A 54201-nucleotide genomic window follows, 5' to 3' on the forward strand; every position below is an offset into this window, starting at 1 on the left:
GTGAGGCCGGGCTTTTTCGTTTTCAGGCGCTCGGCTGCGACGTGTTTCAGGCGGCCTTGGCATCGCGCATGTAGTCGGTGAAGCGCTTGAAGAGATAGTTGCTGTCCCGCGGGCCAGGCGATGCTTCCGGGTGGTACTGCACCGAAAAGACGGGCTTTCCTTTCAGCTTCAGGCCGCAGTTGGAGCCGTCGAACAGCGACACATGGGTTTCTTCCACGGTGTCGGGCAGGCTCTCGGTGTCTACTGCAAAGCCATGGTTCATGGACGTTATCTCGACCTTGCCCGTGGTGTGGTCATGCACCGGGTGGTTTGCACCATGGTGCCCCTGGTGCATCTTGACGGTCTTGCCGCCAAGGGCCAGGGCCAGGATCTGGTGGCCGAGGCAAATGCCAAAGGTCGGAATGCCTGCATCGATGACGGTCTTGATTGCCGTGGTGGCATATTCGCCTGTTGCTGCCGGGTCTCCGGGGCCGTTTGACAAGAACAGTCCGTCAGGTTTGTGAGACAGGATTTCCTCGGCCGTTGCGTTCGCCGGAAGAACGGTGACATTGCAGCCGGCCTCCGTGAGCAGGCGGAGGATGTTCCGCTTCACGCCAAAATCGAGTGCAACAACGTTGAACTCGGACTGTCCGGCGGCGCCATATCCTGCGTCCCACTTCCAGGGCGTTTCGGACCAATCGTGTGCCTTGGCGGCGGTCACGTCCTTTGCAAGGTCCATGCCTTCAAGCCCGGGCCATGCGGCTGCCTTTTTCTTCAGGGCCTCGACGTCGAAGGTGCCGTCCGGCGAATAGGCGATGACCGCGTGCGGCATGCCCTTTTCCCGGATAAGCGCAGTTAGAGCACGAGTGTCTACACCCGAAATGCCGATCAGACCGCGGTCCTTGAGCCATTGGTCGAGGTGCCGCGCCGAACGATAGTTCGACGGGTCGGTGACGCTGGCGCTCAGAACGCAGCCGCGAATGCCCGTCTGCGATGACATGTCCACCGTTTCGACATCTTCGTCATTGGCGCCGACGTTGCCGATGTGTGGAAATGTGAAAGTGATGATCTGGCCCGCGTAGGACGGATCCGTCAGGATCTCCTGATAGCCGGTAATTGCGGTGTTGAAGCAAACTTCGCCGACCGCTTCACCGGTGGCTCCAAGGCCTTCACCCTCGATGACACTTCCATCGGCGAGTACAAGGAGGGCGGTCGCAGGTTTCATCGCCCATGCGTCGGCAGTCGTCATGTCTTGTTTCCAGGTGTTGTTGGTGACATCATGCGCTGCAGGTAAGGCTAGAGCGCGCGGGGATCAATCCCGACAGAATGCCGTCTGCATTAAGCGCCGGACTCTATGGGAAGCAGGTGCAATCGTCAACATTGATGACCTGAAAATAAACCCTTACTATTCAATGGCTTGCTTGTCTGTGGGTTGCGGGCTCGATGAATGCGAACTATTGTCCGGCGATTGTACCGGGCCGGGGTTTGAACTATGCGCGAATTGATTGGAACTGCCCTGAAGGAGGCGCAGGCGTCGGGAGACAAGCGTCGCCTGGCGACCTTGCGACTTGTGCAGGCGGCCATAAAAGACCGGGATGCAAGTGCTCGCGAGAACGGCCGGGATGGCGTCGCCGAAGCCGATGTGCTCGACATTTTGCAAAAGATGGTTCGGCAGCGCGATGTTTCCGCTCGCGAATTTGAAGAAGACGGACAGCTTGAGCTGGCCGAGCAAGAGCGCACTGAAGCCCAGATCATTCGCGAATTTCTTCCGGTGCAGATCGGTGGAGAAGAAATGATGGCTTTGTGCGAAGAGACCGTGAAGGATATCGATGCCCAGGGCTTGCGCGATATCGGCCGCTGCATGTCCGAGCTGAAAGCCCGATACCCGGGCAAGATGGACTTTGTTCAGGCGTCCTGTCTGGTCAAGGGACTTCTTCGAAGTGAAAGCAAAGACTGACGGCTTGACCATCTTTTCAGGTGAGATGGGCTGACGACTTTATCCAACGTTTGAGATAGCAAGAGACTGCTGAGAACTGGCGCGAATGAACGGCAGTGGATATGAGCGTTGGTTCCCTGTTATTGTAACTGACTGGCGCAGTTTGATGCGCTCATGCTCAGGCGCTCATCGTGAGACGTCTGGGATGTGTTCCTTGAACCCAAAGGCCCGGAATTGGGCCGTCCGGCAACTTGATGCGTTTCGACAACCGCCTTCTCGATGAAATTAGAGCCCGCCTGACCCTGTCCGATCTGGTCGGGCGCAAGGTGACGTGGGATCGCCGCAAGACCCAGCCGGGCAAAGGGGACTATTGGGCCTGCTGTCCGTTTCATCAGGAGAAAAGCCCGAGTTTTCACGTTGATGACCGGCGCAACCGCTACAAGTGCTTTGGCTGCGGTGCCTCTGGCGATCACTTCCGCTTCGTCACGGAAACGGAGGGCCTGAGCTTTCCCGAAGCCGTGGAACGCTTGGCCGAACAGGCAGGGGTGCCTTTGCCGGCTCCCGATCCCCAAGCGGCGCGGCGGGAACAAAAGCGCTCCAGTTTGGCCGATGTCTGCGAAATGGCCGCCCGGTTCTTCCAGGGCGAATATGCCGGTCCGCGCGGAGTGCAAGCGCGCACCTACACTCAAAAGCGCGGGCTCTCTGCAGAAACGCTGGCTGACTTCCGATTTGGATTTGCACCTGAAAGCCGGGATGCCCTCAAGAAGTATCTTGCCGAAAAAGGCGTGTCTGAAGGTGCGATGATCGAAGCGGGCCTCGTGATCAAGCCCGAAGACGGCCGACCTTGCTATGATCGGTTCCGCGGTCGGCTGATGATCCCGATTCAGGATGATCGCGGCCGGGTCGTCGCCTTTGGTGGACGTACTCTCAACCCGGAAGGTCAGCCGAAATATCTCAACTCGCCGGAGACGCCGCTCTTTCACAAGGGAGTCATGCTGTTTAACGCGCATCGAGCGCGTGAGCCTGCCTTCAAGTCTGGTCAGGCCGTGGTCGTTGAAGGCTATCTTGATGCGATTGCCTTGTGGCAGGCGGGCGTTCGTCACGTCGTGGCGACGCTCGGAACAGCTTTCACCGAAGACCAGGTAATGCGGCTTTGGAAGTTTGCGAATGAGCCGGTCGTTTGCTTCGACGGCGATGCCGCTGGTGTGTCTGCGGCCCACCGTGCGATCGACCGGATCTTCCCGGTGCTCAAGAGCGGCTTTTCCTTCCAGTTTTGCTTCCTGCCGGACGGCATGGACCCTGATGACCTGATCAAGCAGAAAGGGCTTGAGGGTTTCGAGAGTGAGATCTCCTCGGCGCAGGCGCTGTCGGAAGTCGTTTGGGATCGGGAAATCTCGGTTGCCCGGCTGGATACGCCGGAGCGCAAAGCGGCTCTCGAGAAACGTTTTGAAGACCTCATCGGAACCATCCGGGACGAACGTGTTCGGCGGCGCTATCAGCTGGATCTGAAGTTCAGGCTTTCGAACCTGTTTTTCCAGCAAGCCCGGCGCGGTGGTCAGCAAAAGGGCGGTTACGGCGGCAAGGGGCGGGAACAGGGTGACGCCCTGCCAATTGGTCGACCGGCCCGAATTTCGGCGCCTGATAGCCCGATGTACGGGACAGAGCGGCTCATCTGCGGGCTCTGCGTCCGCTACCCCCTGCTGCTCGACCGGCATCTCGAGCGCATTTCCAGTGCGCTGTTTTCCGAGCAGCTTCACGGGCGTTTTCGCGATGCGCTCTGCCGTCTGGTTGACAACCTCGATGATACTCCGGCATCCGAGCTCGTGCGCTCGTTCGATGAGCCTTTGCATCAGCTCTTGTCAGAGGTGATCGAGGAGACAGCCATGCCCGGCGAGACGCGGCAAAAGGCAGGCAGTTTTTCGGCGTTGATCCAGCGCTTCCCCTTGCTGAAGGCCGATCCGCCGGAGGACTTCATCGAGGCGGTCTTCATCCATTTTCTGGATGTGCTCGAGCTGAGGGCTCTCGAGACCGAGCTGGAGACGGAAATGCAGTCGGCCGAGGCCGACCTTGACGAAGAGACCTGGATGAGGGTTCAGGCGTTGACCCGCGATCTTGGCCGGCGGCGAGAAGAATGCGCCCGGGATGAGGCCGACCTCGCTGAGAGGGCGAAAAAAATCAAGGTTACATCCTCAGTCGCTGTGGCGCAGAAAGCGGATCTTCCGACGCCCGAGGCTCTTGCTGCCGGTCAGTAGAGCTTCTTTAGGCGGTGAATTTAACGAAAGCTGCAAGTTTTTGATGCTTTTCCATTGACCGAGGCCGAATCACACTTGCGAATCACAAACGTCGAGCTAAATAGAGGTTCTGTAGCGCAAATACGCCACGGACGGGCCGTTGAGCCCCCGGCGAATAGTCTCATTCGACGCTGCATATCCATACGATCAATCTCGCAGGGAATGCTTGGCATTTCTACGAGGAGGGAGCCGTGCAAGCGAGCGCAGCAAATTTCGGACGCTGCGTGAAATTTTTCACGGTTAATCGGGACTTAAGGGACACAGCTTACAACCCGAATCGATGATTGCCCGTCTTGCGGCTGCGCGGCTGACATGCTTGCGCGCCGGGGGCGGTCCGGGTGTAGGAAATTCAGGCGCGGCGCGGCCCCACGGGACCGCGATTCTGGAGCGAAATATGGTAGCCAAGGCGACACAAGCAGACGACACGCAAGAGAACCCAGCAGAGGGCCCGGACGGTCCATTGCTCGACCTGTCGGATGCCGCCGTCAAAAAGATGATCAAGGCCGCGAAAAAACGCGGCTATGTGACTTATGACGAGTTGAATGAAGTTCTGCCCTCGGAAAAGGTAGCCTCCGAACAGATCGAAGACATCATGTCCATGTTGTCTGACATGGGCATCAACGTCATTGAGGCGGAAGAGGCTGAAGAGAATGCCTCGGAAGAGGCCGAGGGTGGCGGTGATCTGGTTGCCGTGAGTTCCGGCGCCGTGGCCAAGACAACCACGACCAAGGAACCTGCTGACCGAACCGATGATCCGGTTCGCATGTACCTTCGCGAAATGGGGTCGGTCGAGCTTCTTTCGCGTGAGGGCGAAATCGCGATCGCCAAGCGTATCGAGGCTGGCCGCGAGGCCATGATCGCAGGGCTTTGCGAAAGCCCGCTGACCTTCCAGGCGATCATCATCTGGCGTGACGAGCTGAACGAAGCCAAGGTTCTGCTGCGCGACATCATCGATCTTGAAGCGACCTATGCGGGTCCGGACGCCAAGAATGGCCCGACGGGCGACAATGACGACGAGGAAGATTCCGAAGCCAAACCGGCAGGGGAAGAATCCAAGAGCGGCGCAGAGGGTGAAGACCAGACGGATGGCGAAAGCGAAGAGGACGATGACGACGACGAATTCGAGTCCAACGTTTCCTTGTCCGCTATGGAAGCCGAGCTGAAGCCTACGGTTCTGGAGACCTTCGACCGCGTTGCCGACAGCTACAAGAAGCTACGCCGTCTGCAGGACCAGCTGGTTGAAAACAAGCTTGCCAACAAGACCCTGTCCCCGTCCCAGGAGCGTCGCTACAAGAAGCTCAAGGACGAGATCATCGTTGATGTGAAGAGCCTGTCGCTGAACCAGAATCGTATCGATGCTCTGGTTGCCCAGCTCTACGACATCAACAAGCGCTTGATGGGCTATGAAGGCCGTCTTCTGCGTCTGGCCGACAGCTACAACGTCGACCGGACTGACTTCCTGAAGCAGTATCAGGGCGCGGAACTTGACCCGAACTGGCTGCGCAAGGTCGCCAATCTTTCCACACGGGGATGGAAAAACTTCATCGCCAAGGAGAAGGAAACGGTTCGTGAGCTGCGGCAGGAAATCCAGACGCTGGCAACGGAAACCGGCCTGGAGATCATTGAATTCCGCCGCATCGTTTCCATGGTACAGAAGGGTGAGCGAGAAGCGCGCATCGCCAAGAAGGAAATGGTCGAGGCCAACCTGCGTCTCGTGATTTCCATCGCCAAGAAGTACACCAACCGTGGCTTGCAGTTCCTCGACCTTATTCAGGAAGGCAACATCGGCCTGATGAAGGCGGTCGACAAGTTCGAATACCGCCGCGGCTACAAGTTCTCGACCTATGCGACCTGGTGGATCCGTCAGGCGATCACCCGTTCGATTGCCGACCAGGCCCGCACGATCCGTATTCCGGTGCATATGATTGAAACGATCAACAAGATCGTTCGTACGTCTCGCCAGATGCTGCATGAGATCGGCCGCGAACCGACCCCGGAAGAGCTGGCTGAAAAGCTGCAGATGCCGTTGGAGAAGGTCCGCAAGGTTCTGAAAATCGCCAAGGAGCCGATCTCTCTCGAAACGCCGATTGGCGACGAGGAGGATTCACATCTCGGCGACTTCATCGAGGACAAGAATGCTGTCCTGCCGATCGATGCGGCTATCCAGTCGAACCTGCGTGAGACGACGACCCGCGTTCTGGCATCGCTCACGCCGCGCGAGGAGCGTGTCCTTCGCATGCGTTTCGGCATCGGCATGAACACGGACCACACGCTTGAAGAAGTCGGACAGCAGTTCTCGGTTACTCGTGAACGTATTCGCCAGATTGAAGCCAAGGCACTGCGCAAGCTCAAGCACCCGAGCCGGTCGCGCAAGCTACGCTCGTTCCTCGATAGCTGACGGGTCTTTTGTCACGCGATCCTGATCATCAAGACCCGGCGGCAACGCCGGGTTTTTTGTCGGCAAATGCCGACGGGCAGGCGAAGGAGAAGTCTTCTTCGTCTACCGCCACGCCTTTGCCTGGCGTGAAAAGAACTGTGCTGACAGATCGGCGGGCCGGTCTCAGTCTTTTTGGTCTGGGTCTTCTGCTTTCCCTATTGCTGCACTTCGTGCTGGCGGTTGTCCTTATCGGCGGGGTGAAACTGCCTGAAGTTGCCACAGATCCCGAGCAACCGACGATCCAGGTCGAGCTGGTCCCGCCGCCTGAGCCCGAAATCCCCGAGCCGGAAGTTCCGGAAACTGAAGAACCTGAGCCGGAAACGCCCGATGAGCCGGAGCCCGAACCTGAGGAACAGGAACCGGCTGCAGAAGAGCCGCCGCCTCCGCCTGAGCCTGCCCCAGAGCCGGAAGAGTCTGCCGAAAGCGAAACTGAACCGGCACCAGCTCCGCTTGAGGTGTTGCAGCCGGTTGTTGAGTTCGGCGATGAAGACAGCAGTTCCGGTGAAGCTCAGGATGGTGATGCTGCCGAGGAGCCGGAAGAGTCTGCCGATGAACTTTCCGAAGAGCTGACCCTAGAGGAACAGGCAATTCAGGAAGCATTGGACGAGGAAGCTGACGCTGCCGGGGAGCCGGATGCAGAGCTCACGCCGGAAGCGGATCCGGTTACGGAGCTGGAGCCCGAACTTGAGGAGGCTGACGAGGAAGCTGCCACGGACGCCTTGGATGCCGAAAGCGAGACAGAGGCAGAAGAAGTGCCTGAGGCCGATGAAGGCCAGGAGGAGCAGGCCGAGACCGAAGTCGAGGGTGATCCCGGGCCTGACCCGGGACCGGAACTTGCGCCTGACGCGGAGCCGGAGGACTTCGGTACGGTCGGCCGGATCGTGTCGTCCGCAACCCCGAATCGAAAGCCCGCCGCCCCGCCTGCACGCAGCACGAGCAACGCTGCTGCTGGCAATCGCGGCACAGGGGCTGGGCGCGTTGGGACACGTCCGGTCAGGCGGCTCTTGTCCGACGGTCTCCTGAACAATGGACGCACGCGCACCGCCATGGCGGGCATGTCACGCGCACAGCGGATGGATCTGTTGTGCATGACCGAGCTGCGCGCTCAGCTTCGAGCAGACAATCCTGCGCGTCCTCCCGAAGCCCTGCCGTCGTTCCGCCAGCCTGCTGGCAATGTTCTGGAGCCTGGCCTCGCCGCATTTCGTGCCGCAGGGCAATGGTATGATCTTGCGTTTCGTTGCGAGGTAGATGACAGGGCGACACGTGTCCTGAATTTCAGGTATGGCATCGGTCGTGCCGTCCCGCGTTCTGAATGGCAACAGCGCGGGTTCCCGAATTTCTAGAGCCCGGTCGGGCTCGCAATCTCGTGTCTCCAAAGCGAAAACATGATGATTGCGGCATGTCCGCGCCAACTTCCTCTTGGCGTGAAACTGCGGCAAGTGCATAGGGTGATCCTGGACGCGCAACATCTTTCGATTTGAAAGGACGTATCAAGATGACATTGCTCAAGCCCTTTACACCCTATCTGCTAAGTGCCTTGAGGATTGCGTCAGGCTTGCTGTTTCTGCAGCATGGCGCAACGAAATACCTCAGCCTTCCCAAGACCGGAATGTCGGGCGTCGATCCCATGACGCTGGGCGGTGCAGCGGGGCTGATCGAGCTGGTTTGCGGTGCCTTGGTTGTGGTGGGACTGTTCACGCGCCCTGCGGCGTTCCTGGCGTCGGGCACGATGGCGGCCGCCTATTTTCTGGTTCACGCGCCACAGAGCCTTTACCCAATCATCAATGGTGGTGAGCTGGCAGCGCTCTACTCCTTTGTCTTTGTTTATCTGGCAGCTGCTGGCGGCGGGCCGATCAGCATCGACCGGATGGTCGGACGCGGCTGAAGCTCGCCGAACATTTGTCTTTTGATCTGGATTGGAGAGGCGGTCGTGTGACCGCCTCTTTTTTTGTTTTCGCATCAGGCGCGAAACTGCCCGCTTGACCATCACATTAAAACTATATAACTAGAAATATAGTTATATAAGCTTGTCGGGTTTGCTGATGGATATCGAAGAAGCAAGTCAGGGCTTTGCAGCCCTTGGTTCTGAAGCGCGGCTGGAGGTCCTGCTGACGCTGGTCAAGGCCGGCCAAGCAGGGCTTACGGTGGGTGACATCCAGAGCCGAACCAATATGGCCGCCTCGACCCTGGCTCATCATCTGAAGTTTTTGGCGTCTGCCGGTCTGATCGTTCAGGAAAAAGCCGGCCGTGCCGTGATCAACCGAGCGGCCTTTGACCATCTCGAGAGCCTGGCTGGATACATCATGAAGGAATGCTGCGCCGACGAGCAGTGCACGCCCGACGGCTGTGCCTCCAACAAGGAGAGTGAAACATGACCGATACCGAGTTTTCTCCAACAAACTCCGGCTGCTGCACACCCAAGGAAACGAGTTGCTGCAGTGGCAAGAAATCCGGTTTCGACTGGAAGCCCTGGGTGCTGACGCCGTGGTCGATTGTTGTGGCCGTGCCGCTTCTGGTTCTTGTGCTCGATCCCGAGCGCACAGTTGAAGTGATCTCCTTCGCGCTTCGGGCTTTCGCCGGGACACTGCCCTATATCGCCTTTGCCGTTCTGCTGATCGCCTGGCTTAAGGCTGCTGGTGCGGAAGGTCATATCTCCAGGGCGTTCGAGGGACGCGAATGGCAGGCGATCGTGATGGCGGCGCTCTTTGGCGGGTTGGCGCCGTTCTGCTCCTGCGAAGTCATCCCCTTTATCGCCGGCTTGCTGGCCGTTGGTGCGCCGCTTTCGGCGATCATGGCATTCTGGCTCTCGTCACCCTTGATCGATCCGCCGACGCTTTTGATTACAGCTGGGGCGTTGGGCTGGTCCTTTGCCATCGGCAAGGCGGTCATCGCGGTGAGCCTCGGTCTCTTCGGGGGAGTTGCGGTCGCCTTGGCCATGCGAAGCGGGATGTTTGCTTCGCCTGTTCGCATCGGCTCTGCCGCATCGGGAAGCTGCTGCGGTGCTTCCAAGGCGACGGGCAAGCCGGTCTGGCGCGTCTGGAAAGACAATGAGCGCACCACGCAGTTCTGGTCGGAACTCAAGACAAACGCGCTGTTCCTCGCCAAATGGCTTGCGCTGGCCTATGTGCTTGAAGCGCTGCTGGTGACTTATGTTCCCGCGAGCCTGATTGCCGGGGTGGTTGGAGGCGAAGGTATCGTGCCGATCGTGATCGCTGCCTTTGTCGGGATGCCAGCCTATCTCAACAGCTATGTGGCCCCGCCACTTTTGTCAGGCCTGATTGATCAGGGCATGAGCAATGGCGCTGCCATGTCCTTCATGATTGCAGGTGCCGTGAGTTCGATCCCTGCCATGGCCGCTGTCTGGTCGCTGGTTCGGCCTCAGGTCTTTGCGACTTATCTAGGTCTTGGTCTCTTCGGAGCCATTGCGTCTGGTCTCATGTTTCAGATGATCGTTTGAGGAAAGTCGATTTAATGTCTCTGGTTATTGTTGAAGTCATTGTGAAATCCGCTGAGCATGGCGGGAGAAAGCTGCTCGCTCCCGTCGGCATGCCAACGCCTCATCAGACGGTGTTGCACTTCTCGGTCGAAGGCGGACAGTTTGACCTGACCGGCGAGACCACGTCAGGTCAGATGGCGGCCCTTATCACGCCGGAAGGTGCGGGTGATGATGTCAAACTGGTCTATCACTTCGCCGATGCGGAAGGGGTGTATCCGGAGAGCGTGTTTCAGCCGCGCGAAATCTGTTTTACCAGGGCGGCGGACGCTCTGGTGACAGATGCCCAGCAGATTGCAAAACGGGCAGTCGATGGCCACGCAGCAATTGCGGCGATCGTTGCTCATACCTCGGAAAAGTTCAGCTACGGGCACGTGGATTTGCGTTTCAATGAAGGCAAGGACATTGTTCCACACCTTGGCTGCGGGCTCACCAAGGGCTCCTGCGTTGACATCAACACCTATCTGATCGCTTCCCTTCGGTCTGCAGGCCTCGAGGCTGGCTATATCACCGGGTACTTCTTCCCGCAGGAGAAGAGCGGGCGTTGTTCGGACATGCATTGCTGGGTCGTGACACGCCACAATGGTGTGGTGCGGGAGTGGGATATTGCCCATCACAAGAAGATGGGCAAGGAGGACATATGCTGTGGGCTTAATCCAAAACCTGGCAGTCGTGTGGCGCTGGCCCATTCCATGGGGCTGGATTTTCCCGAGATCGGCCTCCTTGAGGAAAAGCTGATCGCTGAGCCGGTGGTACTCTCCGATGACGGCACCATCGGGCTGGATGATTTGGAGATTGGAATGAGACTCGCGGGGACTAAGCGGCGTTTTCCGCTTTCAGGCTGATATGTGTCGGCATCCGGGGTGTTGCGTGAGACATGGACCGATCTATTGTGACACAGAGTTTCCCCGTCAATATGGTTGCCCCAATGTCGAACCCGACCACCTTAGCCCTGATCAAGTCCTATTATGCCGCCTTCAATGCCGGTGATACCGGGCAGATGCTGTCTATGGTGAGCGATGACATCGCTCATGACGTGAACCAGGGTCGTCGCCGCTCCGGCAAAGCGCTTTTTGCCGAGTTCAACGCGCATATGACGCGTTGCTACAAGGAAGAGCTGACCGACATCGTTGTCTTCGCCGATGAGACTGGAACGCGCGCGGCGGCTGAGTTCACTGTCAACGGCACATATCTCTCGACCGACGAGGGTCTGCCGGAGGCCCGCGGCCAAACATATCGTCTGCCCGCCGGCACCTTCTTTGACGTTAGAGATGGTAAGATCTCCAGAATCACCACCTACTACAATCTCGAAGACTGGGTTGCCCAGGTGAATGCCTGAACCTATTTGCGTTGGCGGCTGAAGACCATTTTCTGTGTGGTCAAGACTTCCGGCGATCCGGTCCAGGCGTAGGACAGGAGCGCTGGCTCAGTCTTCGAGACCGTGATCCGGTGCATGTGATGTGGCGGGTTGAAGATCATGGAGCCCGGTGCGTAGACGCCCTGATGGTTCTCCGAAACCGCGCCTGACAGACAGATGTAGCTCTCCGAGATCCCGTTATGAGCGTGCGCCGGATAAGTGCAGCCGGGTGCGAAGAGCACGAGGCCGAGGATCACCTGGTCGGTCAGCACCGGCCCGTTCGGACCGCAGATTTCCGCATAGGCATAGGTCTTCTCCAGCCCGCGCGGCACTTTTTCATAGCCGTATTGCCAGACCAAATGATCCTGAACAGCCTCAAGCGAGCGGATCAGCGGCGCGGTGCGCTCCAGCTTTCCCTCGTCGAGGGCGCGCCTCAGATGTGCGGTCACGGGTTTCTGGGCCGGGCTGTCAAAACGCACCTCGGCATTGCTCTTTGTGACCCGGCTGATGGCCTCTCGCACGGCACGCTGATGGCCTCGGATACGATCGCTGCCGCCTGAGGACAGGAAACGGTAAAGCTCGTAGTATTCCCGCAGGAGGTAGCCCCAATCGGGCAAGTCAGAGAGATGACGGTCCGACATCTTGTCTCCAGAAAATATCCTTGCCAGAAGGCACGTTTCAGCATCCTGCCAAAGCAGGTCGGATCGAATATAGATAACTGTTCCCGTGAGACAATTTGGAATGGCATTACGACTTGATTTGGCTTGCGCGCGACCTCCACAAGGTTAAGCTTCCCGCATAGAACCAGAGAAAGTCGTTTCATGAACATCATCGTCGTCGGGGCCGGGATTTCCGGCCTGTCCACCGCCTGGTCTCTGGCCAGAAAAGGTGTTGCCGTCACCTTGCTGGAACAGGGACCGATTCCCAATCCGCTCTCGGCATCCGGGGATCAACACCGGATCATCCGACGGGCCTATGGCGGGCAGGGCGGATATCAGCGACGCATGAGCGAGGCTTTTGAAGCCTGGGATGCCATGTGGGAAGACCTCGGCGAGTGCCATCTGGTGGACACCGGTTACATGCTTTTGTCGCAGGTGCCCGGAGATGAAGGCGAAGACTATCGTGACGGCTTGATCGCCGGTGGCTACGCCTTCGAGCAACTGAGCCCTGCGGAGACGGCGGCGCACTATCCCTTCATAGATGCCGAGACCATTCGCTTTGGCGCGGTCAGCCCTGAGGGGGGGGGGCTCTTGTGTCAGAAGATCGCCGCATCCTTGCGGGACTGGCTCAGGGCCAATGGGGCCGACGTGCAAGAAAACACCAAGGTTGCATCACTGGACACGGAAGCCGGGCGGGTTCTGCTGGAGACCGGCGAGGAACTGTTTGGCGACAAGGTGGTCGTGACGGCAGGTGCCTGGACGCTTCGCCTGCTACCCGACCTTGCCTCCTCGCTGACGACCTATCGCACGGCCGTTGCCTATCTGACGCCTCCGGCAGACCTGAAAGCAGCCTGGGAAAAGGCGCCCGTGATCCTTGATGTGGGGGGCAGTGTGGATGGATATGTGCTGCCGCCGGTGGCCGGAACAGGACTGAAGGTCGGTGCGGGCATCCACAAATACACGTGCGAACCGGACACCGACCGCAGCGCAAAGGCGGGGGAGGGGGAAAAGATCCGCAACTACTTCAGCCCGCCCTTTGCGCGGATCGAGGACTACGGCGTCGCCGACGTTGTGACCTGCGCCTACACCTTCACCGAAGACCGGCACTTCTTTGTGCGCGAGATTGGCCGCACCATCGCCGTGTCCGCCTGTTCGGGACATGGCTACAAGTTCGGTGCTGCGGTCGGTCAACAGATCGCGAGTGGACTGTTGAGTGGCGACGTCGATGCGTCAAGGCGTTGGCTGGAAGCGCGGGACTGAGCGAACCCGGCCGTTGCTGTGGTTCTCTGCTTGAAAGCCGGATCGGGACGGTGGAAGAAGAGCTGACCGGGTTGTCCGGCGCCAGCGTCGATACCTCCATCGTCATTCCAAACCGAGCGATCGTCTTTGGCGTCTCGACGCGGACATCAACCACCATAACCGGAGCAACCTCCTACGATTGCGGGATCTCTGGAGAGATATCCAAGTTCGGCGGATCGCTCGGGATCGCGGCAGGCTCCACCAATGCCGGGGTGATTGGGCCGCAGGCGTTCTATTCGGATACGGCGGTCAGGCTGACGGCCAATGGCGGGAGTTTTTCTGGCGGGGCCGTGAAGGTGGTGCTGCACTACTTCCTGCCGGTGGTGCCGCAGGAGTAAAAGAATTTATCTTAGTCCAGAGTAGACCTTGATATGGAAGATGATCAAAGCTCGCTTTGCCCTTCATTTCAGTCCCTCAGACCGTCAGCATTGTTCCGCTTAATTTCTGGCGTTAGGGTAGTGCGATCTCGATTTTCATCACCCTAAAGTTGCTATATTTTCGTCTTATATGCAAATCTCCCATGCTGACGAACTCATGAAATGGTTGGGTAGCGGCATTGCCCCAAGATGAAGAAATACCGTCCTCAATTCTCGAGCAGGCAACAATGCTTGAGGGTTTGTTAATCGCGCAGGCCACCGGCGGAATTGCAGATGATCAAATTTATCAGATTCTTCGCCGCAAATTTATGGCTGATCCCACCCTTTACGATCTGATTCCCGTGTTTGTGAGAACCTACCGGAACATGTCCGCTTTTTGGCCTTTCATTAAGCGGGAAGCAAAAACCTACGCTGAAAGACGGGAAATTATTGTTAAGGCATTCACGCCCCTCATGGACTACCTTGAGGGGCGCAACTCAGCTCCCAGTGACCAGATAGCATCTAACGCCCTGGAAACTTTTGATGTGGAGGGAGTTCATGCTGTGTGGAACAAGGCCATTGCCCGTCGCACAACAGATCCTGAAGGTGCGATCACGATAGCCCGGACCTTGCTCGAAACTGTGACCAAGCGCATCCTAGACGAATGCGGAGAATCCTACACAGATAAAGAAGACCTACCAAAACTATATTCTTATGTAGCAAAGATATTAAAACTAGCGCCAAGCCAACATACGGAAGAACCGATCAAGGCCATCCTGGGCGGTGCAACTAACCTTGTGAATGGTATCGGAACGCTGCGCAATCGCCTGTCCGAACTCTCACGGTCGCGGCGGCAAATTGCCTGTCAAACCATCTCCCCGTCATGCCAGCCTTGCGGTCAACACCGCGGGAGCAATTGCCACCTTCCTCGTAGAAACCTACCAAGAGAAGCAACAGAAATCATGAGACAGTCAGATGTCGATGAGGCGCTAGCAGTCCTATACCTGCGTTTGAATGGATACTTTACAACCGGATTGATTCTTCACTCGCCTATCCACGGACAAGCGACGACTGAATTGGATTGCGTTGCTATCCGTATGCCACATCATCAGCAGACTGATCGCGTTGTCTCTGATGCCCCTTTTCTTGAAATAAAACCAAGTTTGACTGACCTCATCATCTGCGAGGTCAAAAGCAACCCCGAATTGGTTAGCTTCAACCGCCCGCTCAAGGAAGAGCGGCAAACGGTAGAGGCACTTCTTCAGTGGACCGGAGTGCACTCAAAGGAAAACATTCCACATGTCGCCGGCAAGGTTCAACCACTCCTCCAAGACGACGCAAATCTCGAAGAAGTTAGATCAGGAGTTACCGATGAAGGCGTTCGCACTCGTGCATTGCTTTGTTGCCCAAGCAGCACCGCAAGCAACAGTGAGCGATGGCTATTAGATGGACTTGAGATACTTAGCTACGCAAATGAATGCTTCAATCCCGGAGTGCGTCGAGACACATGCTCAGTCCGCTACAACTTCCAGCAATGGAGTTATCCGCTAAATAGGATTGTCACATGGCTCAAGGACCAAGGCCGCAAAACACCTACGACAATCAATGAATTGTACGCGCATTTAGGTGTTGCTTAGCTCGCAGTGCCGCCATTGATTACCTACGTAACGAACGGTGACTTGCCGCATTGTTCATTGCTGCAACTGGCGATTTAACGGGGTTTGAAGGGCCTTCAAGCGCTGTTCAAAAAGCGCGATCGCATCGATCTTGAAGCTTGGAAACGGTTGGTAAAAGGGCTAATTTCACTGCCCAGCGTCGTCAAAACCACCCAAAAAAGTGAAAATTCCAGTTCGCCGTGTCAAACATTCCAGTTTTGGGTGGCGAGCTACAGCGAGTGTTGTTTGACACTCAGAATTGGAATTGACGGGAATAACCGGTGTAAGGTGGGATTTGGTGGAAAGACTCGCTGGTTCAAAGCCATAAGCGGATACAAATGATCTGAAATCTCGCTCCTCTTTGACACAAGTATCCATCTATCAAGTTTCCAAACGCCGTCGTACCTGACGATGCCTCTTAAATTTCAAGCGGCGTCAGAACAGCAATTTTCGCGGTTTTTATTAGCTTCCAAGCTCATCTCAAGCTGGGCTAGGCAAAATAAATCTAGCATTGCGCACATAGCGACGTGACCAAACGCTCCAGACGTGACGAAATCCGCGACTTTGTCCGCTCTGCCCCTTTCACCTCTGGTAGTTTCAACATGCAAGGTAAGGGGGAAGCCGACCTTCTTTGCGTTTTGAACAGATGGCCGCTTTGCGCCCTCATAATGGACGTAAGAGAGAAGTCCTCACGCACTTGAGAATTCACATTCACGACCCAAAAGACCTCATGCTTGTAGATTAAGCTGGCAAACTGACAGTTTTCGACCGCTGCGCTGTCAGAACTATGTGATTTCGACCAGCTTTTTTGCATTGTGGGGCGCTTAATCGGCTCTTCTAGGCAGCGTGTCTGATTAATCCAATAGGTCTTGTACTACGAGGGCGCTTCACTGTTTCCGGCTGATTCGACGACGGGGGACCTCTGCCACCATCCGGACGGAACTTCAGAAAACAGCTGGTCCAGATCGCCCTTAAGCCAATCTACTGTACCCGCGATAACGGCACTCTCGTCGGGAAGCTGGTCGTGTGATACCCAACCTCCACGCAAATCAGGAACCCTCCCGCCACCCCAGGATATGACTCGCGTATCGAAGTAGCGGCCAAACTGGTGGAGTAGTTCGTCCGTCCGTTGCGCGTACCGCTCGATCGCTTCAGGGCTGTGATGGTCGGGCCGTTCGTCGCTGAACGTCACGTCCGCACCCGCTTCCTCATAGCATCGAACGGGCCAACGCAGCTTGTTCAGCGTGACGTCCTCGAACCCTAGGCGTTCATGAACCTCGGCAACGATCTCCATTCGAAGGGGCATGAGCCGAAGCGTACTAAGATGCGGGCGGAGTGCCGGTAGCGAGTGCGTAACAACCTCATCGTACGCGAGCTGAAGGCGGCGATAGTAGGCGTCTAGCGCTCGACCAAGATAATTTTGGGCGTCGGGATTGTGGAAGCTCAGGTCATCAAGGTCGTCCCACCAACGTTCGAGTTCAGCAACGCCCTGTTTCTGGAGCGACCGTAGATCAGCAAGGAGATCATCGACAAGGAATGTCTGCCCCCGACCAAGCCCACGGCCGTTCACCAGCTTCCCAGCATGCTCCTTGAGGGTATTGAATGCTTGGTCGAACTGCAGTGGGTCTATTGGTAAGTCATACTCTCGTGCGAGGTGCCGAAGGCGGCCAAACGTGCGTTCCTCGGTCCACACGCGGCCGCCGAGCAGCGCGCGCTCGTCGATCAGTTCGTCGAGGGCCTTTCTGACGTGATCAACGGCAAGTACCCGCCCAGCTTCTGGCCCTAAGCCCATCTGGTTCAATGCATGGCCATACCTTCGTGGTGCAAGCGGTAAATCGCTAACGCTCGTGGAGAAAGAGGACTGCTCCGCTCTGAGCGCGTCATAGAACAGGTAGTTCACGTACCCCTGTTCGAAGGTAGCCATGACGCTGAGTTCCTGAACAGGGTGTCCGGCGATCTGAACCGCGCCGGGTTTGCCGGAGAGTAAAACTCCCACAAGATACCGGTTATGAATCAGAAGACGGTTGCCCCGAGATATTACAGCTGAGTTTCGTGAGCGTGGCGATCGGCATTTTCGAGATCACCGCTAGGTATTGTCGCAAGCTAGTATTTCGAGCGAGAACTATTATGCCTGAGATCCCAATAAGAGCGTTTCTTGCTTCTCTCGTCGCCATTCGGAAAACCGATGCGCGACATGAGGTGCTTTTGCTCAAAAGAACACAAACTTTGGCTGGCGAATGGTGTCAGGTGGCAGGGAGCATTGAAGATGGAGAAGCCGCTTGGCAGACCGCCCTTCGTGAACTTGCTGAAGAGACCGGTTTGGAGCCTAAGGCTTTGTATTCAGCCGATATTTGTGAGCAATTCTATGAGGCATATCGGGACAGCATAACCATAGCGCCGGTATTCGTCGGCTTCATCGACAAAAAAGCAGAAGTAGCCTTGAACCATGAACACAGCGACTTCCGCTGGGTGAGTTTTGATGAGGCTGTAGAAATGGTTGCCTTTGGAGGACAAAGGAGAGTGCTTCGCTGGATTGAGGACGAGTTCGTTAGGCGGGAACCGAGCAGGCACTTGCTGATTGAGCAATGATAGCTTTGACCCTTGCAATACAAGAAGGTGTGCAAATGCTATTGATTTCGTTTAGACTTAACTCCCCGTACCCATCTCAAAACTAGTTTTCCACATCTTTGATATCATTCATCAAATACGCTCGGCCCGCCCCCTCCAACTCGCAGGGGCAAACGGCGCCTCGAATGTTGCATAGTCCCATTGAGCAACACATACAGGCCCGACACTCGCCATCTCACACACCGGGCTGTAAAGAGCGTTGAACAGCTTTGGGAACCAGTCTCAGAAAACTGCTGCGTCAGCAAAAGCCTGCTGCATAGTCATACAGGCTCAATTATTCACAGTCATTTTTGGTGTGTGACTCCGGTCACATGTATCGAAATGCAATACTGACTAGATTGTTTCTGCCGGCATGAGATTGGTCGGTGAAACTTATGATCAACAATACCTTCGTGCAGTCTCCTGCTGTCCAACTGTTTCTGAACATCAGTTGTGGTCGATGTAAAACACCCTATGCCCCCGGGTGACGTCGATCGCGTGCAAGCTGTCAGTGTCAAGCGGCACTGACAGCTTGTCTTTAAGGAACGAAAAAACAGACCTGTCATGCCTGGGCGTTTGCATGAGTCGTTGAATTGGATCAGAGGCTGGGGGCGACCCCGGCGGGGTTCGGAGCAGCCCTGCGGCGGCGCGGCATGCTTGCCGTATCCGAGCGATTTCGTAGCCGGCGCTTCCGGCCCAAAGCGGACCTGTAACGTGACCGGAGGATAGTCTATATGGAATATCGAAAGATCATTCGTTCAATCTAGGCGTTCTGTATGGCTTCAATCTCTCAAAAAGAAATTACCGCGGCAAACCGGGCTGCTTGGAACGCATCGGCGCATTTGCACACAGAAGGTGAGCAATGGAAGCAGCTTCTTGAAAGCGCAGCTCGCCCAGGCTTCTCAGTTCTCGATCCAATTTTGACCTCCATTCTGGATGGGTTGGACCTGAAGGGGAAATCCGCTGTACAAATCGGCTGCAACAATGCTCGGGAGTTGATTTCGCTTGCTTCATTAGGCATCCGCCCTGAAATGGGGATCGATCAGGCGAGCGGTTTCCTTACCCAAGCCAAGCAGCTCGCTGATGCCGCCGAGCTGAATATCCGCCTACTCGAGGCGGACATCTATGACTTGCCTTTGGATGTCGGCCAGTTCGATCTCGCACTCGTTACTATCGGCGTTCTTAACTGGATGCCCGACCTCCAGGAGTTTTTTCGCGTTACTTCTGGGATGCTCGTACCTGGCGGAAGATTGGTCATCTATGAAACGCACCCGTTTCTTGAGGTTTTCGACCCAGCAAGCGCCACACCATTCGAGCCTGCTCTAAACTATTTCGAGCGCCGCCCCCAAGAGGTTACCGAAGCTATCTCATATGACGGCAAGGACCACGGTGAAGGAGAGAAGGGATACTGGTTCATTCATCCGCTCGGCGACATCGTTACCGCATGTGCCCAAGCAGGGCTTGCAGTAGCCGAACTGAGGGAATACGGGCACACTATTCGTGAACCGGAGTACGATCTTTACGAAGGTCGGGCCGCACAGATTCCGATGAGCTACTGTCTCGTATCTCAAAAGCTGACGAGAGCCAAAGATTGACCGCTGCCATTCGTGGCCAGCGCGGCATCGAACACTGTAGGCTGGATGCAGCCATGCTTAGCCGCTGAAGGTATACCGTATCCGATAACTACCTCGCTGACGTCGATTTCAGTCCAAAGCCATCCTTCATGTCTGGCGTAGTGAAGGTTCGGATCGACCCCATTGCGGTCATTTGCGACGGCAATAGTCAGCGAGTGCTCTTTCTACGAATGCGTTCTTGGCGTGCCGGTATCTGGTCATATCGCGACCTGCAAATTCCATTTTCAACTCGTTGTACGCTTGCAGAAGGTCCGGTGACGCCTTGAGTGCCGCAGCGAATTGGTGGAAGAAATCATGGGGGCCATCCTTCGCAACGAGCTGCACACCGAGATGCGGTTCTTTTTTTGAATCTTCAAACGCAGAGAATGTGGTTGTTCTGATTGAACCGAGGTTTCGTGGATATAATAGACCCAACGCCTGATCAGCCTCCTCGAATTTTTCAGTGCAAACACGAACGACGATATCTAAGTCTCCCTTGGTGAGGCAGCCTGGAACCGCTGTCGCTCCAATGTGGTGTATGTCGGCATGCGGCACGGCGTCAGCAACCAGTAACCGCACTTCATTGAACAAACGCTCCGCTCCAAGATACGCGTCTTGAGTATCGACCAGGTTGAATGCGGGTTCATCCCTCATCTGAGGTAGCCAATTCCTGTACAAGTTCTCTTTTTGAGGTACGCAGTCTACGCGCTTTCGATGCTACGCGAAGGGCCGCCTTGTATGAAACGCCAGCGCCTGGTGCCAGCTGTCTTCGCAATTGCAACGGATTGCAGCTTCGGTGGGCCATATCAGCAGGTGAATGACCGCTGAAGGCCTGAAGCGAAGTTGATCGGAAACGGTAGGCTTGCAGCATTGCCGCATGACGGCTCGAGGTCAAATTGTTATAGACGCAGCGTGAATAAATGATCGTTACGAGACTGTCCGTCGACCCTAACGCTGTCATAGTGAGTTGCCACGCGCTCGAAACCTTGCCTTTCGTAGAAGGCCATCGCGCGAAGATTTTCAGTGTCAACGAAGAGTTCGAGTTGGGCCAAACTGTTGCTCTTTGCTTCTTCTATTACACCTGCCAATAGCACCTTTGCGGCACCTGAGCCTTGGTAGCTTCGAGTAACAAAAAACGGCCCAATCACACCTCGGTGTTGGGTGCGAGACAGTTGTTGGGGGCGATAGCCACAGAATCCAACAAGCTTTCCCTCATTAAAGACACCACGGAAGCTGCCGCCGCCCAGAATCTCACGGCAACGGTCGCCGCTGGCGGCAGCCGTCTCTTCATAGGTCACGAGAAATCCCGAAGGAAAGTCGCGAGCACCTTCCAGCCTCAATTCCTGCCACGCTTCGGAGTCCTCAGGCGCAAGCACTCTATAGTCAAAATATTGCATTGGTGTCTCGGTAAGCTGAAGAGTTAGGTGTGATTATCACGGTGGGATACAGTCTTGGCCCTGAAGCATCAAGGGCCTCCCTTCAAGGCTGCAAAGTCCGCGTATTTGCCATTCGGCACGGACGCAGCCGAGGACCAGTTCCCGTCCTGTGTTAACCTTAGTGCAAAGCTCCGCGAATGGCTGCTTGAGGCCGCTGGGTTCAAGATCGCAAACGACAGACTGGCGCGCGCAAAGCGGAAAGACTGGCGACGCTAAACTCTCTGTCCGGGTTTGTGTCGTCTTTCCAACAGACAGACGATTTCCCTTTGGACACTGATCTCAAGCTCGTCGAATGCATCAAGCATTCTTTCCCGATGATCGGTGGCACTCACTTCGAGCTGTTCGATCCAGGCAATGCAATACTCGGCATCGCTGTAGTGCTCGTCCCGGATCGCATCCTTTGATTTCGACTGAAACACCGTGAGCTGGCGACGCATGAGGCAATAGCGTCGAAAGGCCTTCACAAAGTGCTCGTAGCTCTGCTCATCTTCAGTTGCCATATGCGTTCGCCGCGCCGATGAAATCTTCTCTCCTCCGGACTCGCCTCACATGGCTATGTGACCGGCGGCCAGATAATATTCTGCGCCATTCCGATTTTTATCGACTGCAAATGACGCATGTAACTGTACGGCAATTTTAAGTTGTACTTCTTAAAAATCTCGTCAATATACACTTAAAAGTAGAGCTAATTTCGAAGAGCCTTAGCGTTAGTTGCGGTATAATTTGGGGGGCGTCTGGTGTCGGATGAGGTTTGGAGACAGCACGCGACGGCAAATGAACTGCTGGCATTAGAGCATGATTTCAGTTCCAGGTTTGAACTTCAGCTCAGATGCCGAAAGTCAACCGCGAACGCCCTAACCGACCTCGACGTTCTAACCCTTCTCCTGGAACCCGCCTGCAGCTCGGACGGCGCCCATGCGATCGCTCGCCATCTTCTTCTGGCCTTTGGGTCCCTGCCGGGCGTCCTCAGCACGGCACGGCACAGACTTTTGCAAGTTGAGGGGGTCGACCAGCGTCTTGCAGACATACTTGTCATAGCGCGCCAGTGTGCCTTGCGATGCACCCGTGCCGAAGTATCCAACAGATGCGTGATCGAGTGTTGGACTGATCTTCTCACCTACCTCCAAACAGCGATGGGGAACCTGCGCCGCGAACAGTTCCGCGTCGTTTTTCTGAACAAGAGAAATGAAGTGATTGTCGACGAGGTTTTGCAGGAGGGAACCGTCGACCATACGCCGGTCTATCCCAGGGAGGTTATGCGACGCGCGCTCATGCATCACGCTTCAGCACTTATCCTCGTTCACAACCATCCGTCAGGCGACCCCACGCCGTCGCAAGCCGATATCTTGATGACACATAGACTTGTGGAGGCGGCAGAGGTCTTTGACATCTCGATCTATGACCACATCATCGTCGCTGAAGGGCTGTCGGTGTCTTTTAAAGGATTGGAATTGATATGAGCATTCCCGCCATTCGATACCAGCCCGCGCCCCGGTTGAGTTCTCTTCCTGGCTTTTGCGAAGAGAACCAGCCAAATGCAGAAGATCTGGATGTAGACGCCCGTCGTTCAGAAGTCCTGGTTCAAACGCTTTGGCTCAGGACAATGCGTCAAATGTCGTTTCGGGAGGTCGCGCGGGTCACGGGCACCACCGAGACCCTTGCCCGAAAACACATGGTCGAGGCACACAAGATCTTGGCCAAGCTTCCCCTGAACGATCATTGAGTTTCGACGGAACGGCCCGGCGTGCTATTTAAAAAGTAGTAATAATTGCAATGTTAAAAATTGCAATCTCTGATCAACATCAGCCCGAACGTTTGCCGGAGCCTGGCGCGTTTTGGGCCTCTTCCAGATCCTGTGAAATCCGAAGCTGCAGCCAGGGGAATAGCGCCCTAAGCTCGCTCTCATCGGCAGGGTTTCTGGCAGCTGCCACCAACTCATTGTAGCGGGACACCGTCTCGGCCAGATGCGCATCAGAAGGCAGCATCACACCCTTCGCCTTGTGGCTCTCGTGAACCAGCTTTCCAGTTGCCTTGAAGACCGCGGGCTGGACGGCCGGATCCCCATTGCCATCGGGAGTAGGCGGGCCACCATCCAGGAACATTGAGCCTTCGGCGGCTACGATCCATGTGATGTTGACGTTGTATTTGAGAAAATAGCTAGCAAGCACATTTGCATCGGGCACTCGATCACCGCGCTCATAGTTTGCGAGAGACTTGTCGCTGATCCCTAATTCATTCGCAAATTCATCGCGTTGAGGATCACCAACGGCTTTCCGGACATCTCGAAGACGCCTTCCAAGTTCCGTTTTGATGATCTCTGGTCGTGCCAAATGAACCTCATAAAGCACATTCGGGGTTTACAAAGCCCCATTTGTGCCTTATCTAAAATTGTAGCAGGCAGCACATGCAGCCCGCGATTGCGTTTTCACCTCGACATAGGCCGTCTGTTTTTACAGGCCGGCACCGCCGGAGATATCCGATGACCGGAAAACTATGGGATAAACACGCCATCAAAGCCGAATTGCATCGTCAGGGCATGACCCTGACGGCTCTCGCAGAGCGAGAAGGCATTAATCCCAAATCATTCCGGGGTGTCTGGGCAAGAACCCATCGCAAGGCAGAAGCAGCCTTGGCCAGGTTTCTTGGCGAACCGGTCGAGGTTCTCTTTCCGGACCGTTACCCCATTCGAACATCCCGCATTCTGTCTACCAAATACGAAGCCGAGTCTGCTAGCCCGAAGAAGTGCTCTGAGTGCTCCTCTTCTGGCACCGCGGCAACCAAGGCCGCGTAGGGTGGCCCGCCCCCATGATACGGCAAGCCCGGTTTCGGACGTAGCGGCTCCACCAGAATTTGCAGCGTCCAACCGATTTTGCCCGTCCCACCGGTTCCATGCAACGCCGAAACCCGCTGTCCAATTCGACATGCCGGATGCGATGCATCATCCGTTTCAAGGGACAGGCCGCAAGACTGCGCATTGGCGAGAAACCGCCTTCTTGCTCGGAGCGATCGGCTGCGGCTTGCTATCGGTTCTTATCGCAACGTCCCATCTGATCCAGGCAGCGAACCAATGAGTGCGCTTCTGTCCCTCAGGGTTTCGCTCTGGTCCGGTTTTCTCGAACTGGTTTCCCCCAGGTTTGGGCTCAGTATCTCGTATCCGCCCGCTGTGGGGGACCAGCGCGCCTGTTCTCTTCCGACGCCGAACAGGCGCGCTGACTTCACTAGGGGAGGTTTTCGATGCTGAACCTCCATGATCAGCAAGAGATCCTGAACGCAGTGTTCTTTGCCTGTGTTTCGGCGACCCGCAACGGCTTCCCGCATCTCAGTGTCGATGCGGTGATCGAGCCACCTCATGACTGGTTCGATGCAGCGCTCGCACGACAAGTCGTGCTGCACCTGATGATCACCGAGTTCAACATTCCAAAGCGACGCGTCGTAGAGATGCAGGAGCGCTCCCGTGAGGCGGTTAACCGGGCACTGAGCACCGTGAACGCGCGGCTTGAGTGCGCCGTCTTCGCAGCTCACTACGGCCAGATCGCCGAGACCGCCGACATGCTGTTCAAGTTCCAGTTGGAACCAGACCTCACCTGTCCCGCTTCACTGAATTTGGGGGCCGCGTAATGGCCGAGTTCAAGTCCCTTCCACTTTCAAAAATTATTGTCGCTGACCGCCTGCGAGAGGTCGAAGAAGATCATGCGCTGGTGATCGCCGGATCAATTGCCGAATACGGCCTGATGAACCCGATCACGGTTCGGGCAACGCCCCGCGCCAAAGGGGGTAGCTATACCCTTGTGGCTGGTGCTCATCGCCTACGCGCTGCAGAACTCCTGGCCCTGGAGACCATCGACTGCGTTGTCCTCAAAGCGGACCAACCCGAAGCCCAGCTTCTCGAGGTCAGCGAGAACCTTCACCGTAACGAACTGTCTGTGATAGACCGCGCGGTCTTTGTTCTGAAGTACCGGGAACTTTGGGAAGCCAGAAATGGCGAGATCAAAACAATCTCGGCGCGCGACCCGTTGGGACAAGTTGTCCCTACGGATGGACCATCCTTCTCGGAGTACACCGCCAAGCGGCTTGGCCTGCACCCGAAGACCATTAAGCGCCTCAACCAGATCTCGCAGCATCTCCATGCGGATCTGAGAACCGCCGTGCGAGGCACAGCTGTTGCCGACAACCAGTCAGCGCTGCTGAAGCTGGCGAAGATGGAGCCAGCCAAACAGAAACAGGCAGCCCTGGCATTCGAGCAAGAGCCGGATCTCAGGCAAGTGCTTGCTGCGATCGATGATCGCCCAAAGCCAACGCGGCCTGACCTTCAGACGCAGGCCTTTGGCGCTCTGGTTGCGGCGTGGGATCAGGCGAGCGAGCTGACCAAAGCCCGGTTTCTCGACCACATCGGCATCAGGAACGCCCTGATGAATGAGGCCTCCATGCCTGAGGCGGCCGAATGACCCACAATCCCAACAAGCCTCATCCCGATCAGTTCGACCTCTTCCAGGAAGCTCTGTTTCCAGTTCGGGTGGCCACCACAACCATCGATCTCGATCGTTTCCGCTCGAAGATCAAACGCGCCATGGCACAGGCCATTCGAGACTGTCCCCATGACCGCCCGGTGATTGCCGCGCGTATGGCGCAATATCTCGGCCTGCCAAACCTCTCCAAGGCAACGCTTGATGCCTATACCGCCGAGAGCAAAGCCAGCCACGACATTTCCCTGGTGCGATTCAAGGCCTTTGTCCGGGCCACCGGGGCCAACTGGCTCTGGGACATGATTGTCTCCGAAGATGGTCTGCTGGTTCTTGAAGGCGACGAAGCGCGCCTGGCTGAGATCGCACGGCTCCAACAGGAGCAAAAGGATCTGGTCAAACAGCTCAAGACGCTCCGCTCGGTGCCCGTGGTGATCAAACGGCACAAGTCCGGGGGGAGGAGCACCTCATGATCAGCTGGTTCTCCCTCTCCGAGCTTGCCGCAGCCCATCTGCCGGATCTTCCGCAGACCCGTCAGGGACTGGAGGCAGTGGCGAAGGCTGAGGGCTGGAGGGACAACCCGCTTTATGCCCGCAAGCGCAAGGGGCGCGGTGGCGGTCTCGAATATCACATCGCCTTGCTGCCACGGCCTGCCCAATTGCGGCTGACCATCATCAGCGAGCCTGCCTCAGACGACCAAGACAAGAATGCCCTAAGGCGCCGGAAGGATCTCTGGAAGCGCTATGACGCGCTTTCAGACACAAATAAATCCTTGTGTAAGGACCGTTTGAACGCGCTTCAGGAGGTTGAGGAACTGAAGGCTGCAGGCCTGACCCAGACGGCGGCCATGCGCATGGCGGCAAAACGGGCAGGAATTGCCACCGCCACGCTTTATGCCTGGCTTGGCCAGATCCAGGGCAAGGCGCGTGAGGATTGGCTGGCCGCCCTTGCACCCAGATCCTCAACCTCCAGATCTTCAGGTTCCGAAACCAGCGACCGGGCCGAGTGCCATCCGGATGCCTGGGACACCTTCAAGTCGGACTACCTGCGTCCGGAGCAACCCTCCCTGTCGGCCTGCTATCGGCGGGTGGTGTCTGCGGCAAAGGAACATGACTGGGGCAAGATCCCCTCGGAACGCTCCCTGCGTCGGCGTCTCGATGCAGAAGTTCCCCGTGCCGTCCAGGTTCTGGCGCGCGAGGGCCGGGACAAGGCCAAGGCGCTTTACCCGCCGCAGCGCAGAACCCGCCATCACCTTCACGCCATGGAAGCGGTCAACATGGACGGCCACAAGCTGGACGTCTTTGCGCGCATGCCAAATGGCGACATCATCCGCCCCTGTCTCGTGGCCCTGCAGGATCTTTATTCCGGCAAATTCGTCTCCTGGCGATTGGCAGAATCCGAAAACAAGGAAACCGTGCGTTTGACCATTGGCGACATGGTCGAGCACTATGGCATTCCCGACAAGATCACCCTCGACAATGGCCGCGCCTTTGCCTCCAAGTGGATCACGGGCGGGGCAAAGACCCGCTACCGTTTCAAGGTGCGCGAAGAAGACCCGCGCGGGCTTCTGGTGGCCCTCGGCATAGACCTCTCCTGGACCAAGCCATTTTCCGGCCAATCCAAGCCGATCGAACGGGCGTTCCGCGATCTCACCGACGATATTGCAAGGCATCCCGCCTGTGCCGGTGCCTATACGGGCAACAGCCCGGATGCCAAGCCAGAGAACTACGCCAGCCGGGCCGTTGCCTTCGAAGACCTCAAGCTCCACGTCGATGGCCAAATCCACGAGCACAATCTGCGCGCTGGCCGGAAGGCTGCCACCTGCGCCGGACGCTCGTTCGAGGAGACTTTCGAAGCGAGCCTCGCCGATCCGGCAACGATCGTGCGCTGGCCAACCAATGCCCAGCGAGCCTTGTGGCTGCTGGCGTCCGAAGCCTTCAAGGCGCGCAAGGGCAATGGTGAGATCCATCTTTATGGCAACCGCTTCTGGCACCCAGCGCTGACCGCTCATGCGGGCAAGCGCGTCATCATTCGCTTTGATCCCGACCATCTGACCCGGCCTCTCAAGGTCTACGACCTGACCAATGCGCTGATCTGCGAGGCGGACTGCGTGGCCGACACTGGCTTTCATGATGTCGATGCTGCCCGCGTCCATGAACGCTCGCGCAGCGCCTGGACCAAGGCCGTCAATCAGGAGCGCCGCACACATGCAGCGCTCAGCGCTGCCCAGCTGGCAGATATCTACGCCAAGGGCGCCCCGAAGGACGCGCCCGGGCAAGCTTCTGAAGATGCATCTTCCGAGCACAAAACACCCAACATTCCAAGATTGGTACCGGAGCTGAACATCCGGACCGCTGTGCACAGACCGCCATCAGACGAGGGCGCCCAGGATGAAGCTGTCGAATACAGTTTTGCCCGGGCGCTCAAGCTGGTGCGTGGTTCCGGCTCCATCGACCACATCAATGACCCGGCTTTTGATCCGGAAAGCGATCAATCGTCAGACGAAGCATCCAATCAAGTTGAGCCGAATAGTCTTGCGTACGGTTCCCAAAAACCATGACCGGACACGGTCCGGCGAACGTTAAGGGACCAGTTGATGAATACACATTCCCCAGTTTCCGGGGGCAGCTCCCCGGATGTTGCCAGGTCTGGCGCTGCCCCCTTCCGCAAAACCAGCTGGGAGCGTCCGGTCACCGGCCCGGACCTCGGCACGAACCGCACAACCCATGACATCGACCTTTGGTGGGGCCTTGTTGACCGGGTGATCGAGGTCGCTCGCTCAAATGGCTGGTCCATGGGCGAAGTTGCCCGCCGGATCGGCATGCCAAGCGGCACGTTCTCGACGTGGTACTCAGGCAAATACTCCGGGCGACTGGACAACCAGAACCTGGCTGTCGGCAAATGGCTGGATGCCATTGAGGAACAGGCAGACATCTGTTCGCAGATCCCGGTCTCACCCGGCTTCATGAAGATGCAGATGTCACAGGAGATCATCGAAACGCTCTCATGGGCGCAGATGACCTCCGACCTTGTCATGATCACGCAAGGGGCCGGCACCGGCAAAACCGAGGCCTGCCGCCACTATTGCGCCACCCGCCCGCACGCTTATCTGGCCACCGTCTCGCCGCAGACCAAGACCGTCCATGGCATGCTGGTGGAACTGGCTGCAGAACTGGACGTCATGGAGCACAATCCGGCCAAGCTCACCCGCGCCATCGGCCGCAAGCTGCAGCGCATTGGCAACGGGTCGCTTCTGATCGTCGATGAGGCGCAGAACCTGGTCGATGACGCCATCAACCAGCTCAGGCACTTTGTCGATGTTCACAAGTGCGGTGTGGCCCTTGTCGGCAACAACGAAGTCTACGGACGTTTCACCAAGAAGAACGACGGGCCGTCCTATGCCCAGCTGAAAAGCCGTCTTGGCAAAAGGCTCAAGCGCGAAAAACCACGGGTGAGCGATCTTCGCACCTTCATCTCCGGCTGGAATGTCAGCGACCCCGATTGCATCAAGCTTCTGATCGGCATCGGCATGAAGGGCGGCGCCCTGCGCCAGATCGACAAGACCATGAAGCTGGCCACGATGATTGCCATGGGCAATGGCGAGACCCTAAAGGTCGGGCACATCCAGGCAGCCTGGAAGAACCGGGATGTGGAGGACGTGACATGAGCGTAGTGCCCATCGGACAGCTGAGCGCCAGTCTCAATGCCTTTCATGAGGATTTTCTCAGTGCAGGCAAGGCAGGAGATCCCTTGCCTGCCCGCCAGATGCTGGTTCTGGCCCGGACCTTCGCGCTTCTGTTCAAGATCGCCAAGAACCTGGAAGCAGAAGTTGCCATCCACCGCCTGAATGCATCGGTGGACAAGAGCCGCGGCATTCTGGAAGGCGCCAGCCAGGAGGTCATGGAACAGCTGGTGCTGGAGAGCGATGGCAAGGTTATCCGCCCGAACTTCAGGCAAAGCCAAAGCTCACAAAAGGACCGGTCATGAGCGGCTGGTCCAAGCGCGATCTCGCCTTTGCCCTCGGCCTTCGGGCTCTGGGCGAAGATTATGACCGGATCGCCTACCTCTTGCACCGCGAGGCCGACGATGTGCGCGCGGTGGTCTTCAAGGCCAGATGCCTGTGCCAGACCGAAGGCTGGCTCTGCACTCTTCTCGACCGGCACGACGGACGTCAGAAACTGCCCGTCGACCTGCCGCAGTCAAAGACCTGGCTGCCGCGCAAGTTCACCGTGCCGCCAGTGGTGGATCACGCAAAGCGGCCTGGCACGGCAGAGATCACAGCGACCCTGATGGGCGACCCGATACCGGGCCGCTCTGCCCTTGATCAATCCCGGCAGATGGAGACCTGACATGGAAACGACAAAAGATTGCAACGCGGCCCCAACGGTTGAGGCAGGCGTTCTCACCGTGGCCGGCAAGAGCTACATGGAAGACAACCAAGGCAAACTGGTCCCTCTTGAGCTCGTCCGGCCTTCAGACAAGCTCGAAGACGAGATGGTGCGCAAGATCATCGGTTTCGCGGAAGATCTCTCGGCGCAGATCGCCCGGTTCCGGGGCCATACCATCACGGACCTTGGTGAGTTCGATGCCCTGCTCCAACAGCACTACGGCCTGACCCGAGGCGGCAAGAAAGGCAACCGGACCTATCAGAGCCTGGACCGGTGCATGAAAGTCAGTGTCCAGGTGGCAGACTTTATCGACTTCGGTCCGCAGCTCCAGATTGCCAAGGGTCTGATTGATGAATGCCTGAATGAGTGGTCAGCTGACAGCCCGGCAGAAATTCGGGCCATTGTGACACGGGCGTTCAACACGGATCGGGAGGGCCAGATCAACCGGTCGGAGATCTTCATGCTGCTCAGGCTGGAGATCGAGGATGATCGCTGGCTGAAGGCGATGGACGCCATTCGCGATGCCATGCGGATCACCGGATCAAAGACCTATGTCCGGTTCCACAAGCGCGAAACGCCTGATGGAAAATGGCAGCCGATCTCGATTGATCTGGCAAAAGTTGGCTGACTGGAAGGGAGGAATGTGATGACGGAGAACAACGACGAGGGAACACTGTTCTGGAACCACGTGCGGGCGGTCGGACAACGGCTGGAACGGCATTTCAGGCCCGAAAAGGCGATGGAGTGGTTCAACCTGCCCCATCCGGAGCTCGGCAATGAGGCACCGGCCACTCTGGTCGCAGAAGGACGCACCGAAGACGTCCTGGCCCTGATCGACCGCATGGACCAGATCAACGTCAGAGATCAGGGCGCGTGAGATGCCGCGCCTTGTCACCTTGGACGCAGCGCCGGTCAACACTGGCGCAGCCTTGCGCGAGCAGCGGGATGCGCTGCTGCGCGAGGCCGACCGGCACCGCTACCGGCTCCACCGGATGCCCGATCTCAGAGATGATCTGAAACGGGTCACGACCGAGCTCCTGCGCCAGGAGTTGGCCGCTTCGAAGCGGCTCACACTGCATGCCGGGCCGCATCCCACTCCGCATCCTGAACCCCATCCCAAACCTCTGGGTGATGCGGGAGCCGTTGGCGGACAGTTCAGAACCTGCATTCCCTACAAGGACTGAGACCCATGAGCGCGATTGCCAGGATCCACATCAGAAAAAAGCAACTCGGACTGGACGACGACACCTACCGGGCCATGCTTGAGCGTGTGACCGGCAAGACGTCCTCAGCCAATATGGACAGCACGGAGCACCGGAAAGTTCTTGCAGAAATGAACCGGCTGAGCGGCGCCACCACGGCCAGCGGGCGTTACGCGCCCGTGCTGCAGGCGCTCTGGAAAGCCGGATATAATCTCGGTGTCATTGATGACCGCTCGGACAAGGCCATGACGGCTTTTGTTCAACGCCAGACCGGTCTGGATCACACGCGCTTCCTGCATCACGGCGAAGATGCCGCTTCCGCGATCGAAGGCCTGAAGGGCTGGATCCGGGGAGCTACAGGCAACAGTGACCTGTTCCGCAAGCGGTCGGGACGGCCAGCGCTTTTGAACAATCCCCGGTTCCAGGTCGCCCTGACCCAGTGGTCGCAACTGGACAGTCTGGACGCATTGCCTGCCGCTTCTCTTATCGACTTCGTGGGCAATGCCACCGGGCAGCAGGAGCTCGCCACCTTGACCAAAGCCGACTGGGTTCTCGTCATGAACAGGCTTGGCAGATTGCTGCGCCAGGCCCGAGAGAAGATCGCGGCCCGGACAGAAGAGGCCTGACCGCCATGTCTTCCTCCCCGTCTTCGGCGACATGTCCTGCCCATCTCCAGCCCTTTGTCGATCTCCTGGGCGAAGACGATGCAATCAGCTTCCTGCTCGAGTTCGGCGGCGGGCCTGTCTATCTGTCGCAGAACCCGACCAGCGGATCTTCCATTGCTGCGATCATCGGCCGGGATAAGGCCATTGCTCTTGCCAAGGAGCTCGGTCCGGGGTCTATTCGTGTGCCACAAGGCAAGCCGTGGATCGCCGAACGGCTGCGCGCCAAAGGCACCAGCGTCCTGGCAATCGCCCGGCGCCTCAAGCTGAAAGACGACACGGTTCGCCGCTGGCTCAATGGCCGGACCGATACGCGCCAGGGCCTTTTGTTCTCCGACCTGAAACACGGCTGACAGTCTTGAGACCCTCACGCGGGGGACCGGCAAAGCCCTGACCTCTCCGCCATGGTGAAGCTCCCATCCGCGGAGTGTTCGGCCTGTGACCACATCCTTCGATAAAGACCTCTTGAAGTCCGTTCAAACCCGTCTTCAAACCCTTGGCTGGTACACTGGCCCGATCGATGGCGACGCCGGCCCATCCACCCGCAGCGCCATGACCGGCTTCAAGCTCGCCAGTGGCTTGCGGGCGCGTCCCTATCCCGGCCCGATCACATTGGGCAAGCTCTTCGCCGGGACCGCAGAACGGCGAGCTGTTCCTGCACCATCGTCTGAAGACAAGCCGGCCTGGCTCCTGGAAGCCGAGCGCCTGAAGGGCGTCGCGGAGGTTGCCGGCCGTGAGAGCAATCCGGTCATTCTCAATTGGGCCGAAGGTCTCCACCTGGACTATGCCGGCGACGACATTCCCTGGTGCGGGCTCTTCGTCGCGCATTGCATGCGCATCGGCGCTCCCGATGCGCCCTTGCCCTCAAATGTTCTGGGGGCCCGCAACTGGCAGCAGTTCGGACGGCGGGTGGACCCGGAAATCGGCGCGATCCTCGTCTTCTGGCGCGGCTCGAAGTCGGGCTGGAAGGGCCATGTCGGCTTTTACGTCGGCGAGGATGCCAATTGTTATTTCGTGCTGGGCGGCAACCAGTCCGATGCGGTCACCATCGCGCGGATCTCCAAGAACCGGCTGCTCAGTGCGCGGATCCCCGAAGGCGTTTCCCCCTCGCGCAAGACGGTTCAACTGACCAGTGCCGCAGCTCTCTCCACCAACGAAGCATGAGGCCAGATAGGACATCTGATATGGACATCACAAAATCCCCCCTTCTCTCCAAAGGTGTCTGGGGCGGTGCGATCGCCCTGATTGCCACCGCCGCGAGTTTCTTCTTCGGCATCGAGGTTTCCGGAGAAGACCAGAGCGCCCTTTTGGACCTTGGCCTTCAGGTTGTCGCCGCCGGCGGATCGATCCTGGCGATCATCGGGCGGCTCGTTGCCAAGACACGGCTGACGTAAACGCCGGAATCCGCTCATGACCTGGCTCGCCATCGCCTCGCAGATTGTTGCGGTTGTCCGCCTGCTTCTGAGCCAGGTGGAAGGCCGCCGGGCGGAAGCGGCCAGGCAGCACCAGAAATCTGTCGGGCGGCAAGAAGCCCTTTTGGAGGCTCTCAAGGATGTCCAGAAATTCCTCGATGACGCAGCGCTTGCGCGCGAGCGTGCTCTGCGTGATCTCAGCCACGATCCTGACAGCCTGCACGCTGACGACGGGTTCAAAAGATCAGCCCCCGACCCCGACACCCAAACCTGATCCGTCCCTGATCACGGTCAATGGCACGAGGCCAGCTGCATGCTTTGCCTTTGTCCCCCTCAGCTGGTCGGAAGACGACACCGACCAGACCATCACCGAGGTCAAGGCCAACAATGCGGTCTGGAAACGGATCTGCCGCCAGGAGCCTGATGAGGAGGGTCCGTGATGGATGCCGGGTTCTTCAAGGAATGGGCCGGGCTGATCGCCATTCTGATCTCGCTGCTGGCGACGATCTATGCCTGGCTGACCTCCAAGGCCAAGGTGAATGCTGAGCACCTGAAGTCCGTCGACAAGATGCTGATGAACCAGGACAAGCGGCTCAGCCATGTGGAGACCGAACTGACCCATCTTCCGGCCAAGGATGATGTCACCGAGCTGAAGCTCTCCCTGGCCGAACTGCGTGGCACCGTTGGCCGCCTGGATGAGACTGTCTCTTCAGTCGGGCGCACCGTTCACCGCATTGATGATTACCTTCGGGAGGCCAGATGAACGACTTCGATGCCTATCTGACAGAAGATGCCCGTCTGGTGATCCTGAAGGCGCTGCACCTGGAAGCCGATGGCCGGCTGCATGACAATGCGCTGGTCGTCGCCCTCGACACCTATGGCCACCGCCGCTCAAGGGACTGGGTCCGGACCCAGCTTCGCAAGCTGGCAGATCTCCAGGCGCTGCACATCCGCGAGGCCGGCACCGTGATGGTCGCCGAGATCCGCCAGGCCGGTGTCGACCATCTCGAGCTTCGCGGCCGGATCGAGGGCGTTGCCCTTCCCTCCAGAAGCTCCTGATCGGAGCCCTGCCATGACCGTTCCCGATCCCAAGACCCGCAAAGGCCGTGGCCGCCTGTCGTCCATCGACCTCTTGCCGCCCGAAGCCGACGGCGCCATCCAGTGGGCCGTCGAGCAGCTGGCCGAACGCCAGCGGACGCAAGGAGACATCCTGTTTGAGTTCAATGACCGTCTGGAGGCAATCGGCTGCGAACGGATCTCCTCCTCCAGCTTCAATCGCTATTCGACCCGACGCGCCGCCACCCTGCGCAAGCTGGCAGAAACCCGGGAGATCGCAGCAGCCGTTGCCGAGACCCTGGGCCCCGAGCGCGGCGACGATGTCACTGTCATGATCGTGCAGCTCCTGAAAGAGACCATTCATGCGGCGATCGAGGGCGGCGGCATCGGCACCAAGGGCGTCATGGAACTGGCGCGCGCACTGCAGTCCGCTGTCTCGGCGCAACGGCTGTCGGCAGACGGTCGCCGCGCGCTCCAAACCGAAACCCGCGCCCGGCTGGAAAAGGCAACCCAAGTGGCTGCAGATGGCATCGCCGCCAGTTCGCCGGAGATCGATGGCGAGGCTGTCCTCAAAAAGATCCGCGAAGAGGTCTATGGCATTTTCGAAAGCCAAACACAGGATCAGACGAAGGCGGACCCCGAATGAGAGCCGCGGTTCCTCTTTATGGCTATCAGCAAAACTGGCTGCTGGACAAAAGCCGGTTCAAGATCGGCATGTTCGCCCGCCAGACCGGCAAGACCTTCACCACCACCCTGGAAGTGGTCGACGATTGTTTCGAAGCCGCCGTTCGGGAAAAGCGCCAGCGCTGGGTGATCCTGTCGCGCGGTGAGCGCCAGGCGCGCGAGGCGATGGACGAAGGCGTCAAGCTTCATGCCGCCGCCTATAACATGAGCTTCGAAGCGCAGGAGTATGACTGGCAGGGTCAGGAGGGATCCTACCGCGCTCTGGAAGTCACCCTGCCGCATGGCTCCAAGATCACCGCCCTGCCCGCCAATCCAGACACCGCCCGCGGCTTCTCTGCCAATGTGTTCCTGGACGAGTTCGCCTTCCACAAGGACAGCGCGGCGATCTGGAAGGCGCTGTTCCCGGTGATCTCCAATGGCTGGAAACTCCGGGTGACCTCGACGCCCAACGGCAAGGGCAACAAGTTCTATGAGCTGATGACTGCCGAGGGCACCGCCTGGTCGAAGCATCACGTCGACATTTACCAGGCCGTCGCCGGAGGTCTGCCGCGCGACATCGACGAACTCCGCGAGGGGCTCGCCGATGAAGACGCCTGGGCGCAGGAATACGAACTGAAGTGGCTGGACGAGGCCAGCGCCTGGCTGTCCTACGATCTGATCTCATCCGTCGAGGATGATGAGGCCGGAGATCCGGACGGCTACCAGGGCGGCATCTGTTACGTCGGCCGGGATATTGGCCGGCGCCAGGATCTCCATGTCATCTGGGTCTGGGAACAGATCGGCGATGTCTTGTGGGAGCGCGAGCGGGTGGAACAGAAACGCGCCACTTTCCGCTCCATGGACGCCGAGTTCGACCGCGTCATGCAGAGCTACCGGGTGGCCCGTGCGTGCATCGACCAGACCGGCATGGGCGAGAAGGTGGTCGAGGACGCCATCCTCAAACACGGCAGCCGGGTCGAGGGCGTGCTCTTTACCCCCGGCAACAAGCTGATCATGGCAACCAGCGCCAAGGACCGGTTCGAGGACCGAACCGTGCGCATCACCATGGGCGATACGAAGCTGCGCTCGGATCTGCACAAGCTCCGCAAAGTCTCCTCGCCAACCGGAGCTCCCCGCTTTGTCGCCGAGCGGGACGATGATCATGCCGACAGGACCTGGGCGGCGTTCCTTGGCATTCATGCGGCCGACAATGGCGGGGCTGAATACGACTACATCCCGGTGCCGGCACCACTCAGCCGGTTTGAGGAACCAGCCGGAACACTGGATGAGGATGCCCCATTCCGCATGGCCGGCACCCGGCGATCGAAAGGAATCTTCTGATGGTCAAGAAGCCGAGACTTGTGGATCCTTACGGCCGGCCGATCTCCACAGCAGCTCTCAAGACAGAGCAGGCAGCCCCTGATCTCAGATCCATTCGCCGATCCGATGCGATGCATCCGGCCTCCGGTCTGACGCCAGGACGGCTGGCGTCCATCTTGAGGAACAGCATCGAGGGCGACCCGGAGCGCTATCTGGCACTGGCCGAGGATATGGAAGAGCGCAACGAGCATTATGCCGGTGTGCTGGGGATCCGAAAGCGCCAGGTCGCCGGTCTGGAGATCACCGTCGATGCGGCCAGCGATGCTGCGGAAGATGTCGAGGCTGCAGACCTGGTGCGCGAGGTCACCGACCGGGATCAGTTCCGCGATGAGATCGTCGACATCCTGGATGCCCTTGGCAAAGGCTTTTCCGCCACGGAAATCCTCTGGGACACGTCGGAAGGCCAGTGGCGACCGAAAGCCTTCAAGTGGCGTGATCCGCGCTGGTTCCGCTTTGACGATGAGGACGGCGAGACGCTGCTCTTGCGCGCGCCGGGTCAAGACGAGCCCCTCAAACCCTATGGCTGGATCACCCATGCAGCCAAGGCAAAGTCCGGGCTTCCAATCCGGGGCGGTCTGGCGCGGGGCGCAGCCTGGTCCTTCCTCTTCAAGTCCTTCTCCCTGAAAGACTGGGCGATCTTCGTTGAAGCCTATGGCCAGCCTTTGAGGCTTGGCAAATACGGCGCCGGCGCCAGCGAGGCGGACAAGGACAAGCTGCTGCGCGCCGTTGCCAACATCGGCACGGACTTCGCAGCCGTTGTTCCAGAAAGCATGGCGATCGAGTTCATTGAGGCCAGCCTTACCGGATCGCATGAGCTTTATGAAAAGCGTGCCGACTGGCTGGACCGGCAGGTCTCCAAACTGGTGCTGGGCCAGACGGCAACAACCGATGCCATTGCCGGCGGCCATGCGGTGGGCCGGGTTCACGATGAAGTCCGCGCCGACATTGAGGATGCAGATGCCCGGCAGTGTGCTGCGACCCTGAACCGGGACCTGGTGCGGGCGCTCATCGATCTCAACTTCGGACCCAGACGCGCCTATCCAAAGATCTCGATCGGGCGGCCGGATGAGATCGACACGGACGCCCTGGTCAAGAATGTGGTGGCCTTGGTGCCGATGGGATTGAAGGTCGGCATGTCGACCATGCGCGATCATCTGGGATTGCCTGATCCTGATCCCGATGAAGAACTGCTTGGGCTGCAAGCAGGAAGTTCCGCGCCCGAAGATCAGGATCAGAAAGATCCTTCTACGCAGACGAGCGCACTGCGGACAGTCACGGCCGGGGCACAAGTGTTGCGCCCGGACGATGCAGTCGACCGGGCGGTGGACGCCATCCTGGACGATCATGGCTGGGAACCGCTGATCGGGCCGGTGATCGAAGGCCTGGATGAAGAGCTGGCCGGAGCCGAAAGCCTGGAGGATGCAAAGGCGATCCTTGAGCGGCGGATCGAGGCACTTGGAGTGACAGCCTTTGCCGACACGCTGGCCCGGCTCAGCTTTGCCGCGCGCCTTGCTGGTGAAACCGATGAGGATGTCAGCTGAGCATGGTCGACTTTCTGCCCCTGCCGCCGCGCGAGGCGATCCGCGCGCTGAATGCGCGGGGCAAGGTCTTGTCACCGACGTTTGCCTGGCAGGACGTCTATGCGGATGATCACGCGGCCATGTTCACCGTCGCCAAGTCCGCCGGGCATGACATTCTTCAGGACATCTGGAACGCGCTTCTAACCGCCCTTGAACAAGGCGAGACCTTCGACACCTTCTCCCGTCACCCGAAACCGCTCCTGGTCCGAAAGGGCTGGTGGGGCGAAGCGATTGAGCTCGATCCGCAAACCGGGGAAGAGGTGCGTGTCCGGCTCGGATCCTTGCGGCGACTTCGCACAATCTTCGATGTGAACATGCGGGTGTCTTATGCGACCGGGCACTGGGCTCACTTCGAGCGGCTGAAGGTGGTGCGGCCCTTTCTGCGCTATGTGGCGGTTCAGGATGGGCTGACACGGCCCGAGCACCAGAAGCTTCACAATCTGGTGCTGCCGGTCGATGATCCGTTCTGGGATGTGTTTGCGCCGCCGAACGGCTGGAACTGCCGGTGTACTCTGCAGAGCCTGTCGGAGCGGGATATCGCTCGGTTGCAGGCAGCCGGTGAGGTGCTGCGGTTTGATGCGCCGGTGGTGACCATGCGGGTCTGGACGAACAAGCGGACCGGGGAAGTTCGCCAGGTGCCGGACGGCGTTGATCCCGGGTGGGATTACAATCCGGGCAAGGCGGGGCACGCGGAGACGGTGCGGCGGCTTGAGGCGGAGAATGGGGTGGAACTTAGAGGGGCGTGAAAAACGGCCGTGGAGCGCGATGGAGCGGTTCAGGGCATCGTCGGCGCGGAAAAATGCTAGCGGGCGTTCTTGGGTGTTTTAAGGCGGGTCAAATTTGATGGTGGAGGATGGTTGGGTGCAAAGATCTTTTCGAATTGGAATTTCTATTCCCGACCCAGGACTGTCATTCGCTGTCTGTGCGAAACCTTAGACAGCTCTTTTCAACAGAACAGATTCTATAGCACTGAGTTAGACGCTTCACTCGCCTGCGAAGTCCAATCCAATTCTGGTGACCGCCCCCCCAAGACGCTGAACCAAATTTTGCGCATATTCGTATCTCAGCTGATAACGAACCTCAGCAGGATGGCTGACCATGCAAAGTTCTTTAGATTTCTGGTCAACTTCGGAACGGGACACCGTGAATTTGAAATCTTCATGAAATATGCCCTTGTTGTCGGCGTAAAACACTTCTGTTTCCGGCATAGCGTCCGGGCTCGCTACAATCGAGAACACATATACATCATCTACAGAGCTAAGGAATATGAACCGATTACTCTGAACGCTTTTGGGGAGTTTATTTGGTTTTTCTGAGTGTAGCTTGATCGCGCTGAATCTCAGTCTGTCACCATGCAACTCAATGTTATTTTTGGAAATCTGAGCTGGGACGGTGTCACACAATGGCGATACGCAAATCCACGTCTCCCCCGCGGCTTCGAATACATGGCCTGTTTGTATATGCCACCCACCAACGTCTTCGCTGCAAACCAAGGCATTGTGCAATAGCTGAGCTTTCTTAAGTTGTGCGGTGTTGGCAAGATTAACTTGGTAGTGCTTTTCCACAATAGAAATGTTATCGGCTTCCATCTCGCACCTCTGAGATTCAACTAGCCTCTCGGCAAAAGTTCGAACTCCAGGAAGGACTTCAGAAACCATGGACTCAATGTGCCGCCTGACCGCTCGATCTATGGTAGACTTGCGCTCGACTTCTCCAGAAAGCAGAAGTTCTTTGAACCAAAGAGCGGACGAATGATTGTCAGCAAGGGCCCGGTCTTGCATTTCAACCCCTTGGTTCTCAATATCGGCAGACATTTTGGCCAGCAATAGCCGTGATGGCCTCGGCTTCCAGTCAGCCAATGCGGCTCGCAGGGCATCCAGTAGAGGCTTCTTCGCCTGCTTGTCTGAAAACGTGATAAAGCCTCGATCAGATCGAATCCACTTCACTTCGCCCGCGTCACGGAAGCTAGACACCCCACAGTTCGCATCGCTCAGACGATCAGCAATTTTTCTCTGGTAGTTAAGCACCCCTGACATCGCCATATCGAGCCAATATTTCTTATGCAGCTTTGTATCGGAAAAAACTTTGGTCAGAGCTGCAAACTCCGACCGCCCAGACATAACGAGCCGGATGTTTTTGCAGTCCTGAACTACTGAAGAATACTGCCGAAACCCCACTGCTTTATCCAATTTATCCTCAAAATCATCAGGTATGTCAGTATTGTCGAATGCTTCTTCAACCTTGGCCTGAGCTTCTTCAGTCAGCGCTGGCAAACGGTTTTTCTCGAGTAGCCCGACCAAAAAATTCTCAAATACCACGTCTAGATTTTTGTTGGTGTTGACGATGATCAGGTTGAAGTGTTCGCTAGCAAATAGTTTCCGGGCGATCCGAAGGGAGCGGGTGTGATCTTCGGCGTTTTCGGGATCTAGTTGGTAGTCCAAGACCAAAAGATCAGTCTGATGAAGATGTGCGGCGCCCTCAACTTCGTCGTCGTCAGTAAGGTTCTGAGCGTCGTGTATATCGAGGATATATTTCTTCTCTTTGGAGCGAAACTCGCTGACTACATCCATCGCCTGTTGAGGATTTTTAACCCAGTCTTTTTGCCTCTCAGCTTTGCCTTCGTGTGCGGAAGTCAGTACTTCTTCGATTGTCGGATAGTCGTCATCAACAATTACAACGGAGCGTATCGGTTCAATAAATGCATCTTCAATAAAGCTTTCGAACGCCTCAGTCATTTGTGAACTCAGCTCCGTTTAACTCAATAATGAAATTTGCGCCTTTGAGCAGCTGGCCGCTAGCATCTTGAGCATATGAAATTGAATGCCCGCCTGAAACCAAGTTGGCTTTAGCGAGGTAGAGCCCCACGCCTCTGCCTCCTTGGATTTTCCTTGTAAAGAAAAGCTTGAAGAGGCTTTCGACGTCTTCAGCCGCAACACCCGGGCCGCTATCCGCCACAACGATCTTTTTAGACTTAACGTCAAACAAAATTGCACGTTCTTCATCGCTGCTGGTTCCTACCCAGTAGATGCTGTTGTTCACCAAGTTGATGAAAACCGGCAGTAACCTCGAAGGCTGATCGAACACTCTGAAACTAAGAAAGGTCTCAGAGACCTTCAGTTCGATCTGGTTCTTCCTTAAGCTCGGCGCGAAGAAGTCTTGGATATAATCTCGTATCTCAGCACCCGTAATCCAACGCTCGATCTTGATGCCAGACAGTCTGAGCGGAGAAAGAAAGCGGAGCTGATCGGTCAATCCTTCATAGCCAAGCGTTATATCTTTGACAGCCTTCGTTTCCGAGAGTTCGGAAGGAAGAGACCGCAGGCCAGAAGCAATGATGTCATCGAAGTCCTGCAGGTCGTGCCCGGTTATTTCTACTGCTATGCCGAGTTGCGCCAGACTGTTTAACCGATCAAGCTCGACTCGTGCTTCAGCGAGTTCTTCCATGCCTCGAGTTGCTAGATGTTCGAGATCAATGCTCTCTTTGAGCCCCTCAAGGGCACGGACGTAAGGCTCGAAAATGTCCTTATTTTCTTCTGAAATATCGCGATCTATCTTAGTCAGTTTTGCGGACGCAGATGGGAAAGTCTCTCGTTCGGCCTTAAACAACTGCAGCACTGCCTCGGCTTCGTTTTTGAAAAGAGCTTTTCGTTGATCGGAAAGTTCTGTGATCCTCTTGAATTCTTCAGTCTGCAGTGAGCGAACAAGCTTTTGCCAATGGTTCACACGAGCCGATATTCGGTTTCGCGATTTTTCCACCTGACTTTCCAGAACCGACAGTGGATCGGAAGGTCGGAACCTCTCGACCTCCTCATCGACAGCTTTGGAAACACTTGCATAAAGCTCTCGAGCACGAGCCGCCTGAGAACGATACTCAGAATAGTTTTCCTTCTGGCGAGGCGATATCGACCGAGGTGCACCAGGAATTGTCGCTGACGGGAGCTGTTCCCGGAAGGAGGAGATGAGTTCCTGCTTCTCCGAAACATCAGCATCACTTGTGATAGTCAAATTTTGCGCAGCGTCCTCAAGCCGTCTCACTAGACTTGGGAGAATCTCAAGGCCATCTTTCAGGTTTCGCGCGAACGTCCTTTTGTTCTTTGCCCTTAGTTTTTGACGATTTTCCGCATCGCGTTCCTGCTTCTTATTTTCTTTTACTTCAGGTAGCAGCTCTTTTCTGATCGGTGCGTCAGTACCAAAATACTTTCGGGCCGACTGCATGAGAAGATTGACCACAACATCTCGAAGAGCTTTTGCCGCCCGGTTGTCGATGACACCTTCCCGGCCGGCCTTATCTTTAAGGTTCGGATTGCCAAACCGAGTAATTCCGATTCGGCCAAACATTTGACGATGATTCCAGAATTCGCGACCCGCGTGCCTTGATCTACGATCATCAATCTCAAAGAAGTCGTTGTCGCTACGGCCATACGGCAGCACACGTAAGCCATCTCTAAAAATCATGAAGCCAGCGTAGAGTTCAGCTATTTCTCTGAATCTGTCATGCTCCGCCTTATCGTGGGTCGACTTCATATAGTCGAACTCCATCGCGGAAATGAAAAGCTCGAAGCTGCCCAGTCTGGTATCCACTCTGGTCGGAATTTGTACATCAGGGGCTGGGCGTATTTTTACCTCATCCGGAAGCCATTTCCCCCAAGCCTTTATGCGTCCGCGGAACACTCCTTCAGTATCCACATCGCCAACGATGCAGTGCTCCAACTTTAAAACATCGCGGCGAGAGATGCCGATTTCTGGACCAACAATCGTCTTCGAAATCTCATCCTTCCAGGTTCGCACTTGGTAGGAAAAATCTGCGAAATAATCGGGAAGATCCCCGTCGTCTGGATCTACGAAGGGATCTAGGAAACTCGCCAGAGTTTCCCTGAAATTCTTGCGAGTTCGAGCAACCGTCTGCGTAAAGGGGGGGGATAGAAGCTGAGACCGCAAATCGTAGTTGATACCCGAAACCAAAAGAGCGGTACCGCTATCGGAATCTCCTTGAGCGACTACCCACCCGGATAGGTGCTTCAAGGAGAAATTTAGCTCCCGGATGCTCTCGACTATCGACTTCGAAGTCACACCGCCAGCTCGTTCTGGTAGATTGTCGAAATCCTCCCAAGCCTTTGTAATTCTGCGCGCATTTTCTCTCTGCATGGTATCAGACTCGTTCGAGTCTGGCGTGCGGTGCGGGGCAATGTTCTGGACAAGCTCGTCAACCATACTTGGAAGGCGCTCAAATGCTTGTTCGAGATCGGTAACTTCAATGGTCGGAAAAAAAATATCAGCTAGGTTGAGGTAGGGGTTCTCGAACAATCGCCAGTCAAGCAGCGAGACGACGAAATCTTCACCAGAGCGTTTAGAGACCAGTAGCAGTATGGGCCCAAGGTTGGCGCAAGAGAGCCTGCCAATTCCCTTCTGACCTTGCTTAACTCTTTCCTGCAGCCCCTTTCGATCAGACTTTGGTACTGGGTCCGCCGTTGCCTTGGACTCAGTTCCAATGACCAGCCAGCGATCTTGAAATTCGGTCAAACTCATTCCGTGGCCGTTGTCTGAAACCACAGCCACCGGAGATTTTTCGTCGAAAAGGTCCAGAGCAACGTCTGTCGCATATGCATCAAACGCGTTTTTCCACAGTTCTGAAATCGCGGTTGGGCAATCAGCAACCTGCTCGCGGCCCAAATGGTCGATCGTCCTGGCTCTAGTCTTAAAACCAGAACGCTTCATAATTTTTGCTCTTCGAGAATCGGTAAGTATGGAGATTCCACCAAAGGAACAACCATTTTAATTATATGATATATTAATGCTTCTGCCATCTTCACTGGAACTGCATTGCCAATCTGTTTCCCAGCCGCAGTCAAGCCGCCTTCGAATACAAAACTGTCCGGAAATGTTTGGAGACGCGCCGCTTGGCGCACAGTGATCCCATGGTGCTCAGTCGGGTGAACAAATCGGCCTTTCGAAGGGTTTATGCATGCGGTCGTCATTGTGGGAGCCGGTAGCCGCGAGTCTATTCGGCCATAAACGTCTTTGTGACCATCATGGTACTTATGACAGGGAAGGGTTCTGCCAGAGTCTCGTCTTGAGCCGCCATTTGGAGGCGTGTTCTTGAACGCTTTAATTAGTTCTTCGTTGTGCCTCATGTGCAGGTCGTTGCGGTCACCCAAAGGAGCTGGCAAGAAAGCATCTTGGCAGGAAACCCACTTTTTCGTCCGGCCATCCCCTGTTTCTGAATGGGTTGGTGTTGGCGGCCAACTCACATCTTTTGGCTGTCTGCCGTCGCGGACACCCAGTATAAACACTCGCTTTCGTCGTTGCGGCACGCCGAAATCTCGAGCGTCGAGGGTTGATGGTGCAAAAACAGTGTACCCCTCATCCGCCGCTAGTTGATAGAATTTATCTAGGTAATCCCTGTGCCTGGGCCAGAGTAACCCCGGCACATTTTCCATAAGGAAAGCCCTCGGACGAAGAACCCGTACGAAGTCGAAGTATCGATAAATCAACGTGTTTCGAGGATCGTTCCGACCTGCATCATTAATTCGATGTGTGGAAAACCCCTGGCAAGGCGGCCCTCCCAAAAGAATGTCGCATTGTGAATTATTCGGAAAATGCTTCTCGGCAAGGGCATTTGCATCCAGCCGCACAATGTCGTCGGTGTAGAGCCTTGTGCGATCTTTCTCACAAAGGTTCTGCCGATAGGTGGCAGCGGCAAACTTGTCGAACTCCACCGCAAAGATGACCTGAGCACCCGCGTACTTTGCACCTAGAGAAAAGCCACCAGCTCCGGAAAATAGGTCTACAACGTTAGGCGCTCGAGCTGTTGGTTTTGCGGCTAGTACTCGTTCTGAATTAAACTGCTCTAACCTCATCAAGACCTGTCTCTTTAGTTAATCCCATCGACTCACCCCTGAAAGATGTACACTTGTTTGCGGTTATCTGGAACGGATAATGATCCTCCTGGTCTGGAACAACCGCCTGAAAAGCGGATGGGGCACTGAGCTCGGTCGCATCGAGCGCTTCACTTTTCACGGTTCGATACAAACCAATAGGAGCAGTATCTTTAGGCTAGAGACGAACGTAGGCTAGCGAAACCATGAGCTGCTTGTTTAACGACAATCGCTGAGGGCCTTTTTCATTTCGACATGCCAGTTTGCCTACGCTGGGGTCAATATCCGATCTCAACTTGATTTGTGCCCCTGTCTCAGTTGCAACGAATGACCGCATTTAGCCCCATCCTGAACATCCCCCACCCCAGGGGAATGCAACCCTCCCGCCTTGGTTGCAATGGTTACACCCATGGTAACCACCGTCAACTGTCCCCGTTCTGACACATCCCTGATCGCCGCCAGCGATGCCGTGGCCGTGTCTCCATACGCGACGGCCTGGATCAAGCTGCTGCCCGCTGGCACGTTTTCCTGCCGGGACGGCCGTGGCCCGTTTCATGCGGGTGACAGTGCAGCCCTCCAGCTCGTCCTTTCCCAAACGAAGACCCTGCTCGCTGCCACCGAGATGATGGTCGACTATGACCACCAGAGCATCTTCGGCGCAGTCGAAGGTGTTGGCGGGACCGCCAAAGCTGCCGGCTGGATCAAGGGTTTCGAGGTCCGGGACGATGGCATTTATGGTCAGGTCCAGTGGACCGAGACGGCCAGCGCCGCGATCAGGGCGCGCGAATACCGTTACATCTCCCCGCTGTTCACCATCGAGAAGACCACCGGCAAAGTCATGGCCCTGCGCAATGTGGCCCTGGTCAACATGCCGGCGCTGGACCTTGAGGCGATTGCCGCCCGCTTTTCTCATTCCAATATTCAGGACATCCCCATGGAACAGATTGCCCTTGCGCTCGGCCTGGCCGGGACTGCCAGCGAGGCTGAGATCCTTGCCGCCATTGCAGCAACCCAGCAGAGCCATACGGCAATTGCAGCTGCTGCCGGTCTGGAGCCCACGGCCTCAAGCGATGACATCGCCGCAGCGATCAAAGTGGCCACCGAGACATCGACACCCGACCCAGCCCGATACGTCCCCATCGACCAGGTCACCGCCATGCAGGCCGACCTCAAGGCACTCAGAGAAGAGCATGACAGCGACAAGGCCGGGCAGCTGGTCGCAGCCGCGATCGAGGCAGGCAAACTGTCCCCGGCGCTGAAGGACTGGGGCATGGAGCTGTGCCTGACAGATCCGGCCAAGTTTGCGACCTTCACCGCCTCGGCTCCCACCCTCACAGGCCCGCAGCTGGGCTCAGCAAAAAAAGACAGTGGCGATCCGGCCCTGGATGACAGCGACCTGCAGATCGCAGCCCAGATGGGTCTTTCCGCAGACGCCATGATCGCATCGAAGAAGGAGCTTGGCTGATGAGCGCTCTCAGCACAGATCGCAACACAAGGCAACGCTCCGGCGACCGTCGCGAGTTCCCGGTCGCCGCCTCCGCGGTGATCTACGCCGGAGCCCTGGTGGCTCTGAACGCCAGCCGACATGCCGTGCCCATGGCGACCTCCACCACTCTGCTGGCCGTCGGCCGCTGTGAAGGCCGGATGGACAATTCTGGCGGCGCTGATGGTGACCTCAACGTGCGCGTCGGTGTCGGCATCTACCGCTTCGCCAATTCGGCCGCAGCCGACGAGATCACCACCAGTGACATCGGCAAGACCTGCTACGGGGTCGACGATCAGACCGTGGCACTCACTGATGGCACCGGCACGCGCTCGGCTGCGGGAACCATCTTCGACGTCGACGCCCAGGGCGTCTGGGTCGACTTCCGTTAGAGCAAGCGAGGCCCCGGATCAGGTCCGGGGCGGCACCAAGAAAGCTCCGCCGTCCCGGCCTTGAGCCGGGACTTGCCGACGATGAGATGAGAGGCGGGCCCTCCCGCACCAACAAACGGAGTTCATGAGAGATGGACATCAACAGCCAAACGCTGCAGTCGGCCTATATCGGCTTCAACGCATCTTTCCAGCGCGGCCTCACCGAGGCCACCTCCATGTATGGCAGCGTGGCGACCACTGTCACCTCGACGACCCGCGAAAACGAATATGGCTGGCTGGGCAAGTTCCCCCGGTTCCGCGAATGGGTCGGCGACCGTGTGATCGCCTCCCTGCAAAAGCACGGCTATTCGATCCGCAACAAATCCTACGAGAACACCATCGAGGTGGACCGGGACGATTTCGACGACGACAATCTGGGGATCTATGCGCCGGTCTTCACACAGCTGGGCATGTCGGCAACGACATTCCCGGACGAGCTGGTCTGGCCGATGTTGCCGGCCGGCTTCTCCACCCCCTGCTACGACGGCCAGTATTATTTCGACACGGATCACCCCGTGCTGGATGCCAATGGCGATGTCACTTCGGTCGCCAACACGGACGGCGGCTCGGGCACGCCCTGGTATCTGATCGATGCCAGCCAGGCGCTGAAGCCGATCATCTACCAGGAACGCAAGGCCTTCGGGAACCTGGTGCGCAAGGACCGGGAAGACGACGACAACGTCTTCATGAAGAAGCAGTTCCTGTATGGCCTCGATGGCCGGGCGAACGTCGGCTACGGCTTCTGGCAGATGGCCTGGGGCTCCAAGCAGACACTGGATGCTGCCCATTATGAGGCGGCGCGTATCGCCCTGCACAGCCTGAAGGGCGACTACGGCAAGCCGCTCAACATCAAGCCCCGGCTTTTGATCGTACCACCCTCGCTGGAAGGCACTGCCCGGAAGCTGGTCGGCAACCAGCTGACCACGGGCGGGGAAACCAACCAATGGTATGGCACCGCCGACGTGATGGTCGTGCCCTGGCTGGCTTGAGTTTGAATTGATTTGTCCTCACGGGCGCGGCCCTCCGGACGGGGCACGGCACAAGCCGTGGCGGCCAGTCGGCCTTGCGGCGCTAGCGCCGATTTCCCGCATTTATATCTTCCAGGAGACCACGGCCATGTCCGATGAAACGAATGTCCCGGCGACAACGGCGGCAACAGGTGCCCCATCGACCAAAACGCCTGAACCGGCTGCCAAACCCGCCGCCAAAAAGACAGAGAAATCCACAAAGCCAAAAGTCGCTCAGGCTTCCAAGCCTGAGCCAACGGCCAAGATGGTCCTGCGGATCACAGCCAAGCCGTGGACCGGGTTCCGCCGCTGCGGTGTTCATCATCCCGCAGAACCAATCGACTATCCGGCTGACGCCTTTGACGCGCAACAGATCGCGATCCTGAAGGATGATCCCAGCCTGGTGGTCGAAGAGCTTTAGGCGCTAGTCGCGCAAGGAGTGCCTTCGGCAGCTGATGCGCTGGATCCCGGATCTCGCGATGCGGCTTTGCCGCACACGGTCCGGGATGACGAAAGAGAGTTTTGAGACTGATGGCCTATGCCACGCAACAGGATCTGATTGACCGGTTCGGTGAAGAAGAGCTGATCCAGCTCACGGACCGGACCAACCTACCCGCCTCGACGATCGATGCGGATGTGGTCATGGCGGCGCTCAGTGACGCAGAAGCCCTGGCGGACAGTTATCTCGCCAAACGGTACCAGCTACCGCTCGATCCGGTTCCCGACGTTCTGACCCGGACCGTCGCCGATATCGCACGTTATTTTCTGCATGGACGCAGAACAGACAAGGACGATCCTGTCACGAGAGATTACGGACAGGCGCTTGCCTGGCTGAAGGATGTGGCGAATGGCCTCGTTGAACTCGGTGCCGCCGGGATTGCTCCAGACCAGAGCGGTGACGGCCAGGTCCAGGTGTCTGGACCGGGCCGGGTCTTCTCCCGCGACAATCTTTCCGGGTTTTGAGGGGGCGACCAGATGACCGGTGTTCGAAGCAACCTCACGATCGAAGACGAGCGCGTCAACGCGGCCCTCACCCATGTGGCTCAGGCAGGTGGCGATACATCCGCGCTGATGGCGGAGATCTCCGGCGCCATGCTGTTTTCCGTCCATCGCCGGTTCGAGACCGAGACTGCTCCAAACGGCACGCCTTGGGCCAGGCACGCGCCTCGGACGGCGAAAGCCAGACTGAAACGATCGCGCAAGAATGCGGCAGGCACACAACTGGGCACGCCCAAAATCCTGCGCGACAGCAATCGCCTTTATTCCTCGATCATCAGCGAGGCGAGTTCCGACGAGGCGGCGGTTGGGACGAACCTGGTCTATGCCGCCATTCATCAGGCTGGCGGAACGGTCACCCAATATCCCCAGTCGCGGATGGTGCGGTTCCGCAAAGTGGGACGTCAAACGCGCTTTGCCAAAAAGGCGCACAAGCGGGCCTATGACCGGCCTGTCACCTATGGCGCGCGGACCATCGTCATCCCGGCGCGGCCTTACCTCGGATTTTCCGACACCGACCAGACCGAGATCCTTGCGATCACCGAGGCGCACTTTGAGGCCACCATCAGTGATGTGGATCGGGGGCACGCGCCATGAGCCTGGTTCCAGAGATTATCGCCCGTTTGAAGCCTGTTGAAACACCCTTCAAAGCCGTGTCAGGCGCCGCTGATTTCGCCCTTGTCGAGAAGCGCCGGCTCGGATCCCCCGCTGCCTTCGTCATGGTGGCCGAGGAGGTCGCAGGCGACAACGAGCGGATCAACGGCACAGTTTTGCAGCGGTTGGAGACCGATGTCGCCGTTGTCATCGTTGCCGACAACGTCAGCGATGCGCGCGGGGGCGCGACCGCCGACGACATCGAAGATCTCAAGAGTTTCGTGCGGACGCAGCTGATCGGCTTTGAGCCAGAAGCAGCTGAAGAGCCCCTCACCCACATCTCCGGCAAGTTGCTTAAAGCGCGCGGCGGCACGGTCTGGTTCGAGGACCTCTATGCCGCCGCGTCCTATCTGGAGGAACAGCCATGACATACGAGCCGCGAACCGGCGGTCGGTACATCCGCGATCCCAAGACCGGGAAACGTGTGAGGGAAAAGGAAACGGCGCCGAAGGAACCGCAAGGCCGACCGGCCGTCGCACCTGATGGTGCGCCTGCTTCGGAGGAGCATTCCAGTTTTGTTCAGCCAAAGAGGCAGAACGGGGCGAAAGCGCGAACCGACCGCGAGAAGGGATAAATAAGCATGCGCAAGTTCAAGAAGCTCGCCTGTCTCGCGAAGATCGAGACGGTCTATGGCACGGACAGCGTTCCCCTTGCCGCCAATGCAATCCAGCTGTCGGATGTGACGCTGACACCGCTGGCTGGCGAGGACGTCTCCCGGGATCTGCTGTTGCCCCATCTGGGTCACCAGGGCATCGAGCTGACCGGCAATTACATGCAGCTGGAGTTCGCGGTGGAATGTGCAGGCGCGGGCGTTGCCGGGGACGTGCCTGGCTATGGGGTTCTGCTGCGGGCCTGCGGTCTGTCCGAGACCATCGATCCGGGTGTGTCGGTGGTCTATGAACCGGTGTCGGACGGCGAGGAAGCGGTCTCGATCTATTACCACCACGACGGTGTGCGCCATGTTGCTCTCGGGTGCCGCGGAACCTTTCTGGTGGAGTTCGCACCGCGCCAGATCCCGCGTTTCAGGTTCAACATCATGGGACTGCTCGGCACGGTCACCGATCAGGCGCTTCCTGCGGCAGATCTGTCAGCCTTCCAGAAGCCGGTGCCTGTCTCCAAGGCCGCAACGAGCCTGTCACTCCATGGGGCCGACAGGATTGCGGAGAGCATTTCCATCGATCTCGGCGTCCAGGTCGAGCCCCGCTTTTTGATCGGCGATGAACGCATGCAGCTGACCGATCGGCAGAGCACTGGAACCGCGGTGGTCGAGGCAAAGTCCATGGCGACGATCAACTGGTTCGACGTGGCAACGGCCAAGACACTGGATGCGCTTCAGGTGGTTCATGGAACAACGGCCGGTCACATCGTTCAACTGGATGCGCCGAAGGTGCAGATCGGGCGGCCAAGCCAAGGCCAGAGCCAGAACATTCTCAACTATTCCCTGCCGCTGATGTTCGTGCCCGACGCGGGCGACGACGAGCTGGTCATCACCGTGAAGTAGGAGGTACATACCAATGCCCGGATACAGGGACGCATTTGATGGTGCCAAATCGGCGACCCGGCAAGGCGCACCGCGCGGCGCGGCCTGGTTGGCCGGGCAAGCGGGGCAACGCGGACCGGGGCGGCGATTTGGCCCACCGCAGGCCGCGCTTTCGCGCCCGCCGGACTGTGTCGGCGCACTCGACCGATGCCCCGCATCGCCCTTCGCGCGCCTCCGAGCCGGCAGACGCGCCAAGCGCGGTCAAATCCATTCCTCTATCCGGGCATTGGTATGATCATGCAATTTCGCCTTTCGGACACATACGCCTTCTGGTGGCCGGTGACGGTCAGGATGCCGGATCCGGACAAGCCCGGGAAGGTTCTGGACCAGAGTTTTGAAGCCCAATTCCTGATGATCGGCAGCGAGCGTCTTGCCGCTCTTGATGGCGAAGGCGGTGATCAACACGCCGTCCTGAAGGAGGTCTGGACGGACTGGCGCGGCGTTGAGGATGAGAACGGATCCGAAGCCGAGTTCTCGGATGAGACCCGCGATCGCTGTCTCGATTATGCCCATGTGCGGCTGGCGCTTTACACCGCTTACCTCGAAGCCAGCAGTGGCCGTGCTGCTCAAAACACTCAGGCACCAAAGGTAAAAAACTGATGGCGGCCGCGCGGGCCTGGGCCTTCGCCCGACGCGGCCTCATTGATCCTGAAGTGTCCCTGCAGCTGGATCGCGAGACGGCCTCAGACTTTGAGGCTCTGGGCGTCGCCGTTCCTGTCGCACAGGTTTCAGAAGCGGAGTGCTTTGATGTCTGGCGCTGCAACTGGCGCAGCGTGACCGCTTTTCTGTCCCTGGAGACCCAGTGGCGGGTCGCTGCCGGGCCGGCTGGGTTTGCCTTTCTGGGACTGGATTACACAGCAGCCAAAGCCTCGCTCTGCGGCCGCAGCCGGCGCGCTTGGCAGAACCTGTTGGCGGATCTCCAGATCATGGAGCGTGCGGCCCTGCCGATCCTGAACGGGGAGCACCCATGACGCTTCAACTCAAGATGCTCGCCAGCCTCGATGCCAGTGGCGTCGAACGTGGCGCGCGCGAAGCGCAAAACCATCTGCGGCTTGTCGGCAGCGAGGCAACGAAGACCGGTGCACGCCTTTCTCAGGCGCTCGATGCGCAGTTCGGAATTGGCGGTGCACCAGCTGCGGACCGGGCGCGCGACATCGAGGCCTATGGCGCGCAGCTGGATGATCTGCGAGCCAGGTTCAATCCTCTGTTTGCCCTGCAACGCCGTTATGAGGCGGGCGTCAAGGAGATCGCGGCCGCCCATAAGGTTGGTGCAATCAGTGCCAAGGAAGCAGCAAACGCGACAGCGCAGGCAACCGGCATCTACAAGGCGCAACGGGCAGCGCTAGCAGGTTCATCTCAGGTCCTGAGTAAGTTCGGATCCTCCACCAAGCTGGCAGCCCATGAGCTCAACATCCTTGGCCAGCAGTTCGCCGATGCGGGTGTCCAGATTGCGTCTGGCCAGTCGCTCTTTACCGCCATCCTGCAACAGGGAAGCCAGGTCCAGTTCCTGCTGGGATCCAAAGGCGCCAATACGATCGGCGGGTCGCTCGGCATTCTCAAACAAGGCCTGATCGGTTTTCTGAACCCGATCAATCTTGCGCTGGTCGGACTGGCTGGTGGCGCCGCTGCCGCCTCAGCGCTTTATCAGGCAGTCGCCAACGACGACACGGCCGAGGACGCTCTGGAGAACCAGAACGAACTGATCCGGCAGATGGCGGAACGCTACGAGGATGTAAAGGCAGCTCTTGATCAGCTCGACCGCTCGCCGACGCTGACCAACATTGCCCTTGATACGGATGATCTGGAGCAGCAGCGCGATCTCCTCCAATCCCTGATCAGCGAGATCGAGGAGAGTGTTCAAAAGAGCCTGCGCCTCGAAGCCAATGCACTGACGGCCCTGGCCGAGCCACTGACCCAGGACGCAGCCCTGTTTCGCGCCTTCCAGGATGAGCTCCGGGCAACAGCCGGGGAGTTCATCAACGCAGAGGCAGGTGCCGATCAGCTCATTGCCCGGCTGATCGAACTCTCCAGGACTGCACCGGACACAGAGAGCGAACAGGCGATCCGTGAGATCATCAAGGAGGCAAGGCAAGCCGACACCGGCTTGTTCGATCTGGTCAAGCGGCTGAACGAGGTGGAAGCCTCCCTGCGCGGTGTGGATGCTGCCGCAAGTGCCCTCGGGTCGATCTCGACAGCGGCCAATAGTCGGGTCGGATCGGCCTTCGGGATCTTTGAGGAAGAGGCAGCAAGAAAACGGCTGGCGGCTCAACTCAGACCAAGGGCACCAAAGAAATCGGAATCCGATCGCCGGGTCGAGCGAACGCAGGACCTGTTGCGCAGCCAGGATGAGCAACTGGCGCGGCTGCGGCTGGAGACCCGTTTGATTGGCAGCACGGATGCCGCCCGTGCCAAAGCTCTCGCAACACTCGAAGCAGACATCCAGATCCGCGACCTTGGCATCAACGCGCTTGGCACAGAGGCCGAAGCCATTCGAGCCAATGCGCTGGCGATTGCTGACAGCACCGACACGCTGGAGCAGAACCAACAGGCCTGGGACACGGTTCGCTCAGCCGGGACCGGTGCGATCGACACGCTGGTGGATCGACTGGCAAGCGGTGACCTTTCCGGTGCCATCCAAGCAATCACCTCTGATCTTTCCCAGATGGTCTTGATGCTGGGCGCAGCTAATCCGCTGAAGAATGCGCTCTTCGGCAGCAACCTTCCGACCCTGTCGTCTGCCGGCGGACTGCTGTCTGGCCTTTTGGGTGGTTCAGGTGGGAAAGGCGTTTCCGGCGCAGTTTCCGCGGCAACCTTGGGTCTCTACGACATCGGCGGGGCAACGCCTGCCGGCAACGACAATGACATCGCCGGGTTTGTCCATAAGAACGAATATGTCTTCGATGCGAAGTCGACGCGGGCCATCGGTGTTCCCGTTCTTGAGGCCATGCGCAAGGGTTCTCTTAGGGGCTATCAGTCGGGCGGTCTGGTCGCCACGGAGCCGATGAGCCTGCCTGGATTTGCGGACCCAGCAGGGGCAGCAAGAGCGCAAGGCACTGGCTTGTCGTTTCGGGGCCAGGGCGAGGATCGCAGCGGCAATGTCACCATCAACATCACCACTCCGGACGCCCAGAGTTTTCGAGCCGCCCGCACCCAGATCGCCGGTGAGTTCGCCCGTCTGACAGCCAGAGGGCAGCGGGGGCTCTGATGGCAGACTTCGACGAAGTTCAGTTTCCTGTCATCGTGGCGCGCGGGGCAAGCGGCGGCCCCGAACGACGCACAGAGATTGTCGAGCTG

Annotated in this window: 61 protein-coding genes and 1 pseudogene (1 of these 62 only partly in view); 52 read left to right on the forward strand and 10 right to left on the reverse strand. The window is 57.8% G+C overall.

Translation table 11 applies throughout. The annotated features are described in order from the left end of the window. Positions 1-46 precede the first annotated feature (46 nt). On the reverse strand, positions 47-1228 hold the full coding sequence (gene carA, locus ABJZ52_RS02665) for a glutamine-hydrolyzing carbamoyl-phosphate synthase small subunit (RefSeq protein WP_348191638.1): 1182 nt from the start codon (positions 1226-1228) through the stop codon (positions 47-49). Between the two features lie 243 nt (positions 1229-1471). On the opposite strand from carA, the gene ABJZ52_RS02670 reads away from it, so the two are divergent. The 9 genes from ABJZ52_RS02670 to ABJZ52_RS02710 all read left to right on the forward strand — a co-directional run bounded on the left by ABJZ52_RS02670 (position 1472) and on the right by ABJZ52_RS02710 (position 11475). Beyond that, positions 1472-1936: a GatB/YqeY domain-containing protein gene (locus ABJZ52_RS02670; RefSeq protein WP_348191635.1), complete on the forward strand. Its 465-nt coding sequence runs from the start codon at positions 1472-1474 to the stop codon at positions 1934-1936. 233 nt (positions 1937-2169) lie between these two features. Next, on the forward strand, positions 2170-4167 hold the full coding sequence (gene dnaG / locus ABJZ52_RS02675) for a DNA primase (RefSeq protein ID WP_348191632.1): 1998 nt from the start codon (positions 2170-2172) through the stop codon (positions 4165-4167). 433 nt (positions 4168-4600) lie between these two features. Further along, positions 4601-6604 carry an RNA polymerase sigma factor RpoD gene (gene rpoD / locus ABJZ52_RS02680; protein WP_348191629.1) on the forward strand — a complete coding sequence of 668 codons (2004 nt, stop codon included), beginning with the start codon at positions 4601-4603 and terminating at the stop codon, positions 6602-6604. 137 nt (positions 6605-6741) lie between these two features. Continuing rightward, positions 6742-7986 carry a DUF930 domain-containing protein gene (locus ABJZ52_RS02685; RefSeq protein ID WP_348191626.1) on the forward strand — a complete coding sequence of 415 codons (1245 nt, stop codon included), beginning with the start codon at positions 6742-6744 and terminating at the stop codon, positions 7984-7986. Between the two features lie 152 nt (positions 7987-8138). Further along, positions 8139-8528 (forward strand): DoxX family protein, encoded by a 390-nt coding sequence (locus tag ABJZ52_RS02690; protein ID WP_348191623.1) that lies wholly within the window; start codon positions 8139-8141, stop codon positions 8526-8528. A 157-nt stretch (positions 8529-8685) separates the two neighbouring features. Next, entirely contained in the window at positions 8686-9018 is a 333-nt protein-coding gene (locus ABJZ52_RS02695; RefSeq protein ID WP_348191620.1) for a metalloregulator ArsR/SmtB family transcription factor, read from the forward strand. After that, positions 9015-10100, forward strand: coding sequence for a permease (locus ABJZ52_RS02700; protein WP_348191617.1), 1086 nt, complete (start codon positions 9015-9017; stop codon positions 10098-10100). Before ABJZ52_RS02695 ends, ABJZ52_RS02700 begins: the two co-directional genes overlap by 4 nt. A gap of 14 nt (positions 10101-10114) precedes the next feature. Further along, entirely contained in the window at positions 10115-10981 is an 867-nt protein-coding gene (locus ABJZ52_RS02705; protein ID WP_348191614.1) for a transglutaminase-like domain-containing protein, read from the forward strand. A gap of 83 nt (positions 10982-11064) precedes the next feature. Further along, positions 11065-11475 (forward strand): ketosteroid isomerase-related protein, encoded by a 411-nt coding sequence (locus tag ABJZ52_RS02710; RefSeq protein ID WP_348191752.1) that lies wholly within the window; start codon positions 11065-11067, stop codon positions 11473-11475. Between the two features lie 2 nt (positions 11476-11477). Here the strand turns inward: ABJZ52_RS02710 and ABJZ52_RS02715 are convergent, their stop codons facing one another. Next, positions 11478-12134, reverse strand: a complete 657-nt coding sequence (locus ABJZ52_RS02715; RefSeq protein ID WP_348191611.1) for a dimethylsulfonioproprionate lyase family protein — start codon at positions 12132-12134, stop codon at positions 11478-11480. Between the two features lie 180 nt (positions 12135-12314). On the opposite strand from ABJZ52_RS02715, the gene ABJZ52_RS02720 reads away from it, so the two are divergent. The 4 genes and pseudogenes from ABJZ52_RS02720 (at position 12315) to ABJZ52_RS02735 (ending at position 14773) form a co-directional block, all read left to right on the forward strand. Continuing rightward, positions 12315-13412, forward strand: a complete 1098-nt coding sequence (locus tag ABJZ52_RS02720; RefSeq protein WP_348191608.1) for an FAD-dependent oxidoreductase — start codon at positions 12315-12317, stop codon at positions 13410-13412. Then, positions 13391-13789 carry a hypothetical protein gene (locus ABJZ52_RS02725; protein ID WP_348191605.1) on the forward strand — a complete coding sequence of 133 codons (399 nt, stop codon included), beginning with the start codon at positions 13391-13393 and terminating at the stop codon, positions 13787-13789. The genes ABJZ52_RS02720 and ABJZ52_RS02725 overlap by 22 nt, the downstream gene beginning before the upstream one ends. A gap of 491 nt (positions 13790-14280) precedes the next feature. After that, a pseudogene (locus tag ABJZ52_RS02730) lies at positions 14281-14574 on the forward strand (abortive phage resistance protein); the annotation flags it as partial. A 34-nt stretch (positions 14575-14608) separates the two neighbouring features. After that, a complete protein-coding gene (locus ABJZ52_RS02735; RefSeq protein WP_348207945.1) occupies positions 14609-14773 on the forward strand; it encodes an abortive infection family protein in 165 nt (54 codons plus the stop codon). Between the two features lie 1563 nt (positions 14774-16336). Here the strand turns inward: ABJZ52_RS02735 and ABJZ52_RS02740 are convergent. Next, entirely contained in the window at positions 16337-17458 is a 1122-nt protein-coding gene (locus ABJZ52_RS02740) for a hypothetical protein (protein ID WP_348191600.1), read from the reverse strand. 131 nt (positions 17459-17589) lie between these two features. On the opposite strand from ABJZ52_RS02740, the gene ABJZ52_RS02745 reads away from it, so the two are divergent. Together ABJZ52_RS02745 and ABJZ52_RS02750 are read left to right on the forward strand one after the other, a co-directional pair. Beyond that, entirely contained in the window at positions 17590-18051 is a 462-nt protein-coding gene (locus tag ABJZ52_RS02745) for an NUDIX domain-containing protein (protein WP_348191598.1), read from the forward strand. 794 nt (positions 18052-18845) lie between these two features. Beyond that, complete coding sequence (locus ABJZ52_RS02750; RefSeq protein ID WP_348191595.1) at positions 18846-19664, forward strand: class I SAM-dependent methyltransferase; 819 nt, start codon at positions 18846-18848, stop codon at positions 19662-19664. A 168-nt stretch (positions 19665-19832) separates the two neighbouring features. Here ABJZ52_RS02750 and ABJZ52_RS02755 read toward each other — a convergent pair whose 3' ends face one another. From ABJZ52_RS02755 to ABJZ52_RS02765, 3 genes are all read right to left on the reverse strand, one after another. After that, positions 19833-20336 (reverse strand): GrpB family protein, encoded by a 504-nt coding sequence (locus ABJZ52_RS02755; RefSeq protein WP_348191593.1) that lies wholly within the window; start codon positions 20334-20336, stop codon positions 19833-19835. Between the two features lie 245 nt (positions 20337-20581). Beyond that, positions 20582-21079 carry a GNAT family N-acetyltransferase gene (locus ABJZ52_RS02760; protein WP_348191590.1) on the reverse strand — a complete coding sequence of 166 codons (498 nt, stop codon included), beginning with the start codon at positions 21077-21079 and terminating at the stop codon, positions 20582-20584. A 251-nt stretch (positions 21080-21330) separates the two neighbouring features. Next, positions 21331-21618, reverse strand: coding sequence for a hypothetical protein (locus ABJZ52_RS02765; protein WP_348191587.1), 288 nt, complete (start codon positions 21616-21618; stop codon positions 21331-21333). A gap of 237 nt (positions 21619-21855) precedes the next feature. Between ABJZ52_RS02765 and radC the strand changes: the two genes are divergently transcribed. Further along, entirely contained in the window at positions 21856-22578 is a 723-nt protein-coding gene (gene radC / locus ABJZ52_RS02770; RefSeq protein ID WP_348191584.1) for a DNA repair protein RadC, read from the forward strand. Then, positions 22575-22841: a hypothetical protein gene (locus ABJZ52_RS02775; RefSeq protein WP_348191581.1), complete on the forward strand. Its 267-nt coding sequence runs from the start codon at positions 22575-22577 to the stop codon at positions 22839-22841. Before radC ends, ABJZ52_RS02775 begins: the two co-directional genes overlap by 4 nt. 79 nt (positions 22842-22920) lie before the next feature. On the opposite strand, the gene ABJZ52_RS02780 is transcribed toward ABJZ52_RS02775, so the two are convergent. Beyond that, the gene (locus ABJZ52_RS02780; protein WP_348191578.1) at positions 22921-23448 is read right to left on the reverse strand and encodes a helix-turn-helix transcriptional regulator; all 528 of its coding nucleotides are present in this window, start codon (positions 23446-23448) and stop codon (positions 22921-22923) included. Positions 23449-23597: 149 nt separating this feature from the next. Here ABJZ52_RS02780 and ABJZ52_RS02785 point away from each other — a divergent pair, with 149 nt between their 5' ends. From ABJZ52_RS02785 to ABJZ52_RS02890, 22 genes are all read left to right on the forward strand, one after another. Beyond that, on the forward strand, positions 23598-23909 hold the full coding sequence (locus ABJZ52_RS02785) for a helix-turn-helix transcriptional regulator (protein ID WP_348191575.1): 312 nt from the start codon (positions 23598-23600) through the stop codon (positions 23907-23909). 443 nt (positions 23910-24352) lie between these two features. Then, a complete protein-coding gene (locus tag ABJZ52_RS02790) occupies positions 24353-24736 on the forward strand; it encodes a hypothetical protein (protein WP_348191572.1) in 384 nt (127 codons plus the stop codon). Beyond that, positions 24736-25563 (forward strand): ParB N-terminal domain-containing protein, encoded by an 828-nt coding sequence (locus ABJZ52_RS02795; RefSeq protein WP_348191570.1) that lies wholly within the window; start codon positions 24736-24738, stop codon positions 25561-25563. The genes ABJZ52_RS02790 and ABJZ52_RS02795 overlap by 1 nt, the downstream gene beginning before the upstream one ends. Then, positions 25560-26051 (forward strand): hypothetical protein, encoded by a 492-nt coding sequence (locus ABJZ52_RS02800; RefSeq protein ID WP_348191568.1) that lies wholly within the window; start codon positions 25560-25562, stop codon positions 26049-26051. The genes ABJZ52_RS02795 and ABJZ52_RS02800 overlap by 4 nt, the downstream gene beginning before the upstream one ends. Further along, positions 26048-28138, forward strand: coding sequence for a transposase domain-containing protein (locus tag ABJZ52_RS02805; RefSeq protein ID WP_348191566.1), 2091 nt, complete (start codon positions 26048-26050; stop codon positions 28136-28138). The genes ABJZ52_RS02800 and ABJZ52_RS02805 overlap by 4 nt, the downstream gene beginning before the upstream one ends. 36 nt (positions 28139-28174) lie before the next feature. After that, the gene (locus ABJZ52_RS02810; RefSeq protein WP_348191563.1) at positions 28175-29245 is read left to right on the forward strand and encodes an AAA family ATPase; all 1071 of its coding nucleotides are present in this window, start codon (positions 28175-28177) and stop codon (positions 29243-29245) included. After that, positions 29242-29565 carry a hypothetical protein gene (locus tag ABJZ52_RS02815; RefSeq protein WP_348191561.1) on the forward strand — a complete coding sequence of 108 codons (324 nt, stop codon included), beginning with the start codon at positions 29242-29244 and terminating at the stop codon, positions 29563-29565. Before ABJZ52_RS02810 ends, ABJZ52_RS02815 begins: the two co-directional genes overlap by 4 nt. After that, positions 29562-29927 carry a hypothetical protein gene (locus tag ABJZ52_RS02820; RefSeq protein ID WP_348191560.1) on the forward strand — a complete coding sequence of 122 codons (366 nt, stop codon included), beginning with the start codon at positions 29562-29564 and terminating at the stop codon, positions 29925-29927. The genes ABJZ52_RS02815 and ABJZ52_RS02820 overlap by 4 nt, the downstream gene beginning before the upstream one ends. A gap of 1 nt (position 29928) precedes the next feature. Next, a complete protein-coding gene (locus ABJZ52_RS02825) occupies positions 29929-30594 on the forward strand; it encodes a DUF3164 family protein (RefSeq protein ID WP_348191557.1) in 666 nt (221 codons plus the stop codon). 18 nt (positions 30595-30612) lie between these two features. After that, complete coding sequence (locus ABJZ52_RS02830; RefSeq protein WP_348191556.1) at positions 30613-30843, forward strand: antitoxin Xre/MbcA/ParS toxin-binding domain-containing protein; 231 nt, start codon at positions 30613-30615, stop codon at positions 30841-30843. A gap of 1 nt (position 30844) precedes the next feature. Then, positions 30845-31150 carry a hypothetical protein gene (locus ABJZ52_RS02835; RefSeq protein ID WP_348191554.1) on the forward strand — a complete coding sequence of 102 codons (306 nt, stop codon included), beginning with the start codon at positions 30845-30847 and terminating at the stop codon, positions 31148-31150. Positions 31151-31155: 5 nt separating this feature from the next. Next, positions 31156-31794: a regulatory protein GemA gene (locus ABJZ52_RS02840; protein WP_348191551.1), complete on the forward strand. Its 639-nt coding sequence runs from the start codon at positions 31156-31158 to the stop codon at positions 31792-31794. Positions 31795-31799: 5 nt separating this feature from the next. Continuing rightward, positions 31800-32183 carry a transposase family protein gene (locus tag ABJZ52_RS02845; protein WP_348191548.1) on the forward strand — a complete coding sequence of 128 codons (384 nt, stop codon included), beginning with the start codon at positions 31800-31802 and terminating at the stop codon, positions 32181-32183. A gap of 85 nt (positions 32184-32268) precedes the next feature. Further along, complete coding sequence (locus ABJZ52_RS02850; protein ID WP_348191545.1) at positions 32269-32994, forward strand: TIGR02594 family protein; 726 nt, start codon at positions 32269-32271, stop codon at positions 32992-32994. A gap of 20 nt (positions 32995-33014) precedes the next feature. Next, entirely contained in the window at positions 33015-33224 is a 210-nt protein-coding gene (locus ABJZ52_RS02855; protein WP_348191543.1) for a hypothetical protein, read from the forward strand. A gap of 16 nt (positions 33225-33240) precedes the next feature. Continuing rightward, positions 33241-33516: a hypothetical protein gene (locus ABJZ52_RS02860; protein ID WP_348191540.1), complete on the forward strand. Its 276-nt coding sequence runs from the start codon at positions 33241-33243 to the stop codon at positions 33514-33516. A 165-nt stretch (positions 33517-33681) separates the two neighbouring features. Next, positions 33682-34005 (forward strand): DUF2730 family protein, encoded by a 324-nt coding sequence (locus ABJZ52_RS02865; RefSeq protein WP_289034384.1) that lies wholly within the window; start codon positions 33682-33684, stop codon positions 34003-34005. Beyond that, the gene (locus ABJZ52_RS02870) at positions 34002-34301 is read left to right on the forward strand and encodes a hypothetical protein (RefSeq protein WP_348191536.1); all 300 of its coding nucleotides are present in this window, start codon (positions 34002-34004) and stop codon (positions 34299-34301) included. The genes ABJZ52_RS02865 and ABJZ52_RS02870 overlap by 4 nt, the downstream gene beginning before the upstream one ends. A gap of 13 nt (positions 34302-34314) precedes the next feature. Next, on the forward strand, positions 34315-34944 hold the full coding sequence (locus ABJZ52_RS02875; protein ID WP_348191534.1) for a phage protein Gp27 family protein: 630 nt from the start codon (positions 34315-34317) through the stop codon (positions 34942-34944). Then, positions 34941-36302 (forward strand): terminase family protein, encoded by a 1362-nt coding sequence (locus ABJZ52_RS02880; RefSeq protein WP_348191532.1) that lies wholly within the window; start codon positions 34941-34943, stop codon positions 36300-36302. The genes ABJZ52_RS02875 and ABJZ52_RS02880 overlap by 4 nt, the downstream gene beginning before the upstream one ends. Next, positions 36302-37882, forward strand: coding sequence for a DUF935 domain-containing protein (locus ABJZ52_RS02885; protein ID WP_348191530.1), 1581 nt, complete (start codon positions 36302-36304; stop codon positions 37880-37882). The genes ABJZ52_RS02880 and ABJZ52_RS02885 overlap by 1 nt, the downstream gene beginning before the upstream one ends. Positions 37883-37884: 2 nt before the next feature. Next, entirely contained in the window at positions 37885-38667 is a 783-nt protein-coding gene (locus ABJZ52_RS02890; RefSeq protein ID WP_348191528.1) for a phage minor head protein, read from the forward strand. Between the two features lie 237 nt (positions 38668-38904). On the opposite strand, the gene ABJZ52_RS02895 is transcribed toward ABJZ52_RS02890, so the two are convergent. The 3 genes from ABJZ52_RS02895 to ABJZ52_RS02905 are packed head-to-tail and all read right to left on the reverse strand — an operon-like array spanning position 38905 to position 44778. Next, positions 38905-40656: a response regulator receiver domain gene (locus tag ABJZ52_RS02895; RefSeq protein WP_348191525.1), complete on the reverse strand. Its 1752-nt coding sequence runs from the start codon at positions 40654-40656 to the stop codon at positions 38905-38907. Next, complete coding sequence (locus ABJZ52_RS02900) at positions 40649-43636, reverse strand: ATP-binding protein (RefSeq protein ID WP_348191522.1); 2988 nt, start codon at positions 43634-43636, stop codon at positions 40649-40651. The genes ABJZ52_RS02895 and ABJZ52_RS02900 overlap by 8 nt, the downstream gene beginning before the upstream one ends. After that, on the reverse strand, positions 43633-44778 hold the full coding sequence (locus tag ABJZ52_RS02905; RefSeq protein WP_348191520.1) for a DNA cytosine methyltransferase: 1146 nt from the start codon (positions 44776-44778) through the stop codon (positions 43633-43635). The genes ABJZ52_RS02900 and ABJZ52_RS02905 overlap by 4 nt, the downstream gene beginning before the upstream one ends. A gap of 427 nt (positions 44779-45205) precedes the next feature. Between ABJZ52_RS02905 and ABJZ52_RS02910 the strand changes: the two genes are divergently transcribed. From ABJZ52_RS02910 to ABJZ52_RS02970, 13 genes are all read left to right on the forward strand, one after another. Then, positions 45206-46261, forward strand: a complete 1056-nt coding sequence (locus ABJZ52_RS02910; protein ID WP_348191517.1) for a phage protease — start codon at positions 45206-45208, stop codon at positions 46259-46261. Continuing rightward, positions 46261-46671, forward strand: a complete 411-nt coding sequence (locus tag ABJZ52_RS02915) for a hypothetical protein (protein WP_348191514.1) — start codon at positions 46261-46263, stop codon at positions 46669-46671. The genes ABJZ52_RS02910 and ABJZ52_RS02915 overlap by 1 nt, the downstream gene beginning before the upstream one ends. A gap of 131 nt (positions 46672-46802) precedes the next feature. Further along, positions 46803-47699, forward strand: a complete 897-nt coding sequence (locus ABJZ52_RS02920; protein WP_348191511.1) for a Mu-like prophage major head subunit gpT family protein — start codon at positions 46803-46805, stop codon at positions 47697-47699. A 127-nt stretch (positions 47700-47826) separates the two neighbouring features. Next, the gene (locus ABJZ52_RS02925; RefSeq protein WP_348191508.1) at positions 47827-48138 is read left to right on the forward strand and encodes an HI1506-related protein; all 312 of its coding nucleotides are present in this window, start codon (positions 47827-47829) and stop codon (positions 48136-48138) included. 110 nt (positions 48139-48248) lie between these two features. Beyond that, positions 48249-48680 (forward strand): DUF1320 domain-containing protein, encoded by a 432-nt coding sequence (locus ABJZ52_RS02930; RefSeq protein ID WP_348191505.1) that lies wholly within the window; start codon positions 48249-48251, stop codon positions 48678-48680. 12 nt (positions 48681-48692) lie between these two features. Further along, positions 48693-49310 carry a phage virion morphogenesis protein gene (locus tag ABJZ52_RS02935; RefSeq protein ID WP_348191503.1) on the forward strand — a complete coding sequence of 206 codons (618 nt, stop codon included), beginning with the start codon at positions 48693-48695 and terminating at the stop codon, positions 49308-49310. Continuing rightward, complete coding sequence (locus tag ABJZ52_RS02940) at positions 49307-49735, forward strand: hypothetical protein (RefSeq protein ID WP_348191500.1); 429 nt, start codon at positions 49307-49309, stop codon at positions 49733-49735. The genes ABJZ52_RS02935 and ABJZ52_RS02940 overlap by 4 nt, the downstream gene beginning before the upstream one ends. Beyond that, a complete protein-coding gene (locus ABJZ52_RS02945) occupies positions 49732-49941 on the forward strand; it encodes a hypothetical protein (protein ID WP_348191497.1) in 210 nt (69 codons plus the stop codon). The genes ABJZ52_RS02940 and ABJZ52_RS02945 overlap by 4 nt, the downstream gene beginning before the upstream one ends. 6 nt (positions 49942-49947) lie before the next feature. Further along, positions 49948-50868: a phage tail tube protein gene (locus ABJZ52_RS02950; protein ID WP_348191494.1), complete on the forward strand. Its 921-nt coding sequence runs from the start codon at positions 49948-49950 to the stop codon at positions 50866-50868. Positions 50869-51144: 276 nt separating this feature from the next. Further along, positions 51145-51507, forward strand: a complete 363-nt coding sequence (locus ABJZ52_RS02955) for a hypothetical protein (RefSeq protein WP_348191492.1) — start codon at positions 51145-51147, stop codon at positions 51505-51507. Then, complete coding sequence (locus ABJZ52_RS02960; protein ID WP_348191490.1) at positions 51507-51878, forward strand: DUF1799 domain-containing protein; 372 nt, start codon at positions 51507-51509, stop codon at positions 51876-51878. The genes ABJZ52_RS02955 and ABJZ52_RS02960 overlap by 1 nt, the downstream gene beginning before the upstream one ends. Beyond that, entirely contained in the window at positions 51875-54112 is a 2238-nt protein-coding gene (locus ABJZ52_RS02965) for a phage tail length tape measure family protein (protein ID WP_348191487.1), read from the forward strand. Before ABJZ52_RS02960 ends, ABJZ52_RS02965 begins: the two co-directional genes overlap by 4 nt. After that, a protein-coding gene (locus ABJZ52_RS02970; protein ID WP_348208144.1) for a DUF2460 domain-containing protein crosses the window boundary here: on the forward strand, positions 54112-54201 show its beginning. It continues 537 nt past the right edge of the window; the window shows 90 of its 627 coding nt (coding positions 1-90); the start codon lies at positions 54112-54114; its stop codon lies beyond the right edge, outside the window. The genes ABJZ52_RS02965 and ABJZ52_RS02970 overlap by 1 nt, the downstream gene beginning before the upstream one ends.

The sequence above is a fragment of the Roseibium sp. genome (genome assembly GCF_039982295.1).
GTDB lineage: Bacteria > Pseudomonadota > Alphaproteobacteria > Rhizobiales > Stappiaceae > Roseibium.

What these genes read in the sequence shown, in the direction of transcription:
- carA (WP_348191638.1), bottom strand. Translation starts at nt 1,228, where the DNA reads ATGACGACTGCCGACGCATGGGCGATGAAACCTGCGACCGCCCTCCTT.
- ABJZ52_RS02670 (WP_348191635.1), top strand. Translation starts at nt 1,472, where the DNA reads ATGCGCGAATTGATTGGAACTGCCCTGAAGGAGGCGCAGGCGTCGGGA.
- dnaG (WP_348191632.1), top strand. Translation starts at nt 2,170, where the DNA reads ATGCGTTTCGACAACCGCCTTCTCGATGAAATTAGAGCCCGCCTGACC.
- rpoD (WP_348191629.1), top strand. Translation starts at nt 4,601, where the DNA reads ATGGTAGCCAAGGCGACACAAGCAGACGACACGCAAGAGAACCCAGCA.
- ABJZ52_RS02690 (WP_348191623.1), top strand. Translation starts at nt 8,139, where the DNA reads ATGACATTGCTCAAGCCCTTTACACCCTATCTGCTAAGTGCCTTGAGG.
- ABJZ52_RS02695 (WP_348191620.1), top strand. Translation starts at nt 8,686, where the DNA reads ATGGATATCGAAGAAGCAAGTCAGGGCTTTGCAGCCCTTGGTTCTGAA.
- ABJZ52_RS02700 (WP_348191617.1), top strand. Translation starts at nt 9,015, where the DNA reads ATGACCGATACCGAGTTTTCTCCAACAAACTCCGGCTGCTGCACACCC.
- ABJZ52_RS02705 (WP_348191614.1), top strand. Translation starts at nt 10,115, where the DNA reads ATGTCTCTGGTTATTGTTGAAGTCATTGTGAAATCCGCTGAGCATGGC.
- ABJZ52_RS02710 (WP_348191752.1), top strand. Translation starts at nt 11,065, where the DNA reads ATGTCGAACCCGACCACCTTAGCCCTGATCAAGTCCTATTATGCCGCC.
- ABJZ52_RS02715 (WP_348191611.1), bottom strand. Translation starts at nt 12,134, where the DNA reads ATGTCGGACCGTCATCTCTCTGACTTGCCCGATTGGGGCTACCTCCTG.
- ABJZ52_RS02720 (WP_348191608.1), top strand. Translation starts at nt 12,315, where the DNA reads ATGAACATCATCGTCGTCGGGGCCGGGATTTCCGGCCTGTCCACCGCC.
- ABJZ52_RS02735 (WP_348207945.1), top strand. Translation starts at nt 14,609, where the DNA reads ATGGTATCGGAACGCTGCGCAATCGCCTGTCCGAACTCTCACGGTCGC.
- ABJZ52_RS02745 (WP_348191598.1), top strand. Translation starts at nt 17,590, where the DNA reads ATGCCTGAGATCCCAATAAGAGCGTTTCTTGCTTCTCTCGTCGCCATT.
- ABJZ52_RS02750 (WP_348191595.1), top strand. Translation starts at nt 18,846, where the DNA reads ATGGCTTCAATCTCTCAAAAAGAAATTACCGCGGCAAACCGGGCTGCT.
- ABJZ52_RS02755 (WP_348191593.1), bottom strand. Translation starts at nt 20,336, where the DNA reads ATGAGGGATGAACCCGCATTCAACCTGGTCGATACTCAAGACGCGTAT.
- ABJZ52_RS02760 (WP_348191590.1), bottom strand. Translation starts at nt 21,079, where the DNA reads ATGCAATATTTTGACTATAGAGTGCTTGCGCCTGAGGACTCCGAAGCG.
- ABJZ52_RS02765 (WP_348191587.1), bottom strand. Translation starts at nt 21,618, where the DNA reads ATGGCAACTGAAGATGAGCAGAGCTACGAGCACTTTGTGAAGGCCTTT.
- ABJZ52_RS02775 (WP_348191581.1), top strand. Translation starts at nt 22,575, where the DNA reads ATGAGCATTCCCGCCATTCGATACCAGCCCGCGCCCCGGTTGAGTTCT.
- ABJZ52_RS02785 (WP_348191575.1), top strand. Translation starts at nt 23,598, where the DNA reads ATGACCGGAAAACTATGGGATAAACACGCCATCAAAGCCGAATTGCAT.
- ABJZ52_RS02790 (WP_348191572.1), top strand. Translation starts at nt 24,353, where the DNA reads ATGCTGAACCTCCATGATCAGCAAGAGATCCTGAACGCAGTGTTCTTT.
- ABJZ52_RS02795 (WP_348191570.1), top strand. Translation starts at nt 24,736, where the DNA reads ATGGCCGAGTTCAAGTCCCTTCCACTTTCAAAAATTATTGTCGCTGAC.
- ABJZ52_RS02800 (WP_348191568.1), top strand. Translation starts at nt 25,560, where the DNA reads ATGACCCACAATCCCAACAAGCCTCATCCCGATCAGTTCGACCTCTTC.
- ABJZ52_RS02805 (WP_348191566.1), top strand. Translation starts at nt 26,048, where the DNA reads ATGATCAGCTGGTTCTCCCTCTCCGAGCTTGCCGCAGCCCATCTGCCG.
- ABJZ52_RS02810 (WP_348191563.1), top strand. Translation starts at nt 28,175, where the DNA reads ATGAATACACATTCCCCAGTTTCCGGGGGCAGCTCCCCGGATGTTGCC.
- ABJZ52_RS02815 (WP_348191561.1), top strand. Translation starts at nt 29,242, where the DNA reads ATGAGCGTAGTGCCCATCGGACAGCTGAGCGCCAGTCTCAATGCCTTT.
- ABJZ52_RS02820 (WP_348191560.1), top strand. Translation starts at nt 29,562, where the DNA reads ATGAGCGGCTGGTCCAAGCGCGATCTCGCCTTTGCCCTCGGCCTTCGG.
- ABJZ52_RS02825 (WP_348191557.1), top strand. Translation starts at nt 29,929, where the DNA reads ATGGAAACGACAAAAGATTGCAACGCGGCCCCAACGGTTGAGGCAGGC.
- ABJZ52_RS02830 (WP_348191556.1), top strand. Translation starts at nt 30,613, where the DNA reads ATGACGGAGAACAACGACGAGGGAACACTGTTCTGGAACCACGTGCGG.
- ABJZ52_RS02835 (WP_348191554.1), top strand. Translation starts at nt 30,845, where the DNA reads ATGCCGCGCCTTGTCACCTTGGACGCAGCGCCGGTCAACACTGGCGCA.
- ABJZ52_RS02840 (WP_348191551.1), top strand. Translation starts at nt 31,156, where the DNA reads ATGAGCGCGATTGCCAGGATCCACATCAGAAAAAAGCAACTCGGACTG.
- ABJZ52_RS02845 (WP_348191548.1), top strand. Translation starts at nt 31,800, where the DNA reads ATGTCTTCCTCCCCGTCTTCGGCGACATGTCCTGCCCATCTCCAGCCC.
- ABJZ52_RS02855 (WP_348191543.1), top strand. Translation starts at nt 33,015, where the DNA reads ATGGACATCACAAAATCCCCCCTTCTCTCCAAAGGTGTCTGGGGCGGT.
- ABJZ52_RS02860 (WP_348191540.1), top strand. Translation starts at nt 33,241, where the DNA reads ATGACCTGGCTCGCCATCGCCTCGCAGATTGTTGCGGTTGTCCGCCTG.
- ABJZ52_RS02865 (WP_289034384.1), top strand. Translation starts at nt 33,682, where the DNA reads ATGGATGCCGGGTTCTTCAAGGAATGGGCCGGGCTGATCGCCATTCTG.
- ABJZ52_RS02870 (WP_348191536.1), top strand. Translation starts at nt 34,002, where the DNA reads ATGAACGACTTCGATGCCTATCTGACAGAAGATGCCCGTCTGGTGATC.
- ABJZ52_RS02875 (WP_348191534.1), top strand. Translation starts at nt 34,315, where the DNA reads ATGACCGTTCCCGATCCCAAGACCCGCAAAGGCCGTGGCCGCCTGTCG.
- ABJZ52_RS02880 (WP_348191532.1), top strand. Translation starts at nt 34,941, where the DNA reads ATGAGAGCCGCGGTTCCTCTTTATGGCTATCAGCAAAACTGGCTGCTG.
- ABJZ52_RS02885 (WP_348191530.1), top strand. Translation starts at nt 36,302, where the DNA reads ATGGTCAAGAAGCCGAGACTTGTGGATCCTTACGGCCGGCCGATCTCC.
- ABJZ52_RS02890 (WP_348191528.1), top strand. Translation starts at nt 37,885, where the DNA reads ATGGTCGACTTTCTGCCCCTGCCGCCGCGCGAGGCGATCCGCGCGCTG.
- ABJZ52_RS02895 (WP_348191525.1), bottom strand. Translation starts at nt 40,656, where the DNA reads ATGACTGAGGCGTTCGAAAGCTTTATTGAAGATGCATTTATTGAACCG.
- ABJZ52_RS02900 (WP_348191522.1), bottom strand. Translation starts at nt 43,636, where the DNA reads ATGAAGCGTTCTGGTTTTAAGACTAGAGCCAGGACGATCGACCATTTG.
- ABJZ52_RS02905 (WP_348191520.1), bottom strand. Translation starts at nt 44,778, where the DNA reads ATGAGGTTAGAGCAGTTTAATTCAGAACGAGTACTAGCCGCAAAACCA.
- ABJZ52_RS02910 (WP_348191517.1), top strand. Translation starts at nt 45,206, where the DNA reads ATGGTAACCACCGTCAACTGTCCCCGTTCTGACACATCCCTGATCGCC.
- ABJZ52_RS02915 (WP_348191514.1), top strand. Translation starts at nt 46,261, where the DNA reads ATGAGCGCTCTCAGCACAGATCGCAACACAAGGCAACGCTCCGGCGAC.
- ABJZ52_RS02920 (WP_348191511.1), top strand. Translation starts at nt 46,803, where the DNA reads ATGGACATCAACAGCCAAACGCTGCAGTCGGCCTATATCGGCTTCAAC.
- ABJZ52_RS02925 (WP_348191508.1), top strand. Translation starts at nt 47,827, where the DNA reads ATGTCCGATGAAACGAATGTCCCGGCGACAACGGCGGCAACAGGTGCC.
- ABJZ52_RS02930 (WP_348191505.1), top strand. Translation starts at nt 48,249, where the DNA reads ATGGCCTATGCCACGCAACAGGATCTGATTGACCGGTTCGGTGAAGAA.
- ABJZ52_RS02935 (WP_348191503.1), top strand. Translation starts at nt 48,693, where the DNA reads ATGACCGGTGTTCGAAGCAACCTCACGATCGAAGACGAGCGCGTCAAC.
- ABJZ52_RS02940 (WP_348191500.1), top strand. Translation starts at nt 49,307, where the DNA reads ATGAGCCTGGTTCCAGAGATTATCGCCCGTTTGAAGCCTGTTGAAACA.
- ABJZ52_RS02945 (WP_348191497.1), top strand. Translation starts at nt 49,732, where the DNA reads ATGACATACGAGCCGCGAACCGGCGGTCGGTACATCCGCGATCCCAAG.
- ABJZ52_RS02950 (WP_348191494.1), top strand. Translation starts at nt 49,948, where the DNA reads ATGCGCAAGTTCAAGAAGCTCGCCTGTCTCGCGAAGATCGAGACGGTC.
- ABJZ52_RS02955 (WP_348191492.1), top strand. Translation starts at nt 51,145, where the DNA reads ATGCAATTTCGCCTTTCGGACACATACGCCTTCTGGTGGCCGGTGACG.
- ABJZ52_RS02960 (WP_348191490.1), top strand. Translation starts at nt 51,507, where the DNA reads ATGGCGGCCGCGCGGGCCTGGGCCTTCGCCCGACGCGGCCTCATTGAT.
- ABJZ52_RS02965 (WP_348191487.1), top strand. Translation starts at nt 51,875, where the DNA reads ATGACGCTTCAACTCAAGATGCTCGCCAGCCTCGATGCCAGTGGCGTC.